The sequence below is a fragment of the Flavobacterium xizangense genome (assembly GCF_054075145.1).
Map to the genome: position 1 here is coordinate 57,672 of NZ_JBSIPG010000010.1, position 57,671 is coordinate 115,342.

A 57,671-nucleotide genomic window follows, 5' to 3' on the forward strand; every position below is an offset into this window, starting at 1 on the left:
ATCAAAGTATATAAGTTTACGAAACCAGATTCAGTATCCAGAGCATATCTTTTTTGTGCTTTCATTAAAGGCACAACAGCCGAATCGGTTTTCATTTCTAAATCGTATTTGGTCGATTTATCTGCTGTTGAAACAATCAAAATCGAAACTCCCGGAAAAGATTCTTTTATTTTATTAACGGTTTTTGTCATCCCTCTTTCGTACCAATTGTAATTTTTAGTTCCGTAATTCAATACGTTTGTTCCGTAATGCAGAATAATCAAATCGTATTTCAGGCTTTTATTAAAACCTTGCATTACACTTGCATTAAACATCGAAATTGGCAATCCCGAATTTCCTCTTTGTGAAAAGTTATCCACGTGAACACCGCTTCCGTTGTCAAAATTGAAGCCATAAATTGGAATAGAATCTGCATTTATGAAATTAGCTTTGAAACTTTTCAAACGTCCTGAACTTACTTTTAAAGTATTAATCAAATTATTTGGAGTCAAATTTTTCTTCAAAGTGTCTTTTCCAATAATAAAATTCACTTTTCCATTTTTGGAAGCTCTTCCGTAAAATAAAGTCGGATTGTCTAAAGTGGTTGAGTATTTATTGGTTCCTGCCTCATATTGTACCCAAGTTGGATTTGCTTTATCATTGGCAAAAAATACGTGTCCGTTCACACCAAAAGGGCTTAATGGTTTTTTCACATTCAGATAAGATTGTGTTTTCCAGTTTTTAGAATAAGTAGATTTTACCGACCCGCGCGACGCCGCCGATTCTGAAGTAATCGGAACAAAACCGACACCGTTTCCACCAAAACGTTCTTGATAATTCATTCTTACATCCTGAACAATCAAATCGCCATCGGTCATTGAATCGCCGTAATACGCAATTCTGACATTTGATTCTGGATGTTTTTCTAATTGATATAATTTTTCATAAAACGAAATCAGGTATTGATAGCCTTTGTAATTATCAAAAGTTTCAGATGGAAATTCAATTCCTTCAATATTTTCATATACAATTTCTTCTTTTCCTTCCTGATCTTCAATTGCATCGAGGCTGTCGTTTGTACTCAATGAATCTTTTGCAACAGCTTCAAGAAGCAAGCTATCGATAAGCACGTTTTTTGAATTCATTTTGCTTTCAGAAAAAATCTTATCTGGCAAAATTTGCTTGAATCCAATAAAAGCAACCAATGCTAATGCAACAATGGCAAAAGACTGAAAAAAATATGACTTTGTATTCACTTGTAATTTTAAGTTTTGAAGTATGAATTGCAAAATTAATTATGCGAAATTTCTGCTAATTCTTTATGAAAAAATATGTGCAAAGATAAGATTAAAGCTTAATTATTATTTTTTTTTATCAATAAAGTAAAAAACAAAAAAGAGACCGGACGAATCTGGCCTCTTTATCAAAAAAAAATAAAAAAAACAAAGCTAATGATTAACTAAACATCGATACCGAAGCATCATAAGTTAAAATGAAATAATCCTTATGATTTTTAGATTTTCATTTTAAAAAATTATTTTAAGATTGCGTACTCCAAAGTAGTATTCCCTCTTAAACCTGCATCATTTGTCATAGCTAGGAATTTAACTTTATAGTAATTTCCAGCTGCATCTTTTACAACATAAAAACGATCTGTTCTGATACTTGGCAATGAAGTTGGTCCACCACCATTTCTCCAGTTAGCTCCAATTACTCTTTGATCTGTTGCAGAAACAGTAAAATTTGCTTCAACAACATCTGCTTTTGCAAAAGCCTCATAAGTTTTAGCAGAAGTTAATACTTGGTAAACTTGTGTTCCTCCTTTTGAGTTTGTAGTAATGAAATCAGCATAACCGTATGTTACCTCGCCACTTCCCATGTTTAAGTAATTCGTAAAAGTTGTGAAATTTAAATCCCATTTCGCTTTTGCAGGTTCTACTGAAACTGTATTACCTGAAACTAAACTAAAAAATGAAAAATTAAAGTCGGCATCTTTTGAGATTGTTTTCTCTGTAAAAGTTGTAGAAGTTAAATCAGCATATTGAATTTTATATCCATTTCCGCTTCTTAAAATTCTAACTTTTTTCCATCCTCTTGCTTCTCCATCAACACTTACTGAACCAACAGCTGGTTGAGTAGTAGAAACTGCAAATCCAAGATTTACTAGGTAAACTTTGTTATCAGCATCTGTAGCAGAAATTTCAGCAATTGCTGTTCCGATACCTGCTCCAGCACCAGCTAAAACTCCAGTTGGATTATCAACATATCCATTAGACGCAAGAGTTTCACCTGCTCCAACTGAAACATTTGCATCAGCCACCTGAGACAAAGTGATATCTGAAGTTGCTAATTTTTTAACTGCCATTTTAAGAGAACCATTGATGATTACTCTAAAATCTGTACCAGAAGAAAATCCTAAATCCCAAGACGCTCTGTTTACTGATTTAATTTCTGCAGCACTTAAATCAAGATAAAGTTGGTTTGGTTGGTTTGGCCCACCAACAGAAGTCTTCAAAGTTTCTCCCACAGTTGGGATCTCAACTTTATTGTCGTCATCATTAGAACATGATGCTAGTGATAGTAACGCGATTGATAAAAATAATAACTTTTTCATTGTATTCTATATTTATATTAAAGATTAAGGTTATATGCTAATTTTAAAAAGTAAGAACGTCCGTACGCAAGCATTACCTCACCTGGTCCTGCATGTCCAGCAGCACTTGCGGTACCTGTTTGTCTTACATTGGTCACATCAAGAACATTTCTTGCTCCCACTGTAACTTCAAAATGATCTTTGAAGAAATTTTGTCGAGCAGTAAGATCGAGCCAATTACTTGGATCAACTTCAGATAAAACATAAGAAGAAGAACCTTGAATATATTGTCGTGTTTTACCGTTGTATTTATAATATCCTGAAACAATTGTTTTCCATTTTGGAACGGTATACGAAAAACTTGTATTTAAATTGAAAGAATAAAGAAATTGATCATCAGAAGTAAATACCTGATTGTCTATTTTCTGAGAAATACCAATTAATGCAGCACCAAAATTGAATGTAAAGTTGTCTTTTTTCAACTGATTCATAGTTGAGAAATTCCACATTCTGTATTTGCTGATATTGATATATTGATACTCTGGATTCCCAGTATCTGGATTAAACCTTACCAATGCCATGTCAATTCTATCATTTACATTCAGATAACTTCCTGCAAAAGTGTTAGAAAGTTGCAATCCTGATGAAAATAAAGTCATTTTCTTAAGACTGGTTTCGTAAGATGTACTCGTTTCAGGAATCAGGTTTTCGTTTCCTGTAAAGAAGTGTCCGTCAAATATTTGTTTTGAATATAATTCATCAAAAGTTGGCGTTCTAAAAGAGTTACCATATGAGCCGCGAAGTTCAATTCCTTTTTCAAATAAATATCGTAAACCTAATGAGGAAGCATATTGATTTTTAAATTGAGACTGAACAGAAAATCGGATTCCTGGTCGAATTGAAAATTTGTGCGTTGCCATAATTTCTGACGAAGCAAAAAAATCATAATTCTCAAGTGTTTTTCGAACTGGAGTAAAAATATTATTTGCCTCCTGAACTAATGCATAACCTTGATTGTTGACAAATTCGTAGCCCAATTGCAAGTCAACTGTTTTATCTGAAAAAAAGTTATTTAAAGTTCCTGTCGAATAAAGCACTTCCATCGCCTGATCTTTTACAGTCGTATTATTGCTTTCTGTCTTACTTCCTATATTATATCTAAAACTTTCAACATCACGCTCTTGTTTTTGATGCGAAAGCGAAACATTGTAATTTAATTGCGACAATAATCTTCCTGTCGCATTTAAATTATGAAAATATCGGTCTGTAAAATATCTTTTATCATCTGCATAACGATATGAACCTAAAGTGCTGTTATATCCAGATTGAACCGTACTATTATAATAATCTACATTTTCATCTAAAAACTCAAATTTGTAGTAAAAACGAAAATTGTCTTTGTGATATGAAATCGTTGCCGTACCGTTTAATTGATCTTTTGGAAGCCAGCTGTAACCACGTGTTCCATCATTTTCAGCATAATTTTCTCCGTTTTTGTCATTCAAATATCCTTGAAAATCATTTCGATTTATTCCCGCTGAAACAAACCAATTTTTATCAAAAGTATGAGAAACTCTAAGAGACTGAATGTGACGTCCTTCATCAAAAAGAGAATATTCATTATTGACCGTTTCCTCTTGAACTGAAGCATTAATACCCCATTTATATTTAGAAGATTTTTTAGTGATAATATTCAAAACACCACTCACAGCATTAGCTCCGTAAGTAACTCCCATTGAACCTTCTACAATTTCAACATGATCAACATCATTAAGATTAATTTGCGATAAATCGATATTATTTCCTAAACCAGCTTCATTAACAAGAGGAACATTATCAACCAATATTTTAAAATATTGTGCATCTAAACCGAATAAAGAAACTGTAGAACGACCACTTGTTCCACTTGGACTAACCGTGATATTTAAATATTGATTTAAAATATCGGCTAAATTATTAGCTGCCAGATTTTGAATATCCTGATTTGAAATCACACGAACGTTAAAAACAGATTTTTTTATGGATTGAGGCTCAAACTGTCCTGTTACAACAACCTCAGAAAGTTTTTCCTGAGATACAATACTATCTTTTTGCTGAGCAAAAGAATAGGTACAAAATAGAAGTCCAGCAAAAAGGGTAATTTTAATTTTCATTATTTTTATTCAGTCTTAATAACAGTGCAAATATAAAAACTATTTTTATTTATTCTAAATAAATTATATATATTTGCAAAAATGTAAAAACAAAATATTAAGTTATGATTACAAAAAGCCTCTATTTATCGGCCGTAATGGCTTTGACTTGTGGTCTTGGTTTCGCTCAGGACAAAAAACAACAAGACATTAAATCAATAAAATCTATGTGTGGTTGCTATGAAGTAAAATTCAACTTCACAGAAACATTTTCATATCCTAAAGATTCTCTTACTTATAAACCATCTGAAACTAAGCATGAATCAGCTTTAGAATGGGTTGAATTATTAGAAGACACGCCTAATAAAATTGTAATGCAGCATTTATTGATCGTGAGCGATGATATGATCATCAAACACTGGAGACAAGACTGGCTATATGAAAACACAGACTTATATTCTTTCGATAAAGGAACCTCTTGGAAGTATAAAAAATTAGATAAAAAAGCTGTTAAAGGTCAATGGACACAAAAAGTATATCAAGTAGATGATAGTCCACGTTACGAAGGATCATCAACTTGGGTTCACGTTGACGGAAATGATTACTGGGCAAATGTTGCCGATGCTCCGCTTCCTAGAAGAGAGCAAACAAAACGCAATGATTATAATGTTTTAAAAAGAAGAAATATCCACGAAATCACTTCTACGGGATGGAATCATGAGCAAGACAATGACAAATTGGTTCGTGATGATGCTGGAAAAGATGTTTTGTTAGCACAAGAAAAAGGTTTTGATGTTTACACTAAAGTTCCAGATTCTAAATGTGCTGCTGCACAAAAATGGTGGGGAACAAACAAAGTGCTCTGGAAAAACGTTCGTGATAAATGGCAAACTCTTTTTGACAGACATCAAGATTTAAACTTAGAAGCAAAAGTAGATCGTAAAGCTTTGTATTCTCTTTTATTTGATTTAAAACCAGAAGCAACAAAAGCAGAATCTGATGCAATTATTGATAAGTTCGTTAAAAAATAAATTGTTTGTGTTAGTTGTAAAAAAAGCCGGTAATATTTAATTACCGGCTTTTTTTACAGATGTCAATGCCTAAACTAAGTGGTAAAAAAATTAGTTTTTATCCCACCATACATTTGTAGTAACATTACTTACTACAGTTGCATTGCTATTATAATGTCTTTCTTCATCAGGAGTTGGAAGTCTTACGGGAATGGCTTTTGTATTTGATGCTTGGTTTGGAACCAAAACAGGGAAACCAGTTCTTCTGTAGTCATTAAATGGCTCCATTGTCAAGAAAAGTGCAATATATTTTTGTTGAATAATATTAGCTAAAGTTACTGTTGAAGTTGCATTCGCTAAGAAAGTTGATGTAGCTGCTGTACCAGTTATTTTTAAAACAGAAGCTGCGATCCCAGCTTGAAATGCCGGTTGAGCATTTTGTCCCAGTCTTAACTTTGCTTCTGCCTCAATGAACTTTGCTTCAGCAAAAGTAACCATTCCAACCGCTGAAGTTGGACTTGCAAATGCAGAACCAATATAAGAAGTTGTGACAGTTGCTTGATCGTCAGCAGCATTTCCAGTGTAAGTTCCTTCTTTGTTTTTTGCAATAATAAAAGGTAATCTTGGATCACTAGTGTTATTTAAGTAATCAACAAAATATTTACCTGTTTTCAAATAGTTTACGCGACTCACATTGAATGCATACCATTGGTTAAGTCCATTAGCAGTTCCTGGAAAGAAAGTATTGGCATCATCATCATTTGAAGTAATCCCTGATGCATTAATATATTCTAAGGCTTTTTGTGCCGATCCTGTATCAACTTGAGATAGTCTTAGTGCATATCTTGCTTTTAATACATAAGCAATTTTAATCCACTTTTGAGTATTACCTTTAAATATAAAATCATCATCAGAAGGAGTAGTTAAGTTGCTAGATACAGGTTTTTTCAAATTTACAATAGCTTCATCTAAAATAGATTGTAGCCTTTGGTAAATTTCCTGTTGAGTATTGTATTTAGGTGTTTTATTTCCTTCTTCAGCTTTAAATGCTTCATCATAAGGAACATCTCCCCACATATCAGTAGCGTATCCTAAATTCAATGCAGTTAAAACCTGTCCCATTCCATTGTAGTATGGATATTGACTTGCAAAATCACGAGTCAAAAGATGACCGCTCATAAGAGTGGTTCCATAAATGGTATTCCATTCGTTAGTTACGTCATTTTCTGAAATGATGTACTGAGAAATAGGTCCCATCTGACCAATATCAGTACCTGCTAATTGCTGAGCAAATATTTCAGAGTTTCTGATTATACCACCTGTATGATTCGAAAAAGTTGAAACCTCCATCGCTGACAACAATAGTGATGGAGTTGTGGTTATTGGATTATTTGGATTTTCGTTGAAATCGTCTAATTCTGTCTGACAGCCTGATAGTAATCCAATACTAAGCATTGATAGAATTATACTTTTAATATGTTTTTTCATTTTTAATTATTTTTTTTAGATTAAAAACTTACTTTTAAGCTCATGATGAATGATTTACTTCCTGGATTATTAAAGTAATCCAAGCCGTTAATTTTTGATCCTGCGCCAGTTAAGCTAGTTTCTGGATCAACACCTTTATAATTGGTATCTAGCCATAAGTTTCTTCCTGTAAAAGAGATTTGTGCAGAACTAATAGACGTGAATTTTTTCACATTAAAGTCGTAACTTAAAGTAACATCACGAAGTCTTAACCAGTTAACATCTGTTACTGCTTCTTCAGCAGCTCCACCGCCATCTCCTAAATATTTTTGAAAGTAATTTTTGGCTGTAATAGCAATGTCATTTTTAGTACCATCAGCTTTTACACCATCGATAATATAAGTACGCTCTCTATCTGCTGATTCCTTAGAAACACCAAAATTATGCAATCTGGCTAGTGTCCCATTGTAAACGGTACCGCCACGTCTGATATCTAAAAAAGCTGACAAAGTAACTCTCTTATAAGAGAAAGTATTTCTAATACCTCCTGTCCAATCTGGAGCTGAGTTTCCTAAATTTCCTGTTTCGCTAGCGATAATTGGTAAACCGTTAGATCCAATAATTTTGTTTCCATTTGCGTCACGTTCCCATTTTGTCCCATAAAAACTACCTAAAGGTTGTCCTTTAACTGCATAATAACCAATCGAAGTAAAAGCTGCTTCAATTTGAACTTCAGTTAAACCTCCCGTGATGTCAATAACTTTATTTTTATTTTTAGCCCAGTTTAAGTTAACATTCCATTGAAATGGATTTGATTTCTTGAAAATATCATATCCTAATTCTACTTCAACACCTTTGTTAACTAATTCTGCGGCATTTCTATAATCAATTGCAAATCCTGTAGACTGTGGAAGAGGAACATTAATCAATAAATCTTTAGAAGTTTTATAATATAAGGCAATGTCTGTTGTCAAACGGTTGTCTAAAAATTTAGTACTTAATCCAAGATCATGCCCTAATACTCTTTCCGGTTTTAAGTTTTGATTACCTAAAGTTCCCGAAACCGTCATACCATTTACACCATTATAAGGAAAGCTTAAACCATCAGTAAATCCATCAGTCATAAACGGTTGACTATATGTACTGATTGTAGCATACGCTCTTGGAGCGATCCCTACTTCACCATATCCATAATTAAGTTTTACATAGTTACCCCAGTCAAATGTATTTGAAACAATCCAAGATGCAGTTGCAGAAGGGAATATGGCACTTTTTACATTATTTCCATAAGTAGAAGACCATTCTTTTCTTACTGTAGCGGCAAGGAAAATTTGATCTTTAATATCAAATTCGACTTGGCCGAATAATGCTCTTGAAATAGTATTTTTTTCATCATTAGATGCATATAGTTGAGTCGCATTACCTAAGTTATATAATCCTCTAACTGCAAGATCCTTACCTCTTGAATATACACTTAAATACTGAGAAGAACGTAAGTTAAGTCCTGTTGTATAATTAATTTTTAACCAATCACTTTTTAATGGAATTAAACCAGAAGCGATTAAATCACCATAAAATTCTTTATTTGTGATGCTATTGAAAGCTATTTCGCCAATTCCACCTAAATTATCTCCATTTGATGATATAGCATAAATTTGTTTACGTGCATCAGAATAAGCATCAATACCACCTTTAGCCGTTAAATTAAACCAATCTGCAGGTTTGTAGGTTAAGTAAATATTACCTAAAACACGGTTTACATCACTTGTTGCAGGGTTCTCATGAACTGTAAAATATGGGTTGTCATATGAACTAACATAGTTTTTGTTATTTCCTTCTGCATCAATATAATTTCTCAAATCATAATTGCTTACAGATCGCATTAAACTTAACATAACTCCAGAAACGTTACTTCCATTTTGTACTAAAGTATTTGTAGTACGAGTGTACTGCATACTAGCACCAGCTTTCCAGTTTTCATTTAATTTTAAATCACCAACAAGTCTGATGGTGTTTCTTTTTAGTCCCGTTTCAGGAATCATACCTGTTTGAGAAAGATTACCATAAGAAGCTCTAAAAGTTGCTTTTTCATCACCTCCATAAAAAGCTATATTATTATTTAAAGTAATTCCTTCTTTGAAAAAGTTTCCAACATTGTCATAAGTAGGAATGCCAAGTGACGTTGCACTAGGTCCCCAACTTTGCGGTGTGCCAGTATTTACAGCTGTTGCTGTTGCGCTTGTACCTTGAACATATTTGCTTTGTCTAGCTGGTAATTGACTTACTTTGTCAATAGCTAATGAGGTTGAATAATCAATACCAATACCTCTTTGAGATTTACCTTTTTTAGTTGTGTAAATTATGACACCGTTACCAGCTCTTGCACCGTACAAAGCTGCTGCTGCTGGTCCTTTAAGGATAGTAACATTTTCGATATCATTTGGGTTGATATCTAAGGCTCTGTTAGAGTTGTTAATACCAGATAAGTTAGCATTAAATGGATTATCTCCTGCTGTAGTTTGATCTGTACTGTTGTCAATTGGAATACCATCAACAACAATTAATGGATCAGTTGAACCTGTAATAGTGTTTAAACCTCTAATTATAATCTTACTAGATGAACCAGGAGTTCCTCCTGAACCAATTACTTGTACGCCTGCCGCTTTTCCTGCTAATGCCTGAACAACATTTTGCTCACCAGATTTTGTAATTTCATCTGCAGATACTTTAGATACAGCATATCCAATTTTTTTTTCATCCTTTTTTATACCTAATGCAGTTACAACTACTCCTTCCAATTCCTGTGCAGCATCAGCCATTTTCACATTGACTACAGAAGAATTAGCTGCAGCTTCTTGAGTTTTCATTCCAATGTAACTAAATACTAAAATTTGATTTGCACCAGCTTTAATCACATATTTTCCATCAAAATCGGTTTGTGTTCCTGATTTTGTTCCTTTAACCAATACACTAACTCCTGGCAAAGGTATTCCTGCATTGTCAGAAACTGTTCCTGTGATTTTCTTTTCCTGAGCAACTGCTAATTGCAAACTAAGAATAAAAAAAAGCACAATTAGGCTTTTAAATTTTTGCTTCATTATTTTTTTGTTTTAAAATTTGGGCGCAACTTAAAAAATTAAAATAATTTTAACAAGAATTATAACCTTTTTAACATACAAATTTGAAATATTAAACTTACATATATTACATATCAAACAAAAATTAGAAGTAAATACTTACTTATTTTACACGGAAGAGTGCATAAAAAAACCGCCTAAATCTTGTTTAAGCGGTTTAATCCTTTTACAATTTTTACTAAAAGCTTACTAATTCAAAATAGTTAAAATAAATATAAGGAGGTATCTTTAAAAGTTTTATTCATATTGTTTGAAGCAAAAGTAGCTCCAAAACACACAAATTGCAGGAATAATATGGTAAAAAAATAACAAAAAAAGCCAGTAGTTAAAAAACTACTGGCTTTTCAATATTATAAGTATTTAAATTTTTTACATTCTCTCAGGAACTTCGATTCCTAATAAACTGAATGCAGATTTAATAACTTCTGCTACTTTTTGAGAAAGCTGTACTCTGAAAATCTTTTTAGTCAAATCAACTTCGCCTAAAATATGTACAGATTGATAGAATGAATTATATTCTTTTACCAAATCATACGTATAATTAGCAATCAAAGCTGGACTGTGATTTTGAGCAGCGTTTTGAATTACTTCTGGGAAAAGTTCGATTTGTTTTACCAATTCTTTTTCTTTTTCATGTAATTCTTCAATTGTTGTTGTTGCAGAAAAATCAAAATCAGCTTTGCGGATTATAGATTGAATTCTCGCATACGTATATTGAATAAATGGCCCTGTATTTCCAGCAAAATCGACAGATTCTTCAGGATTAAACAAAATGCGCTTTTTTGGATCTACTTTTAAAATGTAATATTTTAGAGCTCCAAGACCAATCGTTTTGTACAATTTTGCTTTTTCCTCAGCAGAATAACTGTCTAATTTTCCTAAATCTTCAGAAATTTGTTTTGCCGTATCGGTCATATCCTGCATCAAATCATCAGCATCGACAACGGTTCCTTCACGGCTTTTCATTTTTCCTGAAGGCAAATCAACCATTCCATATGATAGATGATATAAACTTGAAGCCCAGTCAAAACCTAATTTTTTCAAAATCAAGAATAAAACTTTAAAATGATAATCTTGCTCGTTTCCAACTGTGTAAACCATTCCACCAACATCTGGCATATCTTTTACACGCTGAATAGCAGTTCCAATATCCTGCGTCATATAAACTGCAGTTCCGTCAGAACGCAATACAATTTTACGATCCAGACCTTCATCTGTTAAATCAATCCAAACCGAACCGTCAGGATCTTTTTCAAAAACACCTTTATCTAAACCTACCTGAACAACATCTTTACCTAATAAGTAAGTATTGCTCTCATAATAATATTTATCGAAGTTAACTCCAAGATTATTGTAAGTTGTGGCGAAGCCATCATAAACCCATTGGTTCATCATTTTCCAAAGTTCAATCACTTTTTCATCACCAGCTTCCCATTTTTTAAGCATTTCCTGAGCCTCAATAATAATAGGAGCTTGTTTTTTTGCTTCTTCTTCTGTTTTTCCAGATTCAATTAATTGGTTGATTTCTTTTTTGTAGGCTTTATCAAACTCCACATAATATTTACCAACTAATTTGTCACCTTTTAAAGCTGAACTTTCCGGAGTTTCTCCGTTTCCAAATTTCTCCCAAGCTAACATCGACTTGCAGATATGAATTCCACGGTCGTTGATAATTTGCGTTTTGTATACTTTTTTTCCAGAAGCTTTTAAAATTTCAGCAACTGAATATCCCAACAAATTGTTACGAACGTGACCCAAGTGCAAAGGTTTATTTGTGTTTGGCGAAGAATATTCGACCATAACTGCTTTGTCCTCTGGATTTGGAGTTACGTAACCAAATTTTGTATTGTCTTTAATTTCATTGAAGAAATTCAAGTAATAACTATCTGAAATTACAATATTCAAAAAACCTGAAACTACGTTAAAGCGCGCTACTTCAGAAACATTTTCAACTAGATAATTTCCAATTTTATTTCCTAATTCAGCAGGATTGCTTTTGATGACTTTCAACAACGGAAAAATCACCATTGTAATATCGCCTTCAAACTCTTTTCTGGTAGTTTGAAATTCGATTTTATCAACTGAAACATCAAATAATGCCTGAATTGCTTTTTGTATAGAAGGTGTAAGAATTTGTGATAATGACATGTAACTTATTTTAAAGTGAGCAAAGATACAGCTTATTCATCAATTACAGAAAATGAAAAACATATAAAATCGAACAAAACGTTTAGAATTTCTTAAAAAAGTCTTTCAGAAGAATGTTAAAATTATCAAAAAATTAAAACGCTAATCTCCTACTAAACAGAACATCTCGGATTAGATTGAAAAAAAATTAAGTTTTTCTTGTAACATATCAATCATAAAAGAGTCTTAATAGAGACTTTGAATTTATTTAAAGCAAAAAAAATCTAACAAAAACAAAAAAACAATCATCATCAATCAAATCAAAATAATCAATTATTAACTATGAAATTAAAATTTTTTCTGTTCGCATTATTTAGTTTAATTGCAACAGCTCAGGCCCAGAATTCCGGGACAGTCTCGGGGAAAATTATCGAAAAATCGAATAACGCACCAATTTCGTATGCAACTGTTTCTGTCAAAGAAAACGGAAAAGTTGTATCAGGGGTTAACACTGATGACAATGGTGATTTTACAATCAAAAATTTAGCATTGAAAAGCTACACTATCGAAATTCAATATATTGGTTTCAAAAAATATGTTGGTTCTTTGATTTTAAGCGAAAACAGAAAAACCGCTACAGTAAATGTTTCTCTTGAAGAAGAAGCAACACAATTGAAAGGTGTAAATGTTGTGGCTGAACGCTCAACTATTGAACAAAAAATTGACCGTAAGGTAATTAATGTCGGGAAAGATTTAACCACAGCTGGTGCTTCTGCATCTGACATTATGAGCAATATCCCATCTGTAAACGTAGATCAGGATGGAAAACTTTCGCTTCGCGGAAATGACAATGTACGTGTATTAATTGACGGACGACCTTCTAATATTGACCCTGCTCAATTATTGAAACAAATTCCTTCGACTTCGATCAAAAAAATTGAATTAATTACAAATCCAAGTGCTAAATACAATCCAGAAGGAATGTCTGGAATCATCAACATCGTTTTACACAAAAATGCTAATACTGGTTTCAACGGAAGCTACAGTGGTGGTATTACTTTTGGAGAAACTGCAAAATACAACCAATCTCTTGATTTGAACTACAAAACCGGAAAAGTAAATTTCTTTGGAAATGGAGGACAAAACTTTGGTACCTATTACAACAAAGGAAGAATTCAAAGATTAGATCAGGATATTGAGCAAAATTTGAAAATTTCTAACGAAAATGACAATTACTTGTACAAACTTGGAATGGATTATTTGATTGATGACAAAAATACTTTGTCATTCTATACGAATCAAAACAAATCAACTGGAAATGGAAATGTAATTACTGATATTGATTACAATAACGCTGATCCAGATATTTTTAATATTTACCAAGATTCACATTATAAAGGTCCAAGCAAAACGGGAACTTATAATTTAGCATACAAACATATTTTCAAAAAAGAAGGACATACTTTAGATTTTGAAGGAAACTATAGTGATACTAAATCAGATCAAAATGCAAATTTTAATACTACAACAACAAGACCTGACAACACTTCAAACAATGTAATTTACAGTGATCAAATTGGTGATCAGAGAAAATTGAGCACAATAAACGTTGATTATGTAAATCCGTTGAATGATAAAACTACTCTTGAAGCTGGTGCTGAAGCTAGAATTACAAGAACAAACAATGATTACAACACAGGTAATCCTCTTGTTCCTGTTAACGAAAGAGTTTCAAACTATACTTACGATACTGATATCTATTCAGCTTATGTGACTTTTGGTCAAAAATTCAAAAAATTCAGCTACCAATTAGGAACTCGTTTTGAGAGCTATAAAGTAGAAGCAAATTTAAATCATGGTAAGGATAAATTTAATGATGATTATATTACGTTATATCCGTCAGCTTATTTGACTTATAATCTGAATGAGAAAAATGTATTACAATTAAGCTATAGCCGTCGTGTTGACCGTCCAAGTATTGAGCAAACAAAACCAATTCGTGAGTTTTCTACACCTTTAGTAACTTCATATGGAAATCCTGAATTAAGACCTCAATTTACAAACTCCGTTGAAGTAAATTACACTAAAACTCTTGATAAAGGAAGTGTAACTGCTGGAGTTTTCGTAAGAAGTATTAACGATCAAATAGGTAGAACTTTAAGCCCAGATCCAAGTAATCCAGCACAAAAACAGATTTTAAGTTATACTAACTTTGATCATAATAGTGCATATGGTTTTGATCTTTCATTTAATTACAAGATCACTAAATGGTGGGATATTCAACCATCTATTGACTTTTCAAGTATCAAACAACAAGGCGTTGTTTTTAAATATGATCCTATAACAAATACAAGTTCGCCTCTTGAACGCAGTGTTACAACAACGGCATTCAATGGACGTATGAACTCTAACTTCAAACCAACAAAACGTTTAAGCTTTTTGTTATTTGGTTTTTACAGAGGGCCTGTTGAAGATATTCAACAAAACAGACACGAAATGTACAAAATGGATATTGGTTCACGTTATACATTGTTAGACAACAAAATGAACATTAGCGTACGTTTTAATGATGTTTTCAAAACAATGAAATATGCTTTTGATGGAATTTATCCTTATCCTCAAACAGGTCAGTTTTCTTGGGAAAGCAGAACAGTTTATTTAGGTTTGACTTACAACTTTGGTGGTGGAAAAATCAAAAACCTACAACGTAAACAAAGAGAAGATAACACTAATAAAGGTGGTGGCGGAATGTTTTAATCCCACTTTGATTAGTAGATTTTAATAGTTCTTGTAGAAAAGAAAAGCCTGGAGTATGCCAACTCCAGGCTTTTTATTTTAGATTATAAAAAATTCCTTAATTCTTTAATTTCTTCGGGATTTGGAATTTCAGACTTATCTGTAATTGCCGATGAATGATAAAAAGTTGGAGTCAGCTTATCTTGCAATAATTTTATATTTGAAGATCTTAAGCCTCCTCCTGGCATTATTTCGATTCGGTCTTTGGCTAATTTTTGAATTTGTTCTAAATCAAAAATTCCTTCTTCAACATTTTTTCCTGTTCCTGAAGTCAAAATAGTTTGAAAACCACATTCAATTACATCTTCAAGTCCTTTTTCAATAGAATCTACAACATCAAAAGCGCGATGGAAAGTACATGATAGCGGATGCGCTAAATGTACCAATTCTTTATTTTGCCTTTTATTTACTTTCCCGTTTGGTTTCAAAATTCCGAAAACAAAACCGTCAACGCCTAACTTTTTATAGTGTTTGATATCTTGTTTCATTTCTGTCAACTCTTCATCAGAATAAACAAAATCACCACCACGAGGCCTTATAATGACATGCATTTTTATTTTGACGCTTTCGCGGACTTTCACTACTAAAATAGAATTTGGCGTGGTTCCTCCTAATTCCATATTTTCACACAGCTCAATTCTGTCCGCACCGCTTTCCTGCGCAATTATTGCCGACTCATAATTGAAACACGCTATTTCGAGTTGATTTTTTTTCATTGTAAACATCTAAAAGGGCTTCGACTTCGCTCAGCCTGACAATTATTAATTAAGTGACTTTTAACTCGATTGTCATCCTGAGCGAAGTCGATGGCTAAGTTACAATTAAAGTTCTTTTTTATTAAAATTTTTATGACTGGATTCGTTTAAACATTCCGATAATTTTTTCAAATCTTCCCATTTATCTTTTATTATTGCTTCTTTCTTTTTACGACTCCAACCTTTTACTTGTTTCTCAAATGTAATAGCTTGATTCACATCATTAAATTCTGCATAAAAAACTAATTCCAATGGTCTTTTAGTAAATGTATAGCACTCTAAATTTAATCCGTAATTGTGTTCGTTTAATCTTCTTTCAATATTATTTGTAAATCCTGTGTAATAGCTATTATCAGAACATTTTAATATATAAACATAATATAGTTTCATCTTACTTTTAGTTTAAATCAATTCAAATTAAAAGTAAGAAAAATATCTCTTTTTTTAACATACATTTCAACATTCCAATTGTCACCCTGAGCGAAGTCGAAGGGCGCTCCAATTGGAACGTGGGCTTCGACTTCGCTCAGCCTGACAATAAAACCTAACTTATCAACGACATATAAAAAAAACCTGCTCCAAAAATGAAGCAGGTTTCAAAAAAATATAATGTAAGATGATTATTTTACCATTTAATAATTGCGCTCGCCCAAGTGAATCCACTTCCAAAAGCTGCTAAAACTACCGTATCTCCAGATTTTATTTTTCCTTGTTCCCAAGCTTCTGTCAAAGCAATTGGAATAGATGCTGCAGTTGTATTACCATATTTCTGGATATTATTATGGACTTGGTCGTCAGACAATTTGAATTTGTTTTGAATGAACTGTGAAATTCTCAAATTCGCCTGATGTGGAATCAACATATCAATATCTGAAACTTGCAAACCATTTGCTTCCAATCCTTCATTGATAACTTCTGCAAAACGAACTACTGCGTTTTTAAATACAAATTGTCCATTCATATAGGGATAATAACTTTCATCGTTAGGATCGTTATCTGCAATAATATCAGTTACCCAGCGCGCGCCCATTCCAGGTGCTTGCAAAGCTAATTCTTCAGCATGTTGACCTTCTGAATGTAAGTGAGTTGATAAAATTCCTTTTGTCAAATCTTCTTCACGGCTTAAAACAGCTGCTCCTGCTCCATCTCCAAAAATTACCGAAACACCACGCCCACGAGTTGTCATGTCTAATCCTGTAGAGTGAACTTCAGAACCAATTACCAAAATATTTTTATACATTCCAGTTTTAATATATTGGTCAGCAACAGAAATAGCATAAACAAAACCTGAACATTGGTTTCTTACATCTAAAGCTCCAACAGTTCTCAATCCTAAATCTCTTTGAACCAAAACTCCAGGCCCTGGAAAATAGTAGTCTGGACTTAATGTAGCAAAAACTACAAAATCAATATCTTCTTTGGCAACGCCAGAACGTTCTATTGCAATTTTAGCTGCTTTTACACCCATCGAAGTTGTGGTATCTTCCCCACGAATAATGTGTCTGCGCTCCTGAATTCCGGTTCTCTCCTGAATCCATTCATCATTGGTATCCATAATCTTAGACAAATCATCGTTGGTCACAACATTTGAAGGAACATAATATCCTAAGCCCGCTATTTTTGAATGATACATATTCTTTTTATTGTTTGTTAAAAAATTGGATTGCAAATTTACGTATAGTTTAAAACATAAGCACCCAAATTACTATTTTTTTCGTTATTAGCAATTTAATATACTTTAATTCTAAAGTTTATTAGAATCATTTCTTTTGAAAAAAATCAGTCTTTTGTTAAAAACAATGAAAAGTATTTAAATTATGCTTTAAAATGTAACAAGATTGAAGTACTTTAGTCAAACAATACGAATACCATTTTTTAAACCCCTAAAATTCAAATTATGAAATTAAAGGTTACATTACTCTTATTTCTAAACATTGGTTTTATTGCTTTTGCCCAAGAAAACTTAACGTACCAAAAACCATCAAAATCTATTTTAGATTTAGCCGATTATGAACGTGCGCCGACAGTATCAATGGATACTAAAAAAGAATACATGTTACTAATGTACAGGCCAACTTATAAAACATTAGATGACTTAAACCAAGAAGAACTTCGTTTGGGTGGATTAAGAATCAACCCAATCACAAACATTTCAAGCACAGTAACGTATTTAAGTAATTTAAAAGTACGCAAAATCAACAGCAAGGACGAAGTACAAGTTACAGGTTTGCCAAGCAATCCTAAAATAAGCAATATTTTGTGGTCGCCAAATGACAAAAAAATATTGTTTTCGCATACTGCTGCAACAGGAGTTGAACTTTGGGTCATAGATGTTGCCACTGCAAATGCTACAAAGCTAACTGATGCAACAGTGAATGCCAATCTTGGAAATCCGTTTAGCTGGTTTTCAGACAATGAAACGATTTTGGTAAAAATGCTTCCTAAAAACAGACAACCTTTATTAGATGCTAAAAAAGATTTGCCAACTGGTCCAATTATTTCGAATACTTCCGGGGAAAAATCTCAAAATAGAACGTATCCTGATATGTTGAAAAACAAAAATGACGAAATAAATTTCGAAAATATTGTTACTTCTGAATTGTATAAAGTAAACCTAAAAGGAGATACCGTTTTGTTTAAAGATGCGGCAATGTATTTTGGAGAAAGAATTTCGCCAGATGGAAATTACATTATGCTGACTACCATTCAAAAACCATTTTCATATGTAGTGCCATTATACAGATTCCCTTCAAGAACAATTGTTTATGATGCAAGAGGAAAAGAAATCAAAACAGTAAACGAAGTTCCGTTAAGCGAAATAATGCCAAAAGGTTTTATGGCCGTTCGAAAAGGTAAACGTGAAATGATCTGGAGAAATGACAAACCTGCAACATTAGCATTCGTAACTGCTTTAGACGAAGGAGACCCAGCTAACAAAGTAGAATTTAGAGATGAAGTTTTTCTATGGGATGCGCCTTTTACAAGCAATCCAACTTCATTAGTAAAATTACCTCAGCGTTTCAGTGATATAACTTGGGGGAATGATAATATTGCTGTTGTTTCTGATGAATGGTATGATACGCGTAATACAAAAACATATTTGATCAATCCATCAAATCCAAGTGAACAACCAAAATTGATTACGGACAGAAACTCTCAAGATGTTTATTCTGATCCGGGAATTTTTGAAACAAAGAAAAATGAATACAATAAATATGTTTTAGCTATTGAAAATGATAATGCATATCGTATTGGAGATGGATTTACTAAAGCGGGTCAATTCCCTTTTATTGACGAATTCGATTTGAAAACTTTAAAATCAAAACGCGTTTACACTTCTTCTTATAAAGATAAAAAAGAAGATTTATTAGAAATTGAAGATTTTAAATCAGGCAAAGTTTTAGTTCAGATTCAGTCTAAAAGCGAATATCCGAATTATTATTTCAGAAACATTAAAAAACAAAACAGCCTCACTCCTATTACTGCTTTTAAAAATCCTTTTGAAAGCATAAAAGATGTGAGCAAAGAAGTTATCAAATACAAACGTAAAGATGGTGTTGAACTTTCTGGAACTTTGTATTTACCTGCAGGTTACGACAAAGTTAAAAAAGAAAAATTGCCTTTGTTAATCTGGGCATATCCTGCAGAATACAAAGACAAAAACAGTGCTGGACAAGTAACTCAAAATTCAAATGAATTTACTGTTCCTTATTACGGTTCGTTTGTTTATTGGGTAACAAAAGGATATGCTGTTCTCGATGATGCTGCTTTTCCAATTATTGGAGAAGGTACAACAGAGCCAAATGACAACTTCATTTCACAATTAGTTGATAATGCCGAAGCTGCAATTAATGCAGTTGATGCTTTAGGATACATCAACCGTAAAAAAGTGGCTGTTGGCGGACATTCATATGGAGCCTTTATGACCGCTAACTTATTGACACATTCTAATCTTTTTGCTTGTGGAATTGCGCGAAGCGGTGCCTACAACAGAACTTTGACTCCTTTTGGTTTTCAAACCGAACAACGTAATTATTGGGAAGTTCCTCAAGTTTACAATACAATGTCGCCTTTTATGAATGCGGATAAAATGAAAACACCAATTTTATTAGTTCACGGCGAAGCCGATAATAATCCTGGAACTTTTACTTTACAGACAGAGCGTTATTTTCAGGCTTTAAAAGGTTTGGGTGCTAATGCAAGAATGGTAATTTTACCTAAAGAAGCGCATAGTTATGTTGCTAAAGAAAACATTTTACACTTGCTTTGGGAGCAAGATCAGTTTTTAGAGAAGTATTTGAAAAACTAATTTTTTCTTTAAAAGTTACAAAAAGAAAACCCGACAGATTTGAAACTGTCGGGTTTTCTTTTTAAGTATTAAAAATTATCTAATTCTCAAATTGGCAAATTTTCTAATTAAAGATAATTTAAGCCAAGAAATATTTCCTGTTCAAGAGGCAAATCAATTTCACTTTCAAAGAAAATCAATTGTCTTTTATAAACGGTTTCAATTAAATAATGATTTCCTCTAAAATAAGTTCTTCTGATTTTCACTTGCAATTTTGAATCGGCAACCATTTTAAATTGATGCGGATATACTAATGTTTTATGAGTCTCATCTTCATAATCCAGCAATAGATGAGTTGCAACTTCATTCACTTCACCAAAAAGCGAAGCAACATATTTAGTTTGGGGATCTTCGTATATTTTTGTTGGATTGTCTTTTACAATAACTTCTCCGTTACGCATCACAATGGCTTCATCTGCAAATGACAATGCGTCTGTACTGTCGTGTGTCGCGATAATGCAAGTAATCCCTTTTTGCTTTAAATATCTAAATAAATTTCGGCGCAAAGCATTTTTTCTAAAAGCATCAATCTGACTGAAAGGTTCGTCAAGCAAAATTACTTCGGGTTCTAAAGCCAAAACTCTAACCAGAGCAACTCTTTGCTGCTGACCTCCACTCAAAAACTTCGTTTTTACATTGGCAAAATTTTCCATTTCGACCATTTCCAATAATTCCTGCACCCGAAGTTTTTTCATATTGGCAAAACCATTCGATAGAAATTTCCCTACATTCTCTGCCACGGTTTCATAAGGAGACAAATCAAAATCCTGAGCCAGATATTTCATATAAGGCATTCCTGGAATCAAATTGTATTTTGGACCTAAAACTGGTTTTTCGTTATAAAAAATTTTGCCTTCATCTAAATCATATAAACCATAAATTAGTTTAAGCAGCGTACTTTTACCGCATCCGCTTTCACCTATAATAGCGATATTTTCACCTTTATTTATAGTAAAAGAAACGTTATTTATAACGGGTTTGTCAGTGTACGAAAAAGAAATATTTTGAATATCGAGCATGAGTTGAATTTGAGAGTTCAAATTTACAATGTTTAATTTCTAAAGTCAAAAAAAAGCTGCTTCAATTAAGAAACAGCTTTTAATAAATTTTATTGCCTTTTAAAACTATTTTCCAGCTTCGGCTTTAGCATCATTTACCATTTTGTCATTTGCAGTAATTGCAAACTCAACACGACGGTTTTGGCTTCTTCCTTCTGGAGTATCGTTAGTAGCAATAGGATCAGCAATTCCTAAACCTGAAGTTTTGAAACGACTTGCTTTTAATCCTTTTGAAACTAAATAAGCCTGAACAGAAGCAGCTCTTTGGCCTGAAAGTGTCAAGTTATATTCTGGTTTACCTGTATTATCAGTATAACCAAAAATTTCAATATTAGTATCTCCGTAATCATTAAACACAGGAACTAACTTATCTAAATTTGCTTTTGCAGTTGAAGTCAAAGTTGATTTGTTAGTATCAAAACGAACAGCATTTTCATTCAAAGTCAAGTGAATACCTTCACCTACTCTTTCAACATCTGCACCTGGAAGCGCCTGATCAATTTCACGAGCCTGTTTATCCATTTTATTTCCAATTAAGGCACCAGTTCCACCACCAACAGCAGCTCCAATTGCAGCTCCTAAGGCAGCATTTCCACCTTTACCTAAATTGTTTCCTAGAATACCACCAATAAGTCCTCCGGCAACAACTCCAATTCCAGCTCCTTTTTGCGTATTGTTAGCATTTTTTACTGAATCACAGCTTGCAAAAAAACTAGTCAATATAAGTAAACTACTCAACCCTAAAACTTTTATCTTTCTCATGTGTATATATTTTAATATTATTAGCCTTTTTTAATTAGCTCTTTGAAATTGGTACGTTACGTCCTTAACTTGTCCGCCAACGTTGATGTTGTCAATTAATTGGAAAGAATTATCACTCAGTCCTGCAACTTTAAGCAAATAACCTTCTTTTACATTTTTCGATTTGGTTCCAGGATTAACAATTTTAAGAACAAAAAGTCCCTGATTATTGATGCTCCAAACAATTGGCGAAGTAAATGCTGTACAGCTTGGCGCGTTCAGGGTCATAGTGCCTTTGTTATTATTAGAAATAAAATTCCAAGTACTGCCAATAAAACATTTTGAATCAGCTAGATCAAATGAATTTACCTTAATGTAATCAGAACCAGGATAAGACACATTGGTTAAAACCCAATTTCCTTTAATTGCTACTTGAGTAGATTTGTCAAGTTTAGTAGAAAGTGTTGGCGCTTCTGTTGAAGCAGTTGTAGACGAAGCCGATTTACACGCAAAAAACATCGTGGCGATCATGCAAATGAAAATAATTTTCTTCATTTTATACATTATTTAAGTTAATACTTACGCGTTTAACAATTATTATACCACAAATATACGATTCGTTGAGATAATTTCTGTTCCAAAATCTATTTATTTTCTTTCAAAATTAACACTTCCGACATTTTGTCACCCAAAAAACAATTGGTATTCTATTTGAACAAATGAAAACCATCACGTTAAACTCAAAAATTAAAAAAATATGACAACAGGTAAAATTAATGTTTCGGTAGAAAACATCTTTCCCTTAATCAAAAAGTTCTTATACAGCGATCACGAAATCTTTTTACGTGAGCTGGTTTCAAACGGAACAGACGCTACTTTAAAGTTAAAACACCTAATCAGTATTGGTGAAGCTAAAGTTGAATATGGAAATCCGGTTATCGAAATTAAAGTAGATAAAGAAGGTAAAAAAATCCATATAATCGACCAAGGTTTAGGTATGACAGCTGATGAAGTAGAAAAATACATTAATCAGGTAGCTTTTTCAGGAGCTGAAGAGTTTTTGGACAAATACAAAGATTCTGCTAAAGATTCTGGAATTATAGGCCATTTTGGTCTTGGTTTCTATTCTGCTTTTATGGTTGCTGAAAAAGTAGAAATCATTACAAAATCATACAAAGATGAACCTGCAGCTCACTGGACATGTGACGGAAGTCCTGAATTTACTCTAGAACCAGCTGACAAAACTTCACGTGGTACTGAAATCATTCTTCATATTGCTGAAGATTCTTTAGAATTCTTAGACGATTCTAAAATCAGTGGTTTATTAAGCAAATACAATAAGTTCATGCCAATTCCAATTAAATTTGGAACAAGAACAGAAACACTTCCTAAACCAGAAGATGCTCCTGAGGATTACGTAAACGAAACTATCGAAGTTGACAACATCATCAATAATCCAAATCCGGCTTGGACAAAACAACCTTCTGAATTATCTGATGAAGATTACAAAAACTTCTACAGAGAATTGTATCCTATGCAATTCGAAGATCCGTTGTTTAATATTCACTTAAATGTAGATTACCCATTCAACTTAACCGGTATTTTGTATTTCCCAAAATTAGGAAATGACATGCAGATCCAGAAAGATAAAATTCAGTTGTACCAAAACCAAGTTTACGTTACTGATAACGTAGAAGGAATTGTTCCTGAATTTTTGACAATGTTAAAAGGTATAATTGATTCTCCAGATATTCCATTGAACGTTTCTCGTTCAGGTTTACAGGCAGACGGAGCGGTTAAGAAAATTTCAAACTACATCACACGTAAAGTTGCTGATAAACTAAAATCTTTATTCAACGAAAACCGTGCTGATTTTGAAGCAAAATGGAACGACATTAAAATCGTTTTAGAATACGGAATGCTTTCTGAAGATAAATTCTATGAAAAAGCAGGTGCATTTGTATTGTACCCTACTGTAAATGACAAGTATTTCACCTTAGAAGAATTAAAAGAAAAACTAAAAGAAAATCAAACTGATAAAGATGGCAAACTTGTAGTTCTTTACGCTGGAAACAAAGATGCACAACACTCTTATATTGAAGCAGCAAAAGATAAAGGTTACGAAGTTTTACTTTTAGATTCTCCAATTATTTCGCATTTAATTCAAAAAATAGAAAACGATAATAAAGATGTGACTTTTGTACGTGTTGACTCTGATCATATTGACAATTTGATCAAAAAAGATGAAAACACGATTTCTAAATTATCTGATGAAGAAAAAGCAACTTTAAAAACTTCTCTAGAAGCATATATTCCAAAAGCTTACAGCGTACAATTAGAAGCTATGGATTCTCAGGCAGCGCCGTTCATTATTACGCAGCCAGAATTTATGCGAAGAATGAAAGAAATGAGCCAAACTGGCGGAGGCGGAATGTTCGGAATGGGAAATATGCCAGAAATGTACAATTTGGTGGTAAATACAAATTCTGATTTAGCTTCAAGCATTTTAAATACTGAAGACAAAACACACCAGGAACACTTGGTAAAACAAGCTTTAGACTTAGCAAAATTATCGCAAAATCTTTTAAAAGGTGAAGCTTTAACTGCTTTTGTAAAAAGAAGCTTTGAGATGATTAAGTAAGATTTTTATCTCCTAAAATAATTTTCAAAAATCCCGTAAGTTGAACTTACGGGATTTTTTTATTGCGATTCATTTTTTTTGTTACATTTGAAGACCTTTAAAATCTAACTTAACAAAAAACTACTATGAAAAAAATCGTTCTTTTAGTTACAACGGTTTGTGCAACAGCATTAACCTACATTTCATGTTCTAGCAATGATGATATTGCAACTCAAACCGATACGACAGCTGTTGGCGCTTCAATCTCAATTGATGCCGCAAACGAAATGGATGTCAATACAGGATTATCTGTAACAAACAGCTCAGGAACCTCAAAACCTGCAGCAGCAGTGTGCGCAACAATTACAGTTTCCACAGGATCTTATCCTAAAGTATATACGGTAGATTATGGAACTGCAGGATGCACAGATAACGGACTTACAAGAAAAGGAAAATTAAAACTTACTCTTACTGGACCAGTAACTACTACAGGAAGCAAATTGACAATCGAAAGAATCGACTATTCGATCAACGGAATTAAACTTGAAGGAACAATCGAATATACAAATACTACAACAGTTGCTACTGTACCACAATTTACTAGAAAAGTAACAAATGGAAAATTTACTGACTTATTAGGAAGAATTTACACAAACTCTGGAACCTATACAGTAAAACAAACTGCAGGTGTTGACACTCCTTTTGTTCTTGAAGACAACGTTTATGAAATGACAGAAGGAACACATACAGTGACTACTGAAAAAGGCACAACTTTAACTTTTACTGTTCAGGAAACTTTGATTAAAAAATATTCATGCCAATACATTTCAAAAGGAAAATTAAAAATCGAAGGCGGATTACTTAAAGGAGTTATTGACTACGGAAACAATGACTGCGACAGCAAATTTACTTATACTCACGAGAGCGGAGCAATTTATACGTTGTCAATGTAAGAATCTCATTTTTATAAAAATATATAAATCCCAATTTAGAAATAGATTGGGGTTTTATTTTTTATTAAAATTTAAATCCCCATAACCACATTCAAACTATTTTCTTTATTTTGCACCAAAATCTAAAAACCAATGAAAAAATCTATTATTGCCTTTGCTGCAATTGCCCTATTAGCATCATGTAGCAAAAAAAATGAATCTCCTGACAACCTGCACATCACAGGAAACATTAAAGGATTAAAAAAAGGAACTTTATATATTCAAAGAATTGTTGACACTTCGCTAGTTGCAATCGATAGCATTAAAATTGATGGAAATTCAGCTTTTGAACGCGATATCAAATTAGAATCTCCAGAAATGCTTTATTTGTTTTTAGACAGAGGTGTAACGAATTCAATGGACAATAATATTTTATTTTTTGCAGAACCTGGAAACATAAACATTGACACCAACTTAGATAATTTCATTTATAGTGCTAAAATCACAGGATCTAAAAATCAAGAATTATACGAAGAGTATAAAAAAATAAACAATCGTTTCAATGATGAAAGTCTGGCTCTTGTAGAACCAAGATTTAAAGCGATGAAAAGAAACGACCAAAAAGCTTTAGACAGCATTAACACAAAACAGGACTCAAATACTAAAAGAAAATATCTTTTTGCCACAAACTTCGCTCTTAACAACAAAGATCACGAAATTGCGCCTTATATTGCTTTAGCAGAGATTTACGATATCAACGTAAAATTCTTAGATACGATTCAGAAATCGATGACACCAAAAGTAGCACAGTCGCTTTACGGAAAGAAACTAACAAAATATGTTGCTGATATAAAAAAACAAGAACAAAAAGCTCCAGTAGCTGCAGAATAACAAACAAAAAACGTCCTGAAATTCAGGACGTTTTTTTATGCCATAATTACGCGTTTTGAATAACGCTATTTAAATTATCTCCCTAATAAAGACCCTAAAATAGCAAACATAAAAATCAATGCATACAAGACAAACATCGAAATCATCAAAATACCTATAAATTTATAATGCGATTTCAAATATCCGAAAGAAGATGTTAATGCTTCAGAATCATTTTCTCTAAAAGCTCTTTTAGCATTCGATGCAAATCTGAACAAATAATAAACAGGAAAAAAATAAACTGCCGCTATTAATAAATAAAAGAAGCTCATAATTGCTCCAAAAGAACCTGCAAAAACTCCGATTCCTGCCATTGCATTCCCCATAGAAGCAAAAATTGCACCGGCAAAAATTGCAATTACAACAAAAAACCCAACCCCTATAAATCCAAGAATTGACAAAAAGTAAGCCCACTTTGCGGTTTCTTTTAAAAAATCTTTTGCAGTTTGGTCGAGATGCAGCTCGAATTTTTCAAACACTGAGGTTTCTTCCATTATGATTATGTTTTTGGTTAAGAAACAAACATAAGAAAAATAAGTTTTGAAAAAAATCAAATTCTAAATTCCAATTATAACTGAAACCTAAACATCTGCAATGTCACCCTAGGCGAAGTCGAAGAATAAACGCAAAGGGTTTCGACTTCGCTCAGCCTGACAAACACCCACAAAACCTGAAACTTGAAACTTGAAACTTGGAATTCTAGCAAAAAAAAAACCACCACATTTCTGTGATGGTTTTTGAGCCGATAGAGGGACTCGAACCCACGACCTGCTGATTACAAATCAGCTGCTCTAGCCAGCTGAGCTACATCGGCCTTTTTAACGGGTGCAAAGATAAAATTGTTTTTTAAATTTCCAAAAATAATTTCACACCACTCTCTATAATTTAAAAAACCATCACATTTCTGTGATGGTTTTCGTTGAGCCGATAGAGGGACTCGAACCCACGACCTGCTGATTACAAATCAGCTGCTCTAGCCAGCTGAGCTACATCGGCCTCATTACGGGTGCAAATATAAAGCGGTTTTTCGTTTTACCAAAATAAATTTGCCCTTTTTTATACTTTTTTTTGCTTACAATTCGTTGATTTTAGCAATCAATTGATTAGCAACTTGTTCCAATTCTACATTTATTTGCTTGAAGTGTGCTTTTTTATTTTCAACGTTCTTTGCGTTCACTTTTGTGATCAAAGTATCAAATGCAGCGATAGCTTCATCAACTAAAGCATTCGTTTCTGGAGTAGGATTTCCTGTCGTAGACATCTCAAACAAGTAAACTGCCTCAATAATATCTCCTAATACAAAATTGATGTCTTTCTTTAAATTTTTAACGTTTGCCATTTTTATTATAATTTTAATTTGCGTTTGCAAAAGTACACATAATCTTTAGATTAAGTGCTATGAAATGTAAATTTCTAAAATTGAAGCTTTTCCGCTCAAAATAAATGCATTTATCGCAGCGGGAACCAAAACAGTATCTCCTTTTTTATAAATATGCTTAAAGCCATTATATTCAATTTCAAAACTTCCTTCAATACACATGTAAACTGTAAAAGTTTCACCAGATTTAGAAACCTCGATTTTATTATCTAACGGAATAAAATTAGTTGTAAAATAAGGACAATCTACAACTGTATTTGAAACATTTGACTTTGTATCATATTTCTTTTGCGTATCAACTTTATCGTAATTGATAGCATCTAGAGCCAAATCTACGTGAAGTTCTCTTTTATTTCCTTGTGCATCAACTCTGTCAAAATCATACAAACGATACGTTATATCAGATGTCTGCTGAATTTCAGCAACAACCAAACCAGCTCCAATTGCATGAACAGTTCCTGTTTCTAAAAAGAAAACATCTCCAGGTTTTGCTTTTACATCATCTAAAATCGAAACTAGTGTATTATCGTGTAAATGTTTCAAATATTCTTCTTTACTGGAATTTTCTTTAAAACCAACGATAATTCTTGAATCAGAATCGGCCTGCATTACATACCACATTTCTGTTTTACCAAAAGAATTATGACGTTCTTTTGCTAATTTATCATTCGGATGAACCTGAATTGAAAGATCTTCGCGTGCATCTAAATATTTAAAAAGCAACGGAAACTGCTTTCCAAAACGATCATAAACTTTGCTTCCTAAAATTTCATTTGGAGTTTCATTAATAAGCTCCATTAATGATTTCCCTTTCAAGTTACCATTTGAAACCACACTAACATCTCCCTCAACAGTTGATAATTCCCAGCTTTCACCTGTAATTTTAGAAACAATAGGTTTATTTAAAACTGTTTTTAGTTTTTCCCCACCCCAAATTCTTTCTTTTAAAATGGGTTCAAATTGTAATGGATATAATGGTGTAGTCATATTTTTTTCTGGCTAATATTTTAATTGTTTAAATACTTTTTTCTTAATCTATAATACTAATTCTTTAATTGTTTCCAATGCTTTTGGAATATGTTTTGCAGCATTCATACTGTCAAAAATCAAAATGACCACGCCATTTTTATCTACAATATAAGTGACTCTTCCCGGAAGAAGGCCAAATAAATTATTGCGAACACCAAACAGTTGTCTTAATCTTTTATCCTGATCTGAAAGTAAAATAAAAGGCAACTTATGTTTATTTGCAAATTTGTGATGCGATTTTACACTATCACTGCTTATACCAATAACTTCGGCTCCTAAATCCTTAAAATCTTCGTATTGATCGCGGAAACTGCAAGCTTCAGTAGTGCAGCCCGGCGTATTATCTTTTGGGTAAAAATAAATCACGAGTGGCTTTCTTCCTAAAACACTCTGGCTGTCAAAAAGTTCTCCATGACTATCTTTTGCAGTAAAATTCGGAACTATATCTCCTATTTTTAATGACATGTATTATTCTCCTTTATAAGTTACAAAATTGCGGTCCGTTTCATTCAGAACGATTTCCAGGTCGAAATCAGGCTGAATTCTTTTTCTAATTTTATTCCATATCACAACTGCAATGTTTTCAGCAGTTGGATTCAAATCCTGAAATTCCGGGACATCCAGATTCAGGTTTTTGTGATCAAACGGAATTTCAACTTCTTCTAGTATAATATCCGCTAATACTTTCACATCTAAAACAAAACCAGTTTCCGGGTCAATTTTTCCTGTAACACTAACCGTCAAACCATAATTGTGACCATGAAAATTGGGATTATTACATTTTCCAAAAACAGCATTGTTTTTTTCCCATGTCCAATCTTTCCTGTATAATCGATGTGCAGCATTAAAATGTGCTTTTCTTGATATGGTTACTCTCATTTAAGCTTTTGGTTAGTTTTGGTTATAATTTATGGTCTTCAAGATAATGGTCAAATTCATCAAAAATTATCTTAAACCAAACTGTATAAATTTCGGGCTGTTTTTCAATATCAGCTTTAACATCTTCAATACTCATCCATTTCCAGGCTTCAACTTCTTCCAGGTTAATGTTCGGTTCATCATCATAATAGCCAATCATTACATGATCCAACTCATGTTCTGTCAAGCCATTATCAAAAGGCGCTTTATAAATAAAATGAAAAAGCTCTTTTAGTTCGGCTTTAAATCCCATTTCTTCATACAGCCTTCTACTTCCCGCTTCAATGTTACTCTCGCCTTCACGCTGATGACTACAACAAGTATTTGTCCAAAGCAAAGGGGAATGGTATTTATGATGTGCTCTTTGCTGTAACATAATTTCATTTTTATTATTTAAAATAAAAACTGAAAATGCTCGATGCAAAAGCGCTTTTTCATGTGCTTCTAATTTTGGCATCAAGCCAATTTGTTCGTCGTTTTTGTTAACTAATATTACGTTTTCTTCTGTCATATGGCGTATTGAATTAACAAAAATACAAAAAAAGAAATGGCTATAAAATCCTAGAAGACATTGTGAAAAGTTTAACTACTTTCAAATTAAAACAACACACTGATTACCAAACAACTGCACTCTTCACAAAAAGAAAAACCTTTAAAAATAAGACTTAAAAAACTATCAGTATTCTTTTTACGTAAATAATAAAAAGTTAAAACATACTTAAAAATATCTGAATTGTAATCTAGGCGACATTTCGAAACAGAATCTCACCGTATCTTTGAATTTAGATTAAAGCACCAAAATATATGAAATCTAAAAACTTAATTTTCAGCCTGTGTTTTTTAATACCGCTTTTTATTTTTCAGGCCTGCGGTCAAACCACAAAAAAAGAACCTACAAAGATAAGTGCCATGGAAAATAAAATCAGTAAACCTGGAAATCCGTATTATTCAAACACAGATACAACCAAACTAAACATTAGCGATGCCGAATGGAAAAAGGTTTTACCTGAAGATGTTTATGCCGTAATGCGCGAAGCTGACACTGAAAGACCTTTTACTGGAAAATATTGGAATACCGATGAAAAAGGCACTTATTACTGTGCTTCCTGTGGCAACAAACTTTTTAGATCGACTGCTAAATTTTCGAGCAGTTGCGGATGGCCAAGCTTTTTTGAACAAGACAACAAAAAAAGCGTGGTTTATAAAAATGACAATTCATTAGGAATGGAACGAATCGAAGCGCTTTGTGGACGTTGTGGCGGACATCTTGGACATTTATTTGACGATGGCCCCGAACCAACCGGAAAACGCTATTGCATGAATTCGATTGCTCTTGATTTTATTCCTGATAACAAATAATCCAACTATGAAAAATTTACTTTTAATCTGTTTATTTGCTTTATCGCTAAACGGATTTTCACAAAATAAAAAAGCTTCCAACTTAGAAACAATTACGCTTGGCGGAGGCTGTTACTGGTGCGTTGAAGCTGTTTATGAAAATTTGGACGGAGTAAAATCTGTTGTTTCTGGATTTTCGGGTGGAAATGTTCCAAATCCTACGTATGAGGAAGTTTGCACTGGCGAAACTGGTCACGCTGAAGTTGTTCAAATAACATACGACAAAAACGTAACTGATATAAATGAAATCTTCAAAGTCTTTTTTACCGTTCACGATCCAACAACTCTGAACCGACAAGGAGCAGATGTCGGAACGCAATATCGTTCTGTTATTTTTTATAAAAACGAAGAACAGAAAAAAGCCGCACAAAGCATTATTACCGAGTTAAACAAAGCAAAACTATACAGTAATCCGATTGTAACAAAAGTAGAACCTTTTAAAGCATTTTATAAAGCTGAAGATTATCATCAAAACTATTACGCAAACAATAAAAATCAGCCGTACTGTAAAATGGTTATTCAGCCAAAAATAGAAAAGTTCGAGAAAGTCTTTAAAGACAAACTCAAAAAGAAATAACAATAAAAAAAGGGAAATGAATTAATCATTTCCCTTTTTTTATCTAAGCTAGAAAACTAAAATTATTTAGCCACTTTTTTAAATCGCATCATTGGTACATCGCCTTGAATTAAATTTAATTTTCCATCTTTATCAATAGAATAGCTTGTGATTTTTTTCATTTGCTGTAAAAATTGCTGTTCTCCTCCTCCATCACAAAACATTAATGTACTTGGTCCTGGTTCTCCAAAAGTCAACGATTTTCCGCTTAAAGTATAAGGCGCACTATATCCGTTACAACCATTGTTTCCAAAAACTTTTGCTTCTTTTTGATCAAAAGTAATCTGCGGTTTTTTATTCGGATACAAACCTTCAAAAGCGATTCTTGGCCCAGATATATATTCTAATTCCCAAGTTGTACCAAATAAATTCTCTCCGCCTGAAGCGTCTTTTGATGCCTTGCAGGAAGTTAACAATATCATTAAAACTGAAACGGCTGCGAGTGTGTATTTTTTCATAAAAAAATGTGTTTTGAAGATTAAAATTATTTTATAAATTCCTTTCTCAATATTCGTGCCCAGTTACACGATTTATTAAAGTTTAAATTTCCTGACAAACTGCAATTTTCTAATCTCTAAGTTACATCATTTTGTTTAAAACAATATTAATCAAACATTTAAATTACAATTTGTGATTACATTTTTTTTGTAATTTGCAGTTATCAAAAAACTAAAAATCATCAATAAAAAACCATAAAATGAAGCAATTATTTGTATTCTTCGCATTCTTACTTACAATTAGCCAAGTTCATTCGCAGGAAAATCTTCCAACAGATTACCTTTCAAAAGAGTTTCACAAAGGCCGCCGCGAAGCTTTTAGATCCCTAATGCCTGCTAATTCTGTAGCTGTAATTTTTTCCTATCCGGAAAGAGTTTTCTCAAAAGACGTCAATTACAATTACCACGCAAATCCCGATATGTATTACTTATCAGGTTACAAAGAAGCTGATGCTGTTTTATTGATTTTTAAAGAACCACAAGGAGCTGAAAAATACAATGAAGTTCTTTTTGTGAGAGAAAGAAACGTCAATCGTGAAATGTGGACAGGAAGACGTTTAGGTGTTGAAGGCGCCAAATCAAAACTAGGATTTTCAACCGCTTACAACGGAAAAGATTTCAATGCTTTTAAAATTGATTTCCAAAAATTCGACAACATAATTTACGATAAAATCCCAACAGATTTAAATAATGACAACAGCGGATTTGATCTTTTCGGCTTAATTCAGATATTTAAATCCAAAGCTTCAATTACACAAGAAAACAAAGCTTCAACCGATTTATTTACCACAATTACAAATTCATTACGCCAAATAAAAACTCCAGAAGAACTTGATTTAATGCGCAAAACGGTTAAACTTTCCTGCATTGCACACAATGAAGTGATGAAAGCAGTTGGTCCGGACATGAGCGAAAATGAAGCTGAAGGAATTCACGCTTACGTTCACAGAAAATACGGCGCAGAAGGCGAAGGTTATCCGCCAATTGTGGGCGCTGGAGCAAACGGATGTATTTTGCATTATGGCGAAAACAATTCAACAAAAATTGATAACCAATTATTATTAATGGATGTTGGATCAGAATATCACGGTTATTCTGCCGATGTCACAAGAACAATTCCGGCAAACGGAAAATTCACTGAAGAACAAAAAGCCATTTATCAAATTGTTTATGAAGCACAAGAAGAAGTTTTTAAACTTTGCAAAGAAGGAACTCCAATTCAGGATTTAAACAAAAAATCTAGAGAAATAGTTGCAGCCGGATTAATCAAACTAGGAATTATTACCGACCCAAAAGATGTTAGAATATATTATCCCCACGGATGTTCGCACTTTCTTGGTTTAGATGTTCACGATAAAGGAGATTATATGGGCAATTTAAAAGAAAACATGATTCTTACTGTTGAACCAGGAATCTATATTCCGGCAAACAGCAAATGCGATAAAAAGTGGTGGAATATTGGCGTTCGTATCGAAGATGATATTTTGATCAAAAAAGATTCATATGAAAATCTCTCAGCAGAATCTCCAAGAAAATGGCAAGATGTCGAGACTATGGCCAAACAAAAAAGCACATTTAATGAAATGAAATTTCCGAAAATCTAATTTATTTTTTTGCTACAGATTAAAACATTTCCAAAGCCTCATTTAAAAAATTAAATGAGGCTTATTTTTTGAATTTTGACGTACTTTTGTAGTCCTAAAAATTTAAAAAAATGAAAGCACTTACCTTCTCTAAATTCGGAGATTCAGATGTTTTAGAATATATCGAAATTCCTAATCCACAGTTAAAAAGCGATGAAATTTTAGTTGAAATGAAAGCCATCGGACTAAATTTCGCCGATGTTTACAGACGAAAGGGAAATTATCATTTAAAAGGCAATCCGCCTTTCATTGCAGGTTACGAAGGCGCCGGAATCGTTGTCGATGCAAACAATCATCCTGAATATAAAGTTGGCGACCATGTGGCTTTCGCCGATGTTCCTTTCGCAAATGCTGAACTCGTTGCCGTAAACACAAATCACGTTTTGCCTTTGCCTGTAGCCGTTTCTTTTGAAACCGCAGCTTCAGTTTTATTGCAAGGTTTGACCGCGCATTATTTAGCAACGGATAGCCACAAAACTCAAAAAGGCGAAACGGTATTAATTCATGCCGTTGCCGGCGGAGTTGGACAAATTCTGACTCAAATCAGCAAGCTTTTGGGCGCAACAGTTATCGGTTTGACTTCATCTGCAGAAAAAGCAAAAGTTGGTTTTGAACAAGGTGCAAATCATGTTTTTCTTTATAATGACGACTGGAAATCGCAGATTTTTAATATTATTCCAAAAGGTGTCGACGTCGTTTACGACAGTATCGGAAGCACTTTAAAAGAAAGTTTCGAGGTCACAAAAGAATGCGGACAAGTTGTTTTCTTCGGAATGGCAGGTGGCGATCCCGAATTTGTAGACCCAAGAATGTTAATGGATGGCTCAAAAACTTTAACCGGAGGTGATTTATGGAGTTATTTAAATTCTAAAGAAGAAAGAATTAAACGCGCAACGCAATTATTCAATTGGATTACCGAAGGAAAAATCAAACTTTCCGAACCAACTTCTTTTAAATTATCAGAAGGAAAACTAGCACACGATTATCTAGAAAGCAGAAAAAGTACCGGAAAAATTATTTTGATTCCGTAATTTTTTCCGCCACGAATTGCACAAATTTTCACGAATTAATTTTAATCCAAAGAGAAAAAATTAGTAAAAATTTGTGTAATTCATGGCTAAAATATCATAATTGATCTACTTCAATTTTTGTCAATTCGGATAATTCTAAAATTCGATCCAAATCTTCTTTATTGTCTACAAAAAACAAGTAATTATCTCCATTTGTATTGTAACTCATTAATTCTAAACCGCGTTTTTCTAGAGCTGATTGAATATAAGAAAACAAATCTATTAAAATCAGAATATGTAATATAACAATCTTTTCCTATATGAAAAGTGCAAAGCCAATTATTTCAAGGATTCCGCAATCATTAAGGCACATTTTGAATCTAAAAACTAAATTTATTCCTCATCTGAATATTCAAAACTTGTACCCATTTTGTCGAAAGGAATAATTTCATTAAGCAAATTATTCTTTTCATCATTCGTTAATAGTCCTTTTGCTTCTTCATTACCATAAGAAAATGAAATTTCATAATTTATAATTTCGCGATTTAATATATTTTGCAAAATACCCTGCTGCTGATGTGTCAAGTATTTTTTATGAGTTTTAAACATACTTTCAAGGTTATTTTTAAGTTCTTGATCACTAACATCCTCATTATCAAAATATGCCATATCGGTCAAAAACTTTTTAAAAATAAAATCTTGTAAATTTTTTGCTAAATAATCTGCTTCAATTGTATCATGTGAGAGAAAAACTATTGGCATTTCACCATCCTTTTCTTCATTTAAGAAAAAACAATAGTGATCTCCACCATAACTTTGTGCAAAAGGAATAAATTTAAATTCTTTTCTAATCTTACGATAATCTTCGGGATCTCTAAGTTGTTTTATCTCTTCATTAACTCCATCTAGATTAAGCAGTTCAAAGTCATAAGAATATAAAAGCAAAGACGGATTCTCTTTTAATTTTGGATATACTTCAGAAGACCAATTAGACCCGTACTCTCCAACATTAAGCATACCATCTGCTTCTAGTTGTTTGTATAAAAGTGGAAATTCAAATCCATACTTCTTCTCAATATCTTGCAGTTTCATTTTATCTAGATCTAAAAGTTTAAAATATTTTACAAAAATATAAAACTTTTACTACAAAATAAAATTAATTATTTCAGAGCTTCAGCAATCATCAAGGCACATTTTTCTCCATCAATTGCCGCAGAGATAATGCCGCCTGCATAACCTGCACCTTCTCCACAAGGATATAAACCTTTTATTTGCAAATGCTCTAAAGTGATTGGATCTCTCGGAATTCTCACTGGCGATGAAGTTCGGCTTTCTGGTGCATGCAAAATCGCTTCATTGGTTAAATAACCTCGCATTGATTTTCCAAATTCCTTAAACCCTTCGCGTAAAATCTGAGACAAAAATCCAGGAAAAACCTGTCCCATTTCAACCGAAGTTGTTCCGGGAACATAAGAAGTTTTTGGAATATCTGCTGAAACTTTATTTTGTGTAAAATCGATCATTCTTTGCGCCGGAACTTTTTGAGTTTCTCCTGCCAAATGCCATGCTTTTTGTTCAATACTTTTTTGAAACTCCATTCCAGCCAAAGCACCAAATTTTGCAAAAGGTTTAAAATCTTCCAATTTCAACTCTATTACAATTCCCGAATTTGCAGTCGCCTGATCTCGTTTTGATGGTGACCATCCATTGGTAACAACCTCGCCCGGACTTGTAGCACAAGGCGCAATTACACCGCCGGGACACATACAAAACGAATACATTCCACGACCATTAACCTGCTTTACAATCGAATATGGCGCAGGTGGCAAATAATCCCCGCGATAATCACAACTGTATTGAATACTGTCGATTAATTCCTGTGAATGCTCTGCACGAACACCCAAAGCAAAAGGTTTTGCTTCTATGAAAATTTTCTTTTTATCTAATAATTCAAAAATATCTCGCGCCGAATGTCCGGTTGCTAAAATCAATTTGTTAGCCAGAATTTTATCTCCGGTTTGGGTTACGATTCCTTCAACTTCATTATTTTTCACCAAAATATCAGTAACTCTGGTATCAAACAAAACTTGACCACCAAATTCGATGATTTTATTTCGAATATCTTCAATAATTTTTGGCAACTTATTAGTTCCAATATGAGGATGCGCTTCTACCAAAATATCTTCAGAAGCTCCAAAAGCCACTAAAAGTTCTAAAATTCTAGTTACATCGCCACGTTTTTTAGAACGCGTATATAATTTCCCATCAGAATAAGTTCCCGCTCCGCCTTCTCCAAAACAATAATTAGAATCTTCATTAACGATATGTTCTCTGTTAATTGCTTTCAAATCGCGTCGGCGTCCTCGAACATCTTTTCCGCGTTCGATTACAATTGGCTTTAAGCCTAATTCAATTAATTGCAGAGCAGCAAAAAGTCCAGCCGGACCAGCGCCAACAACAATGACTTCCTGAGCAGAAGAAACGTCTTTATATTTTGGAAGTTCAATTTTGGTTTCCTGAAAAGGTTCTCCTTTTAAATATATAACAACTTTCAAATTGATTTTAATCGCTTTTTGGCGTGCATCAATCGAACGTTTTAAAATTGTAATATGCTGCATTTCGTTTGGAGAAACTTTGATTTGTTTGGACAAATAATCTTTAAGCAACACTTCGTTTGCAGCAGTTTCTGGAGTTACCTGAAGTAAAAGTTCTCTTGGCATTGTATCTTATTTATTAGCTTTTCTTTCTATGAAAAGAAGACGCAAAAATAACATTTTAAAATGAGATTATATATTTACTATAAAAATTGCACACAGATTGACACAGCTACAAACTGATTTTACACTTATCATCTTGCCCAAAATCTTTGAAATTAGTTTTTAGCCGCAGATTATACGGATTAAAAAGATTTTTTAAGAACTGTTAGACGCACTGCAGTGCGTCTCTACAAAAAACCTTAGAACCTTAGCATCTCAGAACCTCAGAACCTTTTTTTAAAAATAGACTTTGTACCTTTGCAACTCTGAACCTTTGCACCTATAAAAAAAATGTCTAGAAAAATAAAACTGATATGGGATTTCCGAGGCCCGGCTTCTGCAAAAACTGCCGAACATCATGAAATTCATTTAAAAGAATACATTACTATTGAAAAGCTTCCTTTAAACATTACAGGATTTAAAATCATCGATGATATGTACGCCATCGCTTTTATGGTTGTAACCGACGAAAATATGATTCAGGTAAGAGATGCTCTGAAACCGCATCGTGGGGAAGTTTACAGTGATCAGTAAAAGTCGCAGTCTCAGTTTTCAGTCTCAGTAAAAAACTGCAAACTGTAAACTGAGACTGAAAACTTTTTAATTAGCTACTTCGCTAATAAACTTAATACGCATTAAACGCAATTCATCAATGTCATAATCGCCATCGAATTCTTTTAGTGCATCTTCAATTTTATCCGATTCTGATTCCATGAAGTAATCATGTATTTCTTCCTGCTGATCATCATCCAGCATATCGTCAACCCAATATTTAATATTCAGTTTTGTTCCAGAATATACGATTTGCTCCATTTCTTTTATTAAAGCATCCATTGTCAGACCTTTTGCAGAAGCAATATCGCTTAGAGGTAACTTTCTGTCAATATTCTGAATGATATACAATTTGTTGGCTGAGTTAACTCCAGTTGATTTTACTACCAAATCGTCCGGACGAATAATATCATTATCCTCAACATATCGACTAATTAGTGCTACAAATTCACCTCCATATTTTTTAGCTTTTCCTTCTCCAACCCCATGAATATTATACAATTCAGTCAACGAAATTGGATATTTTAAAGCCATATCTTCAAGTGAAGGATCCTGGAAAACAACAAACGGAGGAACACCTAATTTTTTGGCTACTTTTTTACGAAGTTCGCGAAGCATTCCCATCAAAACTTCATCAGCTGTTCCTGATGATTTTCCTGCCGTTACAATGGCTTCATCATCAGCCTCGCTATATTCATGATCTTCAGACATCATAAACGAAACTGGTTTTTTGATAAAATCCAACCCAGCTTTCGTAATTTTTATAACGCCATAAGTTTCAATATCTTTTGACAAATAACCTGAAACCAAAACTTGTCTAAGCAACGCCATCCAATATTTTTCGTCATGATCTGAACCTGAGCCAAAGAAAGCCTGTGCATCTGTTTTATGTGCTTTAATTACTGCATTTACACGGCCAATTAAAGTAAATACAATTTCTTTTGACTTATAAATATGTTTGGTATCGCGCACAATTTCAAGCAATTTAACCACTTGGTCTTTCGCTTCGACTTTATGTTTAGGATTTCGAACGTTGTCATCCATATCGGCACCTTCACCGGTTTCACTGTCAAATTCTTCTCCGAAATAATGAAGAAGAAACTTTCTGCGTGACATTGAGGTTTCGGCGTAAGCCACAACTTCCTGCAAAAGCGCAAAACCAATTTCCTGTTCAGCAACTGGTTTTCCAGACATGAATTTCTCCAGCTTTTCTACATCTTTATAAGAGTAATAAGCGAGGCAATGTCCTTCTCCACCATCACGTCCGGCACGGCCCGTTTCCTGATAATAGCTTTCTAGCGATTTCGGAATATCATGGTGAATTACAAAACGAACATCCGGCTTATCAATTCCCATCCCGAAAGCAATTGTCGCTACAACAACATCCACATCTTCCATCAAAAACATATCCTGATGTTTGGCACGTGTTTTTGCATCTAAACCTGCATGATACGGAACAGCACTGATTCCGTTGACTTGTAAAACTTCGGCAATCGATTCTACTTTTTTACGGCTTAAGCAGTAAATAATTCCCGATTTGCCTTTATGTTGTTTGATAAATCGAATAATATCCGATTCAATATTTTTCGTTTTTGTGCGAACTTCATAAAATAAGTTCGGTCTGTTGAATGATGCTTTAAAAGTATTGGCATCAGACATATCAAGGTTTTTCAGAATATCTTCCTGAACTTTTGGGGTTGCAGTTGCGGTAAGTCCAATAATAGGCACTTTCCCTAATTGTTTGATTATATTTCTAAGATTCCTGTATTCCGGCCTAAAATCATGTCCCCATTCTGAAATACAGTGCGCTTCGTCAATTGCGACGAAAGAAATTGGCACACTTTGTAAAAAAGCAACATATTCTTCTTTGGTCAAAGATTCGGGTGCAACATATAAAAGCTTCGTCAGTCCTGAACTAATATCCTTTTTAACTTGGGCAATTTCTGTTTTTGTGAGGGAAGAATTGAGCACATGCGCAATTCCATTTTCTGAAGAAAGGCTTCGAATCGCATCAACCTGGTTTTTCATCAAAGCAATTAAAGGAGAAACAACAATTGCTGTTCCGTCCTGAATTAAAGCGGGTAATTGATAACAAAGAGACTTTCCACCGCCCGTAGGCATAATTACAAAAGTATTCTTTTTACCTAAAATACTCGTAACGACTTGCTCCTGCAAGCCCTTAAATTGGCTAAAGCCGAAATACTTCTTTAATTCCTTGTGTATTTCAATTTCGTTTGAATTCATTCTTTATTTTAATGGATATTTTTGTATAAATTTGCAACACATAAAGATACAACTTTCTTTTATACATACAAATTTTAAATATTCTGTTTTGATCACAAAAGAAAATATATTGGCAATCGCCAAAAAAACCATACTATCTGAAAGTGAGGCAATTACAAAATTAATTGATTTTCTTGACGAAAATTTCTACGAAGCGGTACAGCGTATTTATGAATGCAAAGGCCGTTTGATCGTTACAGGAATCGGAAAAAGCGCCATTATTGCGCAAAAAATGGTTGCTACTTTTAACTCTACCGGAACTCCATCAATGTTTTTACATGCTTCAGAAGCCATTCACGGTGACTTAGGAATGATTCAGAATGACGATATTATAATCTGTATTTCAAAAAGTGGAAACAGTCCCGAAATTAAGGTCTTGGTTCCTTTATTAAAACGTTTTGGAAATACTCTAATTGCGATAACAGGAAATATAACTTCATTTCTGGCAAAAGGATCTGATTTTGTTCTCAACACCACTGTTGAAATGGAAGCTTGCCCAATCAATCTTGCGCCAACAAACAGCACTACAGCTCAACTAGTGATGGGAGATGCACTAGCAGTATGTTTAATGGAAATGCGCGATTTTAAACCTGAAGATTTTGCAGTTTATCATCCGGGAGGCGCTTTAGGCAAAAAATTATTGCTTAAGGTAAAAGACATGATTGAGCATTCACTAAAACCAATGGTTACGCCTGAGACCTCAATCAAAAAGGCTATTTTTGAAATTTCAGAAAAAAGATTAGGCGTTACTGCCGTCATTGAGAACGACAAAATTGTTGGAATTATAACGGATGGGGATATCCGAAGAATGCTAAACGACAGAGATTCTATCGCTGATTTGACAGCAAAAGATATTATGTCTAAAAACCCAAAATTAGTTTCATCAGAAACAATGGCTGTTGATGCCTTGAATATTCTAGAAGATTTTTCTATCACACAGCTAATCGTTGCCGACAACGGCGAATATAAAGGAGTATTACATTTACATGACATTTTAAAAGAAGGAATCGTATAATGGCAAAGAAAAACCTAGGCGAGATGTCATTTTTAGATCATCTTGAAGAACTAAGATGGTTATTAGTTAGAAGTACACTTGCAACATGCATTATGGCATTTGTTACTTATTTTATTAGTGATTATTTATTTGATCAAATTATTTTAGGCCCAATTAGACCAACATTCTTTACGTATGTTTGGTTTTGTGACTTATCACATTCATTGGGATTTGCAGACAGCATTTGTATTACGGAGCTGAATTTCATTATTCAAAATACCGAAATGGAAGGTCAGGTAAATATCTTTGTATGGATGTGCCTTCTGGCAGGTTTCATATTGAGTTTTCCTTATATTTTATGGGAAATCTGGAAATTTATCAGTCCGGCGCTATATGAGAAAGAAAGAAAAAATGCGAAACTATTCATCTTCGTTTCATCATTACTTTTCTTTTTAGGCGTATTGTTTGGGTATTTTGTCGTAATCCCGATGTCGGTGAATTTCGTTGCCACTTTCTCGGTGAGTGACATTGTAAAAAACCAATTTACGCTGGAATCATATATGGGAATGGTCAAAACGAGTATTCTCGGGAGTGCGATCTTTTTTGAACTTCCAATTGCTATTTATTTCTTAACCAAGTTAGGATTAGTTACACCAACTTTCTTAAGAAAATACTGGAAATATGCAGTAGTAATTATTTTAATTATCGCTGCAATCGTAACACCACCGGATGTAGTAAGCCAAACAATTGTGGCAATTCCGATGTTGATTATCTATGAGGTGAGTATCCTTATTTCGAAGATTGTTTATAGAAATAAAATGAAAGAAAATGTCTGATATCGTACAAGAATTTAACGACTATCGTTCTAAAATGAACGAAAAATTACTAGCTGACAATAACAAAATTGTAAAGCGAATTTTCAACCTTGACACAAACGCATACGCTCCAGGAGCACTTGACGTAAAAACAAAAGAACTTTTAGGCTTAGTTGCATCAGCAGTTTTGCGTTGTGACGACTGTGTAAAATACCATTTAGAAACCAGCTACAAAGAAGGTATTTCTAAGGAAGAAATGATGGAAGCAATGGGAATCGCAACTCTTGTTGGCGGAACAATTGTAATTCCGCATTTAAGAAGAGCTTACGAATTCTGGGAAGCACTTGAAGAAGCTGGGAAATAATTAGAAAATGTGTCAATTAGATAATTAGATAATTACCTTAAAAATGTAAATATCTGATTTTGAAAACGCAATAATTTGTTAATTCATTTATCTGATTGATTATTTTCCTTTTAATTTGCCTCTTCAAACAAATTTTAAAATTAAAAATTGAGTTAGTTTTTCAATTATCTCATTTTCAAATTATCTAATTATCTAATTAAAAAAATGAAGCTAAGAGCCGATAATTTAATCAAAACATACAAAGGGCGAAGTGTTGTAAAAGGAATTTCTGTTGAAGTAAATCAAGGAGAAATTGTGGGACTTTTGGGTCCGAATGGTGCTGGAAAAACCACTTCTTTCTATATGATTGTTGGATTGGTAAAACCAAATCAAGGGAATATTTATCTCGATGATTTGAATATTACCGATTACCCAATGTACAAGCGTGCACAACAAGGAATTGGTTATTTGGCACAAGAAGCTTCAGTTTTTAGAAAATTAAGTATTGAAGACAATATCTTGAGCGTTTTACAATTAACTAAACTTTCAAAAGAAGCTCAGATTGCTAAAATGGAAAGTTTAATTGAAGAATTCAGTTTAGAACATATTCGTACCAACCGAGGCGATTTACTTTCTGGAGGTGAACGTCGTCGTACCGAGATTGCACGAGCTTTGGCAACAGATCCAAAATTTATTTTATTGGATGAGCCTTTCGCCGGAGTTGACCCGGTCGCTGTTGAGGATATTCAGCGAATTGTAGCACAATTAAAAAATAAAAATATCGGAATTTTGATCACCGATCACAACGTCCAGGAAACTTTAGCAATTACTGATAAAACATACTTAATGTTTGAAGGAGGAATCCTGAAAGCCGGAGTTCCAGAAGAATTGGTAGAAGATGAAATGGTTCGCCGTGTTTATCTTGGACAAAACTTCGAACTTCGTAAAAAGAAACTTGAGTTTTAAAAAATTATATGTGAATGGTAAAAAGTAAAATGCAAATTACTTTTTACCATTTTTTTTTACCGATTATATTTCACAGAAAATTCTCAAATGAAATCAGAAAAACCAACTCAGGAAGATTACGACAATTGGCACAAAGACCCAAGTAATTGGTTTTTAGGCTGTTTTTATTATAATCCAAAAGACAAACGATTAATGCCTCCAAAAAGAATTGAATGGATGGGTTATACTATAAATTTTGCCAATCCATATTCTGTAATGCTTCTATTGCCTTTTGTAATAATTTTAATTTTAGTTCTATCGAAATAGATATAAGTTTTGAAAAAATTATTCTACTGTAATAAACTGTAATTGCTCTAAATCGCCGTTGTAAATATTCACATCTACGCGATGTTCAATTCCCGGTAGAGAAGCTTTTTCTGTAAATTGCCAAAACAGCCAATCATCTTCAATTTTTTCTCTGTAGAAATTGTAATTGGCAATCCAGAATAAATATTCGCCAAATTCTTCTTTTAGAAAATCAGTATAATATCTTTCTCCCGAATAAATTATTGGGCGAACCTGATAATGTTTTTCGACTTTAGTCAACCAACGTTTCAAACCTTTTTTCAAACTATCTAAAGGCTGATTTTTTGGCAATTTTTCAATATCTAACACTGGCGGAAGATCACCTTTCTTCAATTTTACCGTTTTAATAAAAAGATTCGCCTGTTCAATTGAATTTTCATTTGGACGATAATAATGATAAGCGCCACGCATAATTTTATTTTCTTTTGCACCTTCCCAATTTCGTTGAAATTGTCTGTCCACATAATCATTTCCGGCAGTTGCACGTATAAAAACAAACTGGACTGGATATTTTTCATCCAAAATCTCAACTTCTTCCCAATCGACTTTTCCTTGAAATTCAGACACATCAAATCCGACAACTTTTCCTTTGTGATTTTCGAGAACACGAATATTTCGAACATCAGAAAGGTGTTTGTCTACCTCATTTTCATCTAAAACCTTACCTGATCTGAATCCGAGATAATACGCTAATCCGGCTCGATAATGGTAAATTGTGCCAATGAAAAGCACTGCCAAAAAAGCAAACACGATAAAACGGATTAACTTACTGAAAAAAGATCTTCCAGCCGGTTTTCTTGCATAGGTTTTGCGATAAGTTGTTTTTCTTGCCATTCGGATACAACTACTTTTTCAAAAACATATTGTTTATGATTGACAGCAATACATAAAAAGCAATAATAACAGGAATAGCACCAAATTGAAGCAATAAAAGCAAAACGAAAGAAATTGCTAAAAATACAATCTGCAATACATTATCCTTGAAAGTAAATTTTTTAATTTTTAAAGCAAAAAGCGGAATTTCAGCATTTAAAATATAAGCACTGCACAAAGTAATTGCTAATAAAATCCACTCATTGGTTAAAATTTCCAACAGTAAAAGTGATGAACCTGCATAAATATCCAGAACTACTTTCAAACTAATTATAAAGAGCGCATTTGCAGGCGTTGGCAATCCAATAAATGAATCCGTCTGACGTGTATCAATATTAAAATTGGCCAAACGATAACAAGAACCCAAAGTAATTATGAATCCCAAAAGAGGAATAAATTCGTTTGTTCCTAACTGATGACCACTATTAGCAAACATCGTGTACATTACGTAACCTGGCGCAACACCACTGGTAACCATATCTGCCAAAGAATCCAACTGCAGACCAAGCGGACTTGAAACTTTAAATAATCTGGCGAAAAAACCATCAAAAAAATCAAAAAAGATTCCTAGACAAACCATATAAAAAGCCATTTCATATTTGGCTTCAGAAATAAAAACAACGGCTACACAGCCACAGAAAAGGTTTATTAAAGTGATTAAATTAGGAATGTGTTTTTTAATATTCATCTTTGTAAATTTTGATAATGGTAAGGAACAAATTTCGGATAAAATAAAATGACATCGACATGATTTGTATAAATAATTTTCACAATTTGTTACAAATTACTTATACCCAAAAAAAACAAGTCCGTTAAAAATAAAGTTTAAAATTACAACTTTTCGATATTTATCAGAAGGACAGAAATTAGCTGAGTAAAATATTCTATTTTTGGTGAAAATTTAAAACAGGTCTCAGTCTGCAAATAAATAACCGTTGAAAAAACTTTTTACGTTTTTATTATTTTGGAATTTTGCTGCACAGTATGCACAAACCGTTCGGAAATATTCGAACGAGTTTATGAATATTGGTGTTGACGCCGCGGCATTAGGAATGTCGAGCGCCGTTGTTGCTTCAACAAACGATGTCAACGCCGTTTATTGGAATCCAGCAGGTTTGACCAATCTTGAAGATCATCAAATTTCACTAATGCATGCGAATTATTTCGCCAATATTGCACAGTACGATTTTATTGGATACGCAAGTCCGATTGATGACCGAAGTGCCTGGGGAATTTCGATGATTCGTTTTGGTGTTGATGATATCATGGACACTACCCAATTAATAGACAGCGAAGGAAATATAGATTATAACCGAATCAACTTATTTTCGACTGCTGATTATGGTTTTACCTTTTCTTATGCAAGAAAATTGCCTGTAGAAGGTTTTCAATATGGCGTAAATGCAAAAGTGATCCGACGAATTATTGGAAAATTTGCCAATTCGTGGGGATTTGGTTTTGATGTCGGTTTACAATTTGAACGCAACGATTGGAAATTCGGATTGATGCTTCGCGACATTACCACCACTTATAATATTTGGAATATCGACGAAGAAGAATATGCCAAAATCGCCAATGCAATTCCGGGAGAAAACAACGAATTGCCCGAAAGTACAGAAATTACTTTGCCAAAAGCACAATTAGGAGTTTCACGAAAATTTGATTTCCATAATGATTACAGTCTTTTGACTGCTGTAAATTTGAATATGCGATTTGAGCAGACAAACGATATTATTTCTTCAAAAGCCGTAAGTATTGATCCCGCAATTGGTTTTGAATTTGGTTATACTGATCTTGTTTTCTTGAGAGCTGGCGCAGGAAATTTTCAGAATGTAATGCAATTAGACAATACCGAAAAAGTAAATTTCCAGCCTAATATTGGACTTGGTTTCAAATACAAAGGAATTCAGGTTGATTATGCTTTGACCGATTTAGGAAACCAAAGTGCTGCACTTTATTCTAATATTTTTTCATTAAAAGTAGATTTAGGTATCTTTAGATAATATTTACAAAACCATTAAACTTCTTAAAAATTTTAAATCATGAAAAATGTCATTTTCAAAAAAACACTTTTTTGTTTACTATTATTATTGAATTTTATTGGTTTCAGCCAAAATTTGTCTTTATCAAATGATGCCCGAATAAGTGTGATTACTTGCGGTTTAGGAAATGAAACGTATTCTTATTTTGGTCACACAGCCATTCGTGTTACAGATCCGGCAAACAATATTGATGTAGTTTATAATTATGGCGCTTTTGATTTTAGAACCCCAAATTTTGTTGCCAAATTTGCAAAAGGAGATTTACAGTATTTCGTCATTGTTCATTCTTTTATCGATTTTATGAATGAATACAATTATGAAAAAAGAAGTGTTTTTGAACAAGAATTAATTATTCCACAAAACTTAAAACAAAGGCTTTTTGACAACTTAAATGCTACTTTGTCATCAGAAGATCGTTACTATACATATAAGTTTATTGACAAAAACTGCACTTCTATGGTTGTTGAAGTAATCAATAAATCATTAAACCAAAATGTAATCACTAAAAAAGGTGATACTGATATTACGTACCGCTCTATTTTATTCCCCTATTTTGACGGTCATTTTTATGATAAATTAGGAACCAGCATTATTTTTGGAACCAAAGTAGATCAACTCGGAACGAAAATATTTTTGCCTTTTGAACTTAAAAACAGTTTAGCTAAAACTACTTTTCAAAATCATCCTCTAGCAAAAGAAAGCCAAACACTTTTAAGTTTTGAAAAAGAAACACCAACATCATGGTGGAATAATGTTTACACTTATCTTATTATATTAGCCTTTGTCGTTTTGGCAAAAAATAAAATAATTGACAAAATCTATCTTTTGATTTTATCTTTAATGGGCATCTTTTTTGTTGCCATTGGATTTTATTCTTTTCACCATGAACTGGCAATGAATTACAATGTACTTTTATTTAGTCCGCTATTGTTGATTTTGATTGTTTTCTCAATTCTAAAAAACAAAAGATGGACGTATCGTTTTGCCGTTTTACATTTGATGTTTTTACTGATTTACACCTTATTTTTAATCAACAAAGCGCACTTTTTTATTGTCTTGCCAATGATTATTACAAGCGGATTTGTTTTAGTCAGAGTAGCTCTAAGAAACAAAAAGCGCATTCCAATTATTATCTAAAAACTATTGTCCTCGGTAGAATAAAACAGTTGTAATGGTTTTGAAGGTAATGCTTAAATCCAGAAAAATACTTCTATGTTTTATATAATATAAATCATACTGAAGTTTTATCAAACTTTCATCAATCGATTCACCGTATGAATAATTTACCTGAGCCCATCCTGTCAAACCGGGCTTTATAACGTGACGCGTTTCATAAAAAGGCATTATTTTAGCAATTTCAGTAACAAAATAAGGACGTTCAGGTCGAGGCCCGATAACACCCATGTCGCCAATCAGAATATTAAAAAACTGTGGCAATTCATCTAATCTTGATTTACGCATGAATTTTCCAAAAGGAGTAACCCGCTTATCATTTGACTGTGCAAACGGACCATTGACATCTGTATTTTCAATCATTGTCCTGAACTTGTAAATCTTAAAAACAACACCATTTTTACCGACACGTTCTTGTGTATAAAACAAACTTCCCTTATTGGCTATTAAATTTCCAATAAAAATTACAGGAATAAACAGAACGCAAAACGCTAAACCAATAAGCGAAAGAGCACATTCTATTAAACGAACTAAAATCAAATACAATTTATTACTATTACTACGGCTAAATGGAAAAAAACGATAGAAATCACGTTCTATGTAATGTACAGGAATACGCTGTGTCTTACTTTCATACACATGGGTATATTCTTTTATGATATTTCCAGATTCTAACAAATGAAGAAGTTGCTGATACAAATCAGGTGTAATTCCATCTGTTTTTTGGGCTGCAATCACAATCTCAGAAACATTATGATGCATTACAAAATCCTCTAAATCATGTTTTTTGATTTCTTTCACATAATTAAACTCATTGCTTTCATCAGAAACTGAATTTGAATTAACAAAACCGATTATTTTATAATGTGGATCAACGTTTTCAAGACCTAGAACCAATTCTTCAACCTGATCCTGGCCACATATTAAAACGACATTCTGAGAAAAACGATATGAAGCTAGGAAAATGGCATAAAAAAAACGCCAAACCAGCAACGAGCCAAAAACGGTAAAGTAGAAAACCAAAATAACGAGACGCTTTTTTGGAAGTTCAGGTGATAAAATAGGAGTAAATAAATATAAAATAATTGCTGCGGTAACTGTCAAAACAACGTTTCGAAGTATTTGAAACTGATTACTGGCAACCTGAAGATTATATATTTCAAAAATTGCTCCAAAAACAATAGTATAAGTAATAAGTAAAATTGGCCTGTAAAAATGATCCCAATCTAAAACATAATACCGATTATCAAATATATAGTGTAATACATATAAACCGGTAAAAACAAAAGCAACATCACACGCAAGCAATAGTATTTTCCGTTCCGAAATCTCGAAATGCATTTTTTTAGTAGTCATAATCAGTCGTAAGTTTTAAAGTTTGGGGACTTTTTCTTCGACACAAATGTATTATAAAAAAATTATAATTAACTGTCTTAATTTTCAGCTTTTTCCGGCATTGTAATTCTCACTGAAAGCAGCGATAAGGCATAAACAAATGCAGGTGCGGCGATTCGCATTGCAGCATGATTTATGGTTAATAACCAAAAGAGATAAAAAGGCAAACAATAAAGATGTTGCCTGTTATTAGTAAACAGAACTAATGGTGTAATAAATAATATTAAAAGTCCAAAAATACCAAACATTCCATGTTCTGCCAGCATTCGGGTTATTTCATTGTGTGAGGCAATTACATCGCCGGATTCTTTTCGTATTTCTTTACCCATTCCCACACCAACACCTAATATAGAATTATCTAAAAAAAGCTTTATTTCTGAATCCATAATTTCTTCTCTTCCACTAAGAGCACTTTTTTTTACTCGTCCAAGGGCATCTTTGTTTGCATAACGTTTTTCAATAAGACCACTTGTCTGAATGGAGCTATACGTCCAAATTCCAATACCCATTAACCCTGTTAAAATAAGTACAAAACTAAATTTTGTTTTTCCTTTTGCATTTGAAAACTTATATAAAAAAAACAAAAGAAAAACAATCATAATAATTCCTGTTATAATCCCACCTCGAGAAAAAGTTACAACTCCGCGGTAACTCACAAACACCAATAAGCATCCATTCAAAATAATCTCCTTGATCGATTTTGAAAACAATACAAGTTGCGTAAAAAATATAAAGATTCCTAAACCCAAAATTGTTGCAACCTGATTTGGCCCAAATCCTCCAGAAGTTTCAAAATTTGAACCTGTGCTGGTCACTACGTCTCTGACACTCGGATTATATAAAAATAAATAGACTGTGGTGGTTAAAATTGGTAACCCCATCAACAATAGAATATTCTGCACTTGATAAAATTGAATCCGTCTTGAAAACATATAAATAGAGCAAATTCCTAAACAGACAGGTCCTGACAAATTAAAAAATAACATTTTTTTGATATCAATATCCATTTGGTCTACTGATGCTGTCACCAAAATACTTGGGATAAGCAAAACCAAGAAAAACCAATAAATAAAAGAAGAGCCCGAAAAACTGCTATAAATCATGCCCAAAAACATGAAAAAAATAAGATTAAATTTTACATATTCGTTATTAAAATTACCTCCCGTCATACGCAAAAAAACCTCTGCACCAACTAAATATGCGCAAACTAGGAATACTTCATTATGACGGTTTTTAGTTTTAATCACCAAATAAATACCAAATAGAGGAATTAAAAAAGCATATACTTTAGAAAGGAACGGCAAAACAAAAACTGTGAAAGCAATTAATGCATGAATTACAATGAGAATAGTATAAGAAAGTTTAGTGTTTTTCATTAATAATTTAATTGGTATACCGAAATTAATTTTTCTACAACAACATCTTCTGAGTAATTCTCTACAACAAACTGTTTAAGATTTTTACCCATTTTTTCTCTAAATTCAACATTTTTAGTCATCTTCAATATTTGCTCAGATGCTTCTTTTACTGAAGATGGGTTAAATAATAATCCGTTAATTTCATTTTTGACAACAAAAGAACAATAACCTGCATTTGTAGAAACAACGGGTAAAGCTTGAAGACCGTATTCTAATATAGTAACGGGAAATCCCTCTTCTGTTGAAGATAATACGCCTAAATCTGCTTGTGATAAAATATGTTCTACATCATTTCTTTCACCATACAAAAATATATGATTTTCAAGCAAGTTTAATTTTATATAATCTTTTAAAGCTTGCGAATAGTCATCAAAATAATCTTTTCCAATCAAATGCAGACTCCAATCTAATTCATTTAACTTTAAATCTGAAAATGCCTTAAGAATTAGAATATGATTTTTAGGATTTTTTAAATTAGCCAAAAATACAATTCGCTTGCACTTTATTCCTTTTAATTTTGTAGATGAAGAATAATGACAGTTTATTGAAGTGAAATTAGGCATAAAATGTATGTTAGAACATTTCATGTATTTTTGACTCCATTCCTTTAACCGAAAATTCACAACCAAAATAGAAGAAAAAAAAATAGAGAGAAAGATTAAGACTTTATTCTCCTTAGCTAATTCATTTGCTCTTTTTCCATAATGATCATGCCATACAATTTTTAATTTTGGCAATGTTAATTTTACCAAAACTGCAATAAAAAATGAAGAGCTATGCGCATGTACAATTTCAATGTGATTTTTGACTAGATATTTTCTAAGTCGGAAAATTGACAGTAAATCAAAACTTCTTTTTTTCTGCAGAAACAGATAATCGACATTTATATTAAGTTTTTCCTTTAGCCCACCTTCTTTACGCGTTGCAATCAAGCCAGAAAATTCAATTTTTGTTGACAGCGCATTTGCGTAATTGACCGCCATACGCTCAGCTCCACCTGCATTCAAAGAATCAATTATTTGTACAATCCGCATTATTTAAAGTAAATTTTTAATTTCATTCTCAAAAAAATCAGTCGTATAATTTTGAGACCATTCTTGGGCTAATTTACTCTTAGCTATAAATTTATCATTGTTTGTAAAAAGATTATTTAACTGAATCAAATCTTTTTCTAAATTCATCTCTAATAAAATCCCCCTATTCCCATAATCAAGCATAAATGGTACACACGAAACTTTAGTAGCAATAGGAACACAACCCCAAAACATACCCTCAGCAATTGCTTTTGGCCATCCTTCACTTTTTGAGGGCAATATAACAAAATGACTTTTTTGATACGCTTTTTTCACTGTCTCTTTATTTTGATTTCCGTGTAAAACAATAGAATTTTCTAAATTATTTTCTTTAAGATAAAATTCTAAATTATTCTTTTCGACGCCATTTCCATACAAATTCAAAGTTGCATTTATTCCCTCTTTTATAAGCTCTTGAACCAATTTTATAGCATAAAGCGGATTTTTCCCTGAAACTAAACTTCCAACAAAAATAAATTCAGCTTTTTCATCCATTCCACTTTTTGAAATAATTTCTTTCTCTGCTTCTAAATATGTTGCAGTAAAAAATGGTTTTATATTTTTAGATTGATTTGGCCAGTCTCCATAAACTAATACTTGCATGTTTTTAGTTAATAAAGTATTGTTCAATATCCACTTTTGCAAACGATACGATAACGGCTGTTTACTTTCTGAGTCCCAATTACCTGCATATTTAGCAGTTTTCTTTTTATTTGGAAAGAAAATCTGTGCTACACATCCTAATAAACCAATATTACCTGGGCAACGAAGATGAATATGGTCAGCATTATTCATCGCTTTAAGCAGTATAAAAAAATTGTAAAAACTAAAAAAAAATGTTTTTACAATCTCCTTTAATGATTTAAGATTTGTGTCAAATAGTTGATAATGTTTGCTAATATTAAATGCTATTTCGGTAATAAGAAGACCTCTATCGTTTTTCCAAACCGGACAGCAAAAAACAATATCAGCATATTTTTCCCAAACCATTAATTCCTTAACGTACGGACTATACGCAAAAGCTTTATCGGTTTTATAAATAATAGGAGCGTTTGAAACAACTAACAATTTCATTAGATATATCCTTTTGAACCATTTTGAGAAATTAAAACTGCTGGAACACCCATGACAATTGAATTATCAGAAAACGAATCTTTTACCATTGAACAGGCTCCTACTACGACATTATTTCCTAAATTAATTTTACCCGCAACAACTGAATTAGCTCCAATGTATACCTCGTTTCCCAGAATAGGTGTACCTCTATTTTCATTTACACCTGAAACTCCAATTGTTACACCTTGCGAAATATTACAATTATCGCCAATTACAGCATTAGCATTTATAATAATTCCACCAAAATGACCAATATAAAAAGAATGTCCAATTTTTGCAGCATAGGGAATCGAAATCCCAGTAAAAATTTCAATATTTTTTTGCCATAATAAAACAAAACCCAATAACGGAAATCTAAAGAATTTCCATGTTATTTTTTTATGAATCAAATGTGCAATTCTGTATTGAAATATAGCCCAGAAACCTTGCGTTAGAAAAACTATAGTAAAAAAGTGACCACCATATTTCTGATGTTTTTTATAATCTGAAGCTATTAACTGAAATACGTTCATTGAATTATTTTTTTTTCATCAACATTGTTACATGCATACAGCTAAACAAAACTGAATCTGATGTTTTAGAGTTATTCCAATCCTGACTGTGCCATTTTAGTCCAATTTCATTTTTTCTTTTAGATGAAATTGGCAGTATATTTACGAAGGCAATCCATTTGGATTTACCTAGCAATCCTCTTCTTTCTAAAATAGTAAAGGAATTTTGAAACAAATAAAATGTTTTCTTTGTAAATGGCCATTCCCAAGCTGCATCCGATTGAAAAGGTCTGTATAATGTTCGCAAAACCTTCACTGGAAAACTCGTTTCAAGTGGGTCATAACTAATGATTTCTCCTTCAGGAGCCAACTTCTCATTTAACTTTTCTATTAAAAGAGATGTATTTTCAAAATGATGTAATACTCCATACGCATATATTAAATCAAAATTGCTAGCTGTAAAATCATCTGATAAAAAATCAATTGCTTTAGCTTGTGCGTTTGGCAAATGCTTAATCCTTTCGCTCAACTTTGCAATTGCAACATCGCTTAAATCAATTCCTAAATATTCTTTTGCGTTTTCTGCCAAATACATTGACCAGTAATTCCCCGAAAAACAGCCTAAATCTAAAACTTTTTTTGAAGATAAATCGCCAAACCATTCTTTATGCAAAACATAAGACTGATTCTGAACACCAATATTTTTTTTAATCCGGTTTAGAGCACCGTTTCTGATCTTTGACCAAATAGTGGTAGCAAAATTTTTCTTTTTACTATTGTAAAATTCCTTTTGCTTTACATTTGTTTCTAAAATTGTTTCTTTCGTTTTCATTTTTCATTTTTTGGCTTATTGAACAATAAACTCCACCAGCCTAGTGTTCTTCCCATTGCTTCTGTAAAAGCCTCTTTTTTATTATTTCCACTTAAGACATTACTAAATCTTATTACTGTCAGTAAAATGGTTATTGAATTCCATTTAAAACGATCTTTAAAACTTGGATTTGGATTTTTTACTCTCCACACGAACCAGCCATTTCTCACAACCATTTTTCCATATTTGTATTGGTTAGGTCTCCCAGACGGAGCGTGATAATGTTCTAATTTTACATTCGTATTTATTACATTTTTGCCAAATTGTAAAGCTCTCAAACTAAAATCTGCATCTTCATACAAACCATATCCTTCAAAAAAAACTGAAAAATTAATTTTATCAAAAACACTTTTTCGAAATGACATTGACATTCCAATCAGTAAGTCTACCTCATATGTTTTTCCAGTTAATGGAAATCCACAGGTCCTTCCGTGCGAATATGAAGGCATTTTTCCTGGGCCTAAATTAGATTCAAGACCAAAAATATTTCGTGCAATATTTCTTAATCCTTCCTTATAATAATAACATTCAAACAAATAAAATTTATTCTTATTGTATATTATATTTTCTTCTTTAAGCTTCCATTTATTTTCATTAACTGCAACTCCACCAACGCCTGAAATATCATTATTCAATTCAAATGTCTTTATTGTTTCAAAAAAATAATCTGGCTCTAAAATAGTATCATCATCTAAAAAACAAACTATTTCAATGTTCTGTCCTACATTTTTAATTCCAAAATTCCGTTGCTTTGTCAAACCACGACTTTCATCATTAACTAAAAAATAGTTAAGGTTTTTGAAATGATTACCTTCTAAAATAGTTTTCGTTTCATTATTCAAAGATCCATCAATAATTAAAATTTCATCGGGATACAATGTCTGTTTTTTAACCGATTGCAATAATTTTAGCAATGGTTCAGGCCTCATATAAGTACAAATAATTAAAGAAAATTTCATATTCTATTTATGTCTTATCCCTAAATTATTTAATCTTTTAGCGTAAAAAAGTGATTTTTTAAACTGAAGATTTTTGTACGGCATTCTTAATAAACGATATATAAATCCTTTTTTTGATCCTTTAAAAAGATATAAAAAGAAGTACTTATACTTATATTCCAATACCTGTTGTTTGCTAAAATGCTTAACTATACCGTACATAATAGTAGGGCTTGGCACAGGTCGAATAAATTTTACGGGAATATCTAATTCCCAAGGTTGTATTTTTCTTTTCTTTCCCAAAATTTTGGCTTGACTGCCCCAAAATCGATATCCTCCTACAGGCGGTTTCAAATGCAAATTAGCTGAAAAAGGATTATAAAGAACAATTTGTCCTAACTTGAATAATGACAATCCAAAATCGCTGTCTTCTCCGTAACCTCCATCAAAATTAATATCATTTCCTATTAATTTTTTAACACATTCGGTTCTAACGCAAGAATTTGCATTACTAAAATTAGAACTCACTCCAGATTTCCATCTAATTTTATCTACTTTTTCCAATTTTTCCTGTAAATCTATCAAAGTTTGCTGTTGATTATCCGCTTGAATGTCTAATCCATTGCAAGCACCAGCTTTATATGTCTGTAGTATTTTTAAATGATTTTCGATAAAATCAGGAAGCACTCTAACATCATCATCTCCAAAAACTATATAATCACCCGTACACAATTCAATAGCTTCATTTCTCGCTCTGCAACTTCCTTTAGTTTCTTGCCATTTTACAATTAGTTCAAAAGGAAAATTCTGTGACTCATATAACATTTCATCTCTTGTACTTTCCGGAGTTGCATCAACAATGACAACTTGAGAAAGAGGATAGCTTTGGACTGCTAAATCCTGCAATAACTGCAAAGTAAAATCTTGACGCATCATTGTAGGGATAATATAGCTCACAGTTGGCTTTCCCTCAACAGGTAATAATGTTCGAGGTTTTATCAAAGGCTTTTTTACTCCTAATTTGAAATTTTTCTTTGCATAGAAAAAGGCACTCCATTCTTTCCATTTCCAAAACCCTTTTCTATATAACATAAAAACAGAGTGATCTATTTTGAAATTTTTTCGAAAAAAAACATATCTATCTTTTGTAGAAATATTTATTTTTTCTTGGAAATTTTCTCGAAAAAGTCCCTTTATATATAGTGGAATTGCTGCAGAATTACGCAAAGCATTATATCCAAAATCTAATGCCTGCAAGTGAACATTTTGGTATTCTGTATCAAAACCATTTAATTGTTCCCAAATAGATTTACGAACTGCAAATTGATTTGGATTAACTCTCCAGCTTATACATTCGTCAAGATTATCAAAATCATTAATAAATATAAAAAAAATAGCAGTCTGATAAACTAATTCTGGAAAAGCATTTTTATATCCTTGTTCAAATGAACTATGCCAAATATCTCCTGCACCAGAAACTAAGATTTCTAATTTCTCAAAATCAGGGCAGCCATTATAAAGTATAATTTCGCCAGTACTTGTAATAAATTCCTTTAGTATCATTATTAATGTTAATTATACTTTCATTTTTTTATAAAACTCAATATTTCTTTTTGCCAGAACTTTTATATCAAAAACTTCTTGAACTTTTTTCCTTGCCGCTTTTCCTAATTCAGAACAAAGTTTTTCATTATCTAAAAACGCAATAATTCTTTGAGCATACAAATCATGATCTTTTGGATGAACCAAGAATCCATTTGTTCCTTCATCTATCATTTCATTTGCCCAGCCAATATTCGAAGCCACAATTGGCTTTTCCATTGCCATTGCTTCTAACCAAGAAACTGGAAAAGCTTCAGCAAAAGAAGGAAAGACACAAATTTTTGATTCCTGAATTTTTTGTTTTATTTCTTCGTACGGAACACTCCCAAAATATTCTACATTTTTTAATGCCGGTTCAGAAAAAAGATGGTGCATCATTTTCCAAGTAGATAAATTTCCAGATATAATATCTGGAACATCTTTGCCTACTAAAATAAGTTTTGTACTAGGATGTTTTTCAATAACTTTATTAAAAATAAAAGGCAATTCTAATAGCCCCTTTTTTCGAATA

52 protein-coding genes and 2 tRNA genes (2 of these 54 cut by a window edge) are annotated in these 57,671 nt (G+C 32.7%); 18 read left to right on the forward strand and 36 right to left on the reverse strand.

Going from position 1 to position 57,671, the window contains the following annotated elements:
• From ACWA1B_RS18175 to ACWA1B_RS18185, 3 genes are all read right to left on the reverse strand, one after another.
• On the reverse strand, nucleotides 1-1,235 hold the 5' portion of the coding sequence (locus ACWA1B_RS18175; RefSeq protein ID WP_456909350.1) for an SGNH/GDSL hydrolase family protein. Its footprint begins 247 nt before the window's first position; 1,235 of the gene's 1,482 nt are visible here — the first part of the coding sequence; it begins with the start codon at nucleotides 1,233-1,235; the stop codon falls past the left edge of the window.
• 278 nt (nucleotides 1,236-1,513) lie between these two features.
• Nucleotides 1,514-2,593 carry an HmuY family protein gene (locus ACWA1B_RS18180; RefSeq protein WP_456909351.1) on the reverse strand — a complete coding sequence of 360 codons (1,080 nt, stop codon included), beginning with the start codon at nucleotides 2,591-2,593 and terminating at the stop codon, nucleotides 1,514-1,516.
• A 17-nt stretch (nucleotides 2,594-2,610) separates the two neighbouring features.
• Nucleotides 2,611-4,725 (reverse strand): TonB-dependent receptor plug domain-containing protein, encoded by a 2,115-nt coding sequence (locus ACWA1B_RS18185; protein ID WP_456909353.1) that lies wholly within the window; start codon nucleotides 4,723-4,725, stop codon nucleotides 2,611-2,613.
• A gap of 104 nt (nucleotides 4,726-4,829) precedes the next feature.
• Between ACWA1B_RS18185 and ACWA1B_RS18190 the strand changes: the two genes are divergently transcribed.
• Entirely contained in the window at nucleotides 4,830-5,735 is a 906-nt protein-coding gene (locus ACWA1B_RS18190) for a DUF6607 family protein (protein ID WP_456909355.1), read from the forward strand.
• Between the two features lie 90 nt (nucleotides 5,736-5,825).
• On the opposite strand, the gene ACWA1B_RS18195 is transcribed toward ACWA1B_RS18190, so the two are convergent.
• The 3 genes from ACWA1B_RS18195 to argS all read right to left on the reverse strand — a co-directional run bounded on the left by ACWA1B_RS18195 (nucleotide 5,826) and on the right by argS (nucleotide 12,466).
• On the reverse strand, nucleotides 5,826-7,202 hold the full coding sequence (locus tag ACWA1B_RS18195) for a SusD/RagB family nutrient-binding outer membrane lipoprotein (protein ID WP_456909357.1): 1,377 nt from the start codon (nucleotides 7,200-7,202) through the stop codon (nucleotides 5,826-5,828).
• 20 nt (nucleotides 7,203-7,222) lie between these two features.
• Nucleotides 7,223-10,279, reverse strand: a complete 3,057-nt coding sequence (locus ACWA1B_RS18200; RefSeq protein ID WP_456909359.1) for a SusC/RagA family TonB-linked outer membrane protein — start codon at nucleotides 10,277-10,279, stop codon at nucleotides 7,223-7,225.
• A gap of 408 nt (nucleotides 10,280-10,687) precedes the next feature.
• Nucleotides 10,688-12,466 (reverse strand): arginine--tRNA ligase, encoded by a 1,779-nt coding sequence (gene argS / locus ACWA1B_RS18205; RefSeq protein WP_456909361.1) that lies wholly within the window; start codon nucleotides 12,464-12,466, stop codon nucleotides 10,688-10,690.
• Between the two features lie 321 nt (nucleotides 12,467-12,787).
• Here argS and ACWA1B_RS18210 point away from each other — a divergent pair, with 321 nt between their 5' ends.
• Nucleotides 12,788-15,202: a TonB-dependent receptor gene (locus ACWA1B_RS18210; protein ID WP_456909363.1), complete on the forward strand. Its 2,415-nt coding sequence runs from the start codon at nucleotides 12,788-12,790 to the stop codon at nucleotides 15,200-15,202.
• Nucleotides 15,203-15,285: 83 nt separating this feature from the next.
• Here ACWA1B_RS18210 and ACWA1B_RS18215 read toward each other — a convergent pair whose 3' ends face one another.
• From ACWA1B_RS18215 to ACWA1B_RS18225, 3 genes are all read right to left on the reverse strand, one after another.
• Nucleotides 15,286-15,957: a copper homeostasis protein CutC gene (locus ACWA1B_RS18215; RefSeq protein WP_456909365.1), complete on the reverse strand. Its 672-nt coding sequence runs from the start codon at nucleotides 15,955-15,957 to the stop codon at nucleotides 15,286-15,288.
• 105 nt (nucleotides 15,958-16,062) lie between these two features.
• A complete protein-coding gene (locus ACWA1B_RS18220) occupies nucleotides 16,063-16,386 on the reverse strand; it encodes a GIY-YIG nuclease family protein (RefSeq protein ID WP_456909367.1) in 324 nt (107 codons plus the stop codon).
• A 235-nt stretch (nucleotides 16,387-16,621) separates the two neighbouring features.
• Nucleotides 16,622-17,629, reverse strand: a complete 1,008-nt coding sequence (locus ACWA1B_RS18225) for a 3-oxoacyl-ACP synthase III family protein (RefSeq protein WP_115889760.1) — start codon at nucleotides 17,627-17,629, stop codon at nucleotides 16,622-16,624.
• A gap of 264 nt (nucleotides 17,630-17,893) precedes the next feature.
• Between ACWA1B_RS18225 and ACWA1B_RS18230 the strand changes: the two genes are divergently transcribed.
• A complete protein-coding gene (locus ACWA1B_RS18230; RefSeq protein ID WP_456909369.1) occupies nucleotides 17,894-20,305 on the forward strand; it encodes a S9 family peptidase in 2,412 nt (803 codons plus the stop codon).
• A gap of 107 nt (nucleotides 20,306-20,412) precedes the next feature.
• On the opposite strand, the gene ACWA1B_RS18235 is transcribed toward ACWA1B_RS18230, so the two are convergent.
• The 3 genes from ACWA1B_RS18235 to ACWA1B_RS18245 all read right to left on the reverse strand — a co-directional run bounded on the left by ACWA1B_RS18235 (nucleotide 20,413) and on the right by ACWA1B_RS18245 (nucleotide 22,698).
• Nucleotides 20,413-21,363, reverse strand: coding sequence for an ABC transporter ATP-binding protein (locus ACWA1B_RS18235; RefSeq protein ID WP_456909371.1), 951 nt, complete (start codon nucleotides 21,361-21,363; stop codon nucleotides 20,413-20,415).
• Between the two features lie 105 nt (nucleotides 21,364-21,468).
• Entirely contained in the window at nucleotides 21,469-22,164 is a 696-nt protein-coding gene (locus ACWA1B_RS18240; RefSeq protein ID WP_456909373.1) for an OmpA family protein, read from the reverse strand.
• Between the two features lie 30 nt (nucleotides 22,165-22,194).
• The gene (locus tag ACWA1B_RS18245) at nucleotides 22,195-22,698 is read right to left on the reverse strand and encodes a lipocalin family protein (RefSeq protein ID WP_035650710.1); all 504 of its coding nucleotides are present in this window, start codon (nucleotides 22,696-22,698) and stop codon (nucleotides 22,195-22,197) included.
• Nucleotides 22,699-22,900: 202 nt separating this feature from the next.
• Here ACWA1B_RS18245 and htpG point away from each other — a divergent pair, with 202 nt between their 5' ends.
• The 3 genes from htpG (at nucleotide 22,901) to ACWA1B_RS18260 (ending at nucleotide 26,586) form a co-directional block, all read left to right on the forward strand.
• Complete coding sequence (gene htpG, locus ACWA1B_RS18250; RefSeq protein WP_456909375.1) at nucleotides 22,901-24,784, forward strand: molecular chaperone HtpG; 1,884 nt, start codon at nucleotides 22,901-22,903, stop codon at nucleotides 24,782-24,784.
• Between the two features lie 125 nt (nucleotides 24,785-24,909).
• Nucleotides 24,910-25,716 carry a hypothetical protein gene (locus ACWA1B_RS18255; RefSeq protein WP_456909377.1) on the forward strand — a complete coding sequence of 269 codons (807 nt, stop codon included), beginning with the start codon at nucleotides 24,910-24,912 and terminating at the stop codon, nucleotides 25,714-25,716.
• A gap of 132 nt (nucleotides 25,717-25,848) precedes the next feature.
• A complete protein-coding gene (locus tag ACWA1B_RS18260; protein ID WP_456909379.1) occupies nucleotides 25,849-26,586 on the forward strand; it encodes a DUF4369 domain-containing protein in 738 nt (245 codons plus the stop codon).
• Between the two features lie 74 nt (nucleotides 26,587-26,660).
• On the opposite strand, the gene ACWA1B_RS18265 is transcribed toward ACWA1B_RS18260, so the two are convergent.
• From ACWA1B_RS18265 to idi, 8 genes are all read right to left on the reverse strand, one after another.
• A complete protein-coding gene (locus ACWA1B_RS18265) occupies nucleotides 26,661-27,119 on the reverse strand; it encodes a hypothetical protein (protein ID WP_456909381.1) in 459 nt (152 codons plus the stop codon).
• Nucleotides 27,120-27,365: 246 nt separating this feature from the next.
• Nucleotides 27,366-27,439 (reverse strand) — tRNA-Thr (locus tag ACWA1B_RS18270).
• A gap of 108 nt (nucleotides 27,440-27,547) precedes the next feature.
• Nucleotides 27,548-27,621: transfer RNA gene (locus ACWA1B_RS18275), tRNA-Thr, on the reverse strand.
• 76 nt (nucleotides 27,622-27,697) lie between these two features.
• A complete protein-coding gene (locus ACWA1B_RS18280) occupies nucleotides 27,698-27,964 on the reverse strand; it encodes a hypothetical protein (protein ID WP_035650232.1) in 267 nt (88 codons plus the stop codon).
• 57 nt (nucleotides 27,965-28,021) lie between these two features.
• Nucleotides 28,022-28,990, reverse strand: coding sequence for a type I phosphomannose isomerase catalytic subunit (locus tag ACWA1B_RS18285; RefSeq protein WP_456909383.1), 969 nt, complete (start codon nucleotides 28,988-28,990; stop codon nucleotides 28,022-28,024).
• A gap of 48 nt (nucleotides 28,991-29,038) precedes the next feature.
• The gene (locus ACWA1B_RS18290) at nucleotides 29,039-29,497 is read right to left on the reverse strand and encodes a peroxiredoxin (RefSeq protein WP_142451915.1); all 459 of its coding nucleotides are present in this window, start codon (nucleotides 29,495-29,497) and stop codon (nucleotides 29,039-29,041) included.
• Nucleotides 29,498-29,500: 3 nt separating this feature from the next.
• The gene (locus ACWA1B_RS18295) at nucleotides 29,501-29,911 is read right to left on the reverse strand and encodes a 6-carboxytetrahydropterin synthase (RefSeq protein ID WP_456909386.1); all 411 of its coding nucleotides are present in this window, start codon (nucleotides 29,909-29,911) and stop codon (nucleotides 29,501-29,503) included.
• A gap of 22 nt (nucleotides 29,912-29,933) precedes the next feature.
• Nucleotides 29,934-30,461, reverse strand: a complete 528-nt coding sequence (gene idi, locus ACWA1B_RS18300) for an isopentenyl-diphosphate Delta-isomerase (protein WP_456909388.1) — start codon at nucleotides 30,459-30,461, stop codon at nucleotides 29,934-29,936.
• Between the two features lie 293 nt (nucleotides 30,462-30,754).
• Between idi and msrB the strand changes: the two genes are divergently transcribed.
• On the forward strand, nucleotides 30,755-31,309 hold the full coding sequence (gene msrB / locus ACWA1B_RS18305; RefSeq protein WP_456909390.1) for a peptide-methionine (R)-S-oxide reductase MsrB: 555 nt from the start codon (nucleotides 30,755-30,757) through the stop codon (nucleotides 31,307-31,309).
• A 7-nt stretch (nucleotides 31,310-31,316) separates the two neighbouring features.
• Nucleotides 31,317-31,925, forward strand: coding sequence for a peptide-methionine (S)-S-oxide reductase MsrA (gene msrA, locus ACWA1B_RS18310; protein WP_456909392.1), 609 nt, complete (start codon nucleotides 31,317-31,319; stop codon nucleotides 31,923-31,925).
• Nucleotides 31,926-31,987: 62 nt separating this feature from the next.
• Here the strand turns inward: msrA and ACWA1B_RS18315 are convergent, their stop codons facing one another.
• A complete protein-coding gene (locus ACWA1B_RS18315; protein WP_456909394.1) occupies nucleotides 31,988-32,422 on the reverse strand; it encodes an META domain-containing protein in 435 nt (144 codons plus the stop codon).
• A gap of 239 nt (nucleotides 32,423-32,661) precedes the next feature.
• On the opposite strand from ACWA1B_RS18315, the gene ACWA1B_RS18320 reads away from it, so the two are divergent.
• Together ACWA1B_RS18320 and ACWA1B_RS18325 are read left to right on the forward strand one after the other, a co-directional pair.
• On the forward strand, nucleotides 32,662-34,065 hold the full coding sequence (locus ACWA1B_RS18320; RefSeq protein ID WP_456909396.1) for an aminopeptidase P N-terminal domain-containing protein: 1,404 nt from the start codon (nucleotides 32,662-32,664) through the stop codon (nucleotides 34,063-34,065).
• Between the two features lie 110 nt (nucleotides 34,066-34,175).
• Nucleotides 34,176-35,135, forward strand: coding sequence for a quinone oxidoreductase family protein (locus ACWA1B_RS18325; protein WP_456909398.1), 960 nt, complete (start codon nucleotides 34,176-34,178; stop codon nucleotides 35,133-35,135).
• 94 nt (nucleotides 35,136-35,229) lie between these two features.
• Here ACWA1B_RS18325 and ACWA1B_RS18330 read toward each other — a convergent pair whose 3' ends face one another.
• The 3 genes from ACWA1B_RS18330 to ACWA1B_RS18340 form a co-directional block, all read right to left on the reverse strand.
• Nucleotides 35,230-35,391 (reverse strand): DUF6630 family protein, encoded by a 162-nt coding sequence (locus tag ACWA1B_RS18330; RefSeq protein WP_456909400.1) that lies wholly within the window; start codon nucleotides 35,389-35,391, stop codon nucleotides 35,230-35,232.
• A gap of 116 nt (nucleotides 35,392-35,507) precedes the next feature.
• Nucleotides 35,508-36,206, reverse strand: coding sequence for an SMI1/KNR4 family protein (locus ACWA1B_RS18335; protein ID WP_456909402.1), 699 nt, complete (start codon nucleotides 36,204-36,206; stop codon nucleotides 35,508-35,510).
• Between the two features lie 68 nt (nucleotides 36,207-36,274).
• A complete protein-coding gene (locus ACWA1B_RS18340; protein WP_456909404.1) occupies nucleotides 36,275-37,834 on the reverse strand; it encodes an NAD(P)/FAD-dependent oxidoreductase in 1,560 nt (519 codons plus the stop codon).
• A gap of 327 nt (nucleotides 37,835-38,161) precedes the next feature.
• Between ACWA1B_RS18340 and ACWA1B_RS18345 the strand changes: the two genes are divergently transcribed.
• Nucleotides 38,162-38,404: a hypothetical protein gene (locus tag ACWA1B_RS18345; protein ID WP_456909406.1), complete on the forward strand. Its 243-nt coding sequence runs from the start codon at nucleotides 38,162-38,164 to the stop codon at nucleotides 38,402-38,404.
• Nucleotides 38,405-38,470: 66 nt separating this feature from the next.
• Here ACWA1B_RS18345 and recQ read toward each other — a convergent pair whose 3' ends face one another.
• Complete coding sequence (recQ, locus tag ACWA1B_RS18350; protein WP_456909408.1) at nucleotides 38,471-40,666, reverse strand: DNA helicase RecQ; 2,196 nt, start codon at nucleotides 40,664-40,666, stop codon at nucleotides 38,471-38,473.
• An 88-nt stretch (nucleotides 40,667-40,754) separates the two neighbouring features.
• Between recQ and ACWA1B_RS18355 the strand changes: the two genes are divergently transcribed.
• The 5 genes from ACWA1B_RS18355 to ACWA1B_RS18375 all read left to right on the forward strand — a co-directional run bounded on the left by ACWA1B_RS18355 (nucleotide 40,755) and on the right by ACWA1B_RS18375 (nucleotide 44,129).
• Nucleotides 40,755-41,720 carry a KpsF/GutQ family sugar-phosphate isomerase gene (locus tag ACWA1B_RS18355; protein ID WP_456909410.1) on the forward strand — a complete coding sequence of 322 codons (966 nt, stop codon included), beginning with the start codon at nucleotides 40,755-40,757 and terminating at the stop codon, nucleotides 41,718-41,720.
• A complete protein-coding gene (gene tatC / locus ACWA1B_RS18360; protein WP_456909412.1) occupies nucleotides 41,720-42,535 on the forward strand; it encodes a twin-arginine translocase subunit TatC in 816 nt (271 codons plus the stop codon). Before ACWA1B_RS18355 ends, tatC begins: the two co-directional genes overlap by 1 nt.
• Nucleotides 42,528-42,878 carry a carboxymuconolactone decarboxylase family protein gene (locus ACWA1B_RS18365; protein ID WP_035650271.1) on the forward strand — a complete coding sequence of 117 codons (351 nt, stop codon included), beginning with the start codon at nucleotides 42,528-42,530 and terminating at the stop codon, nucleotides 42,876-42,878. Before tatC ends, ACWA1B_RS18365 begins: the two co-directional genes overlap by 8 nt.
• Nucleotides 42,879-43,082: 204 nt before the next feature.
• Nucleotides 43,083-43,823: an LPS export ABC transporter ATP-binding protein gene (lptB, locus tag ACWA1B_RS18370; protein ID WP_012022391.1), complete on the forward strand. Its 741-nt coding sequence runs from the start codon at nucleotides 43,083-43,085 to the stop codon at nucleotides 43,821-43,823.
• A gap of 87 nt (nucleotides 43,824-43,910) precedes the next feature.
• Complete coding sequence (locus tag ACWA1B_RS18375) at nucleotides 43,911-44,129, forward strand: DUF5808 domain-containing protein (protein WP_456909415.1); 219 nt, start codon at nucleotides 43,911-43,913, stop codon at nucleotides 44,127-44,129.
• A gap of 18 nt (nucleotides 44,130-44,147) precedes the next feature.
• Here the strand turns inward: ACWA1B_RS18375 and ACWA1B_RS18380 are convergent, their stop codons facing one another.
• A complete protein-coding gene (locus ACWA1B_RS18380) occupies nucleotides 44,148-45,002 on the reverse strand; it encodes a glycoside hydrolase family 25 protein (protein ID WP_456909417.1) in 855 nt (284 codons plus the stop codon).
• A 10-nt stretch (nucleotides 45,003-45,012) separates the two neighbouring features.
• On the reverse strand, nucleotides 45,013-45,729 hold the full coding sequence (locus ACWA1B_RS18385; RefSeq protein WP_456909419.1) for a CDP-alcohol phosphatidyltransferase family protein: 717 nt from the start codon (nucleotides 45,727-45,729) through the stop codon (nucleotides 45,013-45,015).
• 247 nt (nucleotides 45,730-45,976) lie between these two features.
• On the opposite strand from ACWA1B_RS18385, the gene ACWA1B_RS18390 reads away from it, so the two are divergent.
• Together ACWA1B_RS18390 and ACWA1B_RS18395 are read left to right on the forward strand one after the other, a co-directional pair.
• On the forward strand, nucleotides 45,977-47,044 hold the full coding sequence (locus tag ACWA1B_RS18390; protein WP_256380880.1) for a putative type IX sorting system protein PorV2: 1,068 nt from the start codon (nucleotides 45,977-45,979) through the stop codon (nucleotides 47,042-47,044).
• A gap of 39 nt (nucleotides 47,045-47,083) precedes the next feature.
• Nucleotides 47,084-48,220 carry a lipoprotein N-acyltransferase Lnb domain-containing protein gene (locus tag ACWA1B_RS18395; RefSeq protein ID WP_456909421.1) on the forward strand — a complete coding sequence of 379 codons (1,137 nt, stop codon included), beginning with the start codon at nucleotides 47,084-47,086 and terminating at the stop codon, nucleotides 48,218-48,220.
• A gap of 3 nt (nucleotides 48,221-48,223) precedes the next feature.
• On the opposite strand, the gene ACWA1B_RS18400 is transcribed toward ACWA1B_RS18395, so the two are convergent.
• The 9 genes from ACWA1B_RS18400 to ACWA1B_RS18440 all read right to left on the reverse strand — a co-directional run.
• On the reverse strand, nucleotides 48,224-49,615 hold the full coding sequence (locus ACWA1B_RS18400; RefSeq protein ID WP_456909542.1) for a sugar transferase: 1,392 nt from the start codon (nucleotides 49,613-49,615) through the stop codon (nucleotides 48,224-48,226).
• Nucleotides 49,616-49,689: 74 nt separating this feature from the next.
• A complete protein-coding gene (locus ACWA1B_RS18405) occupies nucleotides 49,690-50,658 on the reverse strand; it encodes an O-antigen ligase family protein (protein ID WP_456909423.1) in 969 nt (322 codons plus the stop codon).
• Nucleotides 50,659-51,026: 368 nt separating this feature from the next.
• Nucleotides 51,027-52,076, reverse strand: coding sequence for a glycosyltransferase family 4 protein (locus ACWA1B_RS18410; RefSeq protein ID WP_456909425.1), 1,050 nt, complete (start codon nucleotides 52,074-52,076; stop codon nucleotides 51,027-51,029).
• 30 nt (nucleotides 52,077-52,106) lie between these two features.
• Complete coding sequence (locus tag ACWA1B_RS18415; protein ID WP_456909427.1) at nucleotides 52,107-53,132, reverse strand: glycosyltransferase; 1,026 nt, start codon at nucleotides 53,130-53,132, stop codon at nucleotides 52,107-52,109.
• 83 nt (nucleotides 53,133-53,215) lie between these two features.
• Nucleotides 53,216-53,770 (reverse strand): serine O-acetyltransferase, encoded by a 555-nt coding sequence (locus ACWA1B_RS18420; RefSeq protein ID WP_456909429.1) that lies wholly within the window; start codon nucleotides 53,768-53,770, stop codon nucleotides 53,216-53,218.
• A 4-nt stretch (nucleotides 53,771-53,774) separates the two neighbouring features.
• Nucleotides 53,775-54,581, reverse strand: coding sequence for a class I SAM-dependent methyltransferase (locus tag ACWA1B_RS18425; RefSeq protein ID WP_456909431.1), 807 nt, complete (start codon nucleotides 54,579-54,581; stop codon nucleotides 53,775-53,777).
• Nucleotides 54,578-55,579 carry a glycosyltransferase family 2 protein gene (locus ACWA1B_RS18430; protein WP_456909433.1) on the reverse strand — a complete coding sequence of 334 codons (1,002 nt, stop codon included), beginning with the start codon at nucleotides 55,577-55,579 and terminating at the stop codon, nucleotides 54,578-54,580. Before ACWA1B_RS18430 ends, ACWA1B_RS18425 begins: the two co-directional genes overlap by 4 nt.
• A gap of 3 nt (nucleotides 55,580-55,582) precedes the next feature.
• Nucleotides 55,583-57,121: a glycosyltransferase family 2 protein gene (locus tag ACWA1B_RS18435; protein ID WP_456909435.1), complete on the reverse strand. Its 1,539-nt coding sequence runs from the start codon at nucleotides 57,119-57,121 to the stop codon at nucleotides 55,583-55,585.
• Nucleotides 57,122-57,133: 12 nt separating this feature from the next.
• Nucleotides 57,134-57,671: the 3' portion of a glycosyltransferase family 4 protein gene (locus ACWA1B_RS18440; protein ID WP_456909437.1), read on the reverse strand. The gene runs 605 nt beyond the window's last position; only the last 538 of its 1,143 coding nucleotides appear in the window; the start codon falls outside the window, past its right edge — the gene reads right to left on this strand; its stop codon occupies nucleotides 57,134-57,136.

What these genes read in the sequence shown, in the direction of transcription:
- ACWA1B_RS18395 (WP_456909421.1), top strand. Translation starts at nt 47,084, where the DNA reads ATGAAAAATGTCATTTTCAAAAAAACACTTTTTTGTTTACTATTATTA.
- ACWA1B_RS18335 (WP_456909402.1), bottom strand. Translation starts at nt 36,206, where the DNA reads ATGAAACTGCAAGATATTGAGAAGAAGTATGGATTTGAATTTCCACTT.
- ACWA1B_RS18265 (WP_456909381.1), bottom strand. Translation starts at nt 27,119, where the DNA reads ATGGAAGAAACCTCAGTGTTTGAAAAATTCGAGCTGCATCTCGACCAA.
- ACWA1B_RS18245 (WP_035650710.1), bottom strand. Translation starts at nt 22,698, where the DNA reads ATGAAGAAAATTATTTTCATTTGCATGATCGCCACGATGTTTTTTGCG.
- ACWA1B_RS18375 (WP_456909415.1), top strand. Translation starts at nt 43,911, where the DNA reads ATGAAATCAGAAAAACCAACTCAGGAAGATTACGACAATTGGCACAAA.
- ACWA1B_RS18200 (WP_456909359.1), bottom strand. Translation starts at nt 10,279, where the DNA reads ATGAAGCAAAAATTTAAAAGCCTAATTGTGCTTTTTTTTATTCTTAGT.
- ACWA1B_RS18315 (WP_456909394.1), bottom strand. Translation starts at nt 32,422, where the DNA reads ATGAAAAAATACACACTCGCAGCCGTTTCAGTTTTAATGATATTGTTA.
- ACWA1B_RS18260 (WP_456909379.1), top strand. Translation starts at nt 25,849, where the DNA reads ATGAAAAAATCTATTATTGCCTTTGCTGCAATTGCCCTATTAGCATCA.
- ACWA1B_RS18280 (WP_035650232.1), bottom strand. Translation starts at nt 27,964, where the DNA reads ATGGCAAACGTTAAAAATTTAAAGAAAGACATCAATTTTGTATTAGGA.
- lptB (WP_012022391.1), top strand. Translation starts at nt 43,083, where the DNA reads ATGAAGCTAAGAGCCGATAATTTAATCAAAACATACAAAGGGCGAAGT.
- ACWA1B_RS18225 (WP_115889760.1), bottom strand. Translation starts at nt 17,629, where the DNA reads ATGTATCATTCAAAAATAGCGGGCTTAGGATATTATGTTCCTTCAAAT.
- ACWA1B_RS18365 (WP_035650271.1), top strand. Translation starts at nt 42,528, where the DNA reads ATGTCTGATATCGTACAAGAATTTAACGACTATCGTTCTAAAATGAAC.
- recQ (WP_456909408.1), bottom strand. Translation starts at nt 40,666, where the DNA reads ATGAATTCAAACGAAATTGAAATACACAAGGAATTAAAGAAGTATTTC.
- ACWA1B_RS18290 (WP_142451915.1), bottom strand. Translation starts at nt 29,497, where the DNA reads ATGTCATTAAAAATAGGAGATATAGTTCCGAATTTTACTGCAAAAGAT.
- ACWA1B_RS18230 (WP_456909369.1), top strand. Translation starts at nt 17,894, where the DNA reads ATGAAATTAAAGGTTACATTACTCTTATTTCTAAACATTGGTTTTATT.
- ACWA1B_RS18380 (WP_456909417.1), bottom strand. Translation starts at nt 45,002, where the DNA reads ATGGCAAGAAAAACAACTTATCGCAAAACCTATGCAAGAAAACCGGCT.
- ACWA1B_RS18255 (WP_456909377.1), top strand. Translation starts at nt 24,910, where the DNA reads ATGAAAAAAATCGTTCTTTTAGTTACAACGGTTTGTGCAACAGCATTA.
- argS (WP_456909361.1), bottom strand. Translation starts at nt 12,466, where the DNA reads ATGTCATTATCACAAATTCTTACACCTTCTATACAAAAAGCAATTCAG.
- ACWA1B_RS18190 (WP_456909355.1), top strand. Translation starts at nt 4,830, where the DNA reads ATGATTACAAAAAGCCTCTATTTATCGGCCGTAATGGCTTTGACTTGT.
- ACWA1B_RS18240 (WP_456909373.1), bottom strand. Translation starts at nt 22,164, where the DNA reads ATGAGAAAGATAAAAGTTTTAGGGTTGAGTAGTTTACTTATATTGACT.
- ACWA1B_RS18295 (WP_456909386.1), bottom strand. Translation starts at nt 29,911, where the DNA reads ATGAGAGTAACCATATCAAGAAAAGCACATTTTAATGCTGCACATCGA.
- msrB (WP_456909390.1), top strand. Translation starts at nt 30,755, where the DNA reads ATGAAATCTAAAAACTTAATTTTCAGCCTGTGTTTTTTAATACCGCTT.
- ACWA1B_RS18215 (WP_456909365.1), bottom strand. Translation starts at nt 15,957, where the DNA reads ATGAAAAAAAATCAACTCGAAATAGCGTGTTTCAATTATGAGTCGGCA.
- tatC (WP_456909412.1), top strand. Translation starts at nt 41,720, where the DNA reads ATGGCAAAGAAAAACCTAGGCGAGATGTCATTTTTAGATCATCTTGAA.
- ACWA1B_RS18195 (WP_456909357.1), bottom strand. Translation starts at nt 7,202, where the DNA reads ATGAAAAAACATATTAAAAGTATAATTCTATCAATGCTTAGTATTGGA.
- ACWA1B_RS18325 (WP_456909398.1), top strand. Translation starts at nt 34,176, where the DNA reads ATGAAAGCACTTACCTTCTCTAAATTCGGAGATTCAGATGTTTTAGAA.
- ACWA1B_RS18285 (WP_456909383.1), bottom strand. Translation starts at nt 28,990, where the DNA reads ATGACTACACCATTATATCCATTACAATTTGAACCCATTTTAAAAGAA.
- ACWA1B_RS18420 (WP_456909429.1), bottom strand. Translation starts at nt 53,770, where the DNA reads ATGAACGTATTTCAGTTAATAGCTTCAGATTATAAAAAACATCAGAAA.
- idi (WP_456909388.1), bottom strand. Translation starts at nt 30,461, where the DNA reads ATGACAGAAGAAAACGTAATATTAGTTAACAAAAACGACGAACAAATT.
- ACWA1B_RS18385 (WP_456909419.1), bottom strand. Translation starts at nt 45,729, where the DNA reads ATGAATATTAAAAAACACATTCCTAATTTAATCACTTTAATAAACCTT.
- ACWA1B_RS18415 (WP_456909427.1), bottom strand. Translation starts at nt 53,132, where the DNA reads ATGGTTTGGGAAAAATATGCTGATATTGTTTTTTGCTGTCCGGTTTGG.
- ACWA1B_RS18430 (WP_456909433.1), bottom strand. Translation starts at nt 55,579, where the DNA reads ATGAAATTTTCTTTAATTATTTGTACTTATATGAGGCCTGAACCATTG.
- ACWA1B_RS18180 (WP_456909351.1), bottom strand. Translation starts at nt 2,593, where the DNA reads ATGAAAAAGTTATTATTTTTATCAATCGCGTTACTATCACTAGCATCA.
- htpG (WP_456909375.1), top strand. Translation starts at nt 22,901, where the DNA reads ATGACAACAGGTAAAATTAATGTTTCGGTAGAAAACATCTTTCCCTTA.
- ACWA1B_RS18185 (WP_456909353.1), bottom strand. Translation starts at nt 4,725, where the DNA reads ATGAAAATTAAAATTACCCTTTTTGCTGGACTTCTATTTTGTACCTAT.
- msrA (WP_456909392.1), top strand. Translation starts at nt 31,317, where the DNA reads ATGAAAAATTTACTTTTAATCTGTTTATTTGCTTTATCGCTAAACGGA.
- ACWA1B_RS18435 (WP_456909435.1), bottom strand. Translation starts at nt 57,121, where the DNA reads ATGATACTAAAGGAATTTATTACAAGTACTGGCGAAATTATACTTTAT.
- ACWA1B_RS18320 (WP_456909396.1), top strand. Translation starts at nt 32,662, where the DNA reads ATGAAGCAATTATTTGTATTCTTCGCATTCTTACTTACAATTAGCCAA.
- ACWA1B_RS18235 (WP_456909371.1), bottom strand. Translation starts at nt 21,363, where the DNA reads ATGCTCGATATTCAAAATATTTCTTTTTCGTACACTGACAAACCCGTT.
- ACWA1B_RS18345 (WP_456909406.1), top strand. Translation starts at nt 38,162, where the DNA reads ATGTCTAGAAAAATAAAACTGATATGGGATTTCCGAGGCCCGGCTTCT.
- ACWA1B_RS18405 (WP_456909423.1), bottom strand. Translation starts at nt 50,658, where the DNA reads ATGGATATTGATATCAAAAAAATGTTATTTTTTAATTTGTCAGGACCT.
- ACWA1B_RS18425 (WP_456909431.1), bottom strand. Translation starts at nt 54,581, where the DNA reads ATGAAAACGAAAGAAACAATTTTAGAAACAAATGTAAAGCAAAAGGAA.
- ACWA1B_RS18220 (WP_456909367.1), bottom strand. Translation starts at nt 16,386, where the DNA reads ATGAAACTATATTATGTTTATATATTAAAATGTTCTGATAATAGCTAT.
- ACWA1B_RS18210 (WP_456909363.1), top strand. Translation starts at nt 12,788, where the DNA reads ATGAAATTAAAATTTTTTCTGTTCGCATTATTTAGTTTAATTGCAACA.
- ACWA1B_RS18340 (WP_456909404.1), bottom strand. Translation starts at nt 37,834, where the DNA reads ATGCCAAGAGAACTTTTACTTCAGGTAACTCCAGAAACTGCTGCAAAC.